Consider the following 57,671-nt stretch of genomic DNA (forward strand, 5'->3'; position numbering starts at 1 on the left):
ACGCTGCACGCGGCCGCCGAGCGGATCGCGGCCCTCGACTGGAAATTGCAGGACATTTCGCTCATCCCCGTCGGGCGGCTGCCGGATGAGGCCACACGGCTTGAATGAGGCCGGTGTCGGCGGCAGCGTCATGCGGGACCGGCGCACCGGGTGAGGGCCCGGCCTACCATGGTCAAGCGCGCCAACTCGGGAGCGCGGGCAGGAACTGGAGCGTGCGGTGGCGGCGACGAAGACCAGCGGGCGAGCCGGGTCGGCGAAGGGCGGGCGCGGGGGCGCCGCTCCCGCCATCCCGCAGCTGGCTCCACGAGAGATCCGGCCCGCGCCGGTCGTGCTGCTGTCGGGCCCGGAAGACTACTTCGCCGATCTCGCCCTCGATCTGCTGCGTCGCACGCTCCGGCTGGAAGATCCCAGCCTCGAGGTCACCGAGCTCGATGCGGCCACGTACGCTGCGGGGGCGCTCGTCACGTTCGTGAGCCCGTCGCTCTTCATGGAGCCGCGGCTCGTGATCGTCGAGGGCGTCGAGAAATGCACCGACGCGCTCGTTGCCGACAGCATCCGGTACATCGAGACGCCCGTCGAGGGGACGACCATCGTGTTCCGGCACAGCTCGGGCGCGCGGGGTAAGAAGCTGCTCGACGCGATCCGCGCCGCGAAGGACGTCGCGATCGAGGTGCCCTGTCCGAAGCCGAAGGCGAATGAGCTGCTCGACATCGTGCACGGCGAATTCCGTGCCGAGCACCGCCGCATCGAGCCCCAGGCCGCCTCCCAGCTCGTCGCGGCGTTCAACACCGACCTCGCCGAGCTCGCCTCCGCGTGCCGGCAGCTCATCGCGGTCACGACCGACGACGTCACCGAGCGCGACGTTGAGCGCTACTATGGCGGGCGCGTTGAGACGACGGGATTCAAGATCGCCGACGCCGCGATCGCCGGACGCCTCCGTGACGCCCTCGGTCTCGCGCGACACGGCATGTCGCAGGGCGTGCATCCCGTGCCCATCGTCGCGGCGGTGGCCGGCAAGTTGCGGCTCATGGCCAAGGTGTCGGACCAGCGGGGCAGCGACGCCCAGCTCGCGGGCGCGGCAGGGGCGGCGCCGTGGCAGGTCGGTCAGGCGCGCCGCGACCTTCGGGACTGGGACGACCGGATGCTCGGCCGCGCCATCGTGCTCACCGCCGAGACCGACCAGATGGTGAAGGGCGGCAGCCGCGATGCGGCGTTCGCCGTCGAGCGGCTGCTGCGCAGGATCGCCGCGCGAGATCTGTAGTCGAGCTATCGCCCGCCCGCGCGGGCGATGAGCCGAGCGACGCGGCCCGCGTGCTCGCGCTCGGTCGCGATCGGCTCGATGACTCGCGTGGTCGCGACGCGGGTGACCTCCCTCTGCAACCTCCGCCGAGCGCGCCGTCGCCTGGCGGCGCCAATGGCGGCGCCGATCGCCTGCGACGCGAGACCGAGGAGGATACCGAGCAGGATGCCGGCGGCGATGAGCAGCATCGCAACGGGCCATCCCTCGACCCGAGTGAGCTCGGGCGCAGGCAGGCCCCACAGCGGCAGCAGCCACGCCGCGAGATACCAGCCAACGCCCACGAGGGCCGCGAGCAGGGCAATCCACTGCACCACGCCGATCACGGGCCACCACCACGAGCCTCGCGCTCCGAGGTCGGTTCGGGCGATCGCACGGTCGAGCTCGCCCGGCAGCGTCTCGATCGCGGCGTTCGCGCGCCGCCTGACCGCGGCCCGCCAGGAATCGGGCAGTCCGCTCGCAAGGTCATCGCCGAAGGCGCGAACGGCCCGCGCCGCACGGGCCTCCTGGCCGGCGCTGAGCTGCGGCAGCGCCGTCCGATGCAGGTCGGGATCCCGTCCCTCCCGCACGGCGGCCGGAGCCGAGGCGAGCAGGTGCATCCGGCGCAGGGGATCGGCCCGGAGTCGCAACAACCATGCCGTGAGCGGCCAGCCGGTCGCCTGGCCCGTGCGCTTCGCGTAGGAGCGGCCGACGGCGGCGGCGACGTCGTCGACACCCGATGCCGCGGAGAGCTCCTGCACGAGTGACGCTGTGCGTCGCTTCACCACGCGCGATGACAGGCCGGCGTCGTCGCCCGGCTCGGCCTCGAATTCGGGGAGGAGGCGAGCCGCGAGGCTCACCAGGTCGGCTTCGATGCGGGCGGTCTGCGCCGCCCGCTGTCTCGCGAAGCGGCCGACGAGTGCGCGCACGTCATCGATGCCGGAGCCGGTCGTCGCGGAGGCGGTCACCACGCGCACGCGGCCGAGCCCGTCGCGGCGAAGCAACCCGGTCAGCGAGTCGACGACGCGCGGTACGTCGTGGCTCGACAGCAGGTCGATCTGGTTCAACACGACGGCGGTGACGGCGGCGTGCGCCGAGAAGCGCTGCACGAAGTCGGCGTGCAGCACGGCATCGGCGTACTTCTGCGGGTCGACGACCCACACGAGCACGTCGACCTGGCCCGCGAGTCGCTCGGCGATCGCACGGTGCTCGCGCTCGACCGAGTCGAAGTCGGGCAGGTCGAGCAGCACGAGCGACAGCGACGGGTCGCCCGCGAACGGCGCTCCCGGCCGCCGCCGGTCGGCGACGCGCAGCCAGTCGAGCAGCGGCTCGACTCCCTCCTCATTCCATACGGCCGCGAGCGGCTCGCTCGTCGTTGGTCGGCGCACGTGGGTGCGGGCGAGCGACTCGCCGACGACGGCGTTGAACAGCGAGGATTTGCCGGATCCCGTCGCGCCGAAGAACCCGACGACCGTATGGTCGCCCGAGAGCTCCCGTCGCGCCCCTGCGGCCTCGAGCATCCGGTCGATGTCGGCCAGCGTCTCGTCGTCGAGCCGGCCGTCGGCGAGTTCGCGAGCTTCGCGCAGCGCCGCGAGCCGCTCATCGAGCGTCGCGTGGCTCATGCGTCGCGCTCGCGCTCGTCGTCGATGGGGCCGTGCGAGCGTGCATCGGGCCAGGGCGACGACGCGTCGCCGGGCGGCGGCAACGGCCGATCGATCGGGCCGTGGTCGAGCTCTGGTGACACGACGATCGGCGCGATGACGGGCACCTCTCCCAGATCTTCCGGAGCGCCCACGTCGGGAAGGGTGGGGCCCCCGTGCGGCGCGACGGCCGTGCGCGGAGCTGCCGACGAGGCCGCCACGTCGACGGGAACGGCCACGCCCTCAGCGGCGGCTTCGTCGCGGGCGATGACCGTGTCGGCCGGGGCGCCATCCGGGGTATCCGTCACCGCGTCGGCGACGGATGCCATGGCGCGTTCGAGCGCGTCAGCAGCGTCGCGCAGGTCATCGCCAGCCGGTCCGGCGTCGACGAGCTGCAACAGTTGCTCGTAGCGCGCGTACTCGCCTGCCAGCAAATCACGCACGCGTCGCTCGAGGTCGTCGCGGGCCTCGCGCGCGAGCCTGCGAACGGCCTCTTCGCCGAAGATGGTCTCAAGGAGCTTCTGGCCCACGACGGCGGAGCCCCCGGCGATCGCGAGCTCGCCGCCCGTCAGCCCGCCCGTCGAGGCGAACAGCACGACCATGAGCGAGACCGTGACGGCGTTCAGCCCAAGTGACATGAGCCGCGCCTGCGTGCGCTTACCGCCGGACTGCTCGCGGATGAGGTCGATGAGCGCTGCCTGCCAGTCGCGGATCATGGCCGAGGCGTCGGTGGTGAGCGCCGGCGATTCGCGCGCCAGCGAGGCGTCGGTCGCGAGGCGCCGCCCCGCCGGCGACTGTCGCAGGTGCTCGTACGCGGCTCCCGCGGCGCGCCCGGCTCGGTCGAGGATGACGGCGTGCAGCCCGTGCTCGATCTCGGCCTCGACCTCGCGGATCGGCTGGGGGCGCCCTTGCACGAACGCGGTCGCGCGGTCGCGCAGCCGGCTGAACCACGACTCGAATGAGCGGAACACGTCGCTCGTGCCGACGAAGTCCTGCCAGCGCGCGAGCACCTCGCCGCGCAGCAGCGTGCCGTCCTTCGTCGCGTCGATGATGGCGGCGGTCGCCTCGTCGTACTCGTGGCGCGTCGTCGATCGCACCGAGGCCGCCAGCTCACGTTGCGCATCCCGTGCCCTCGCGATGTCGCGCGCGGCGGCCGAGGCCCGCGCGATCGCGCCCCGCACCGTTCGGCGAGCCACCCGCTGCCGCTCGTAGCGATCGGCCGCCAGGTCGGCGAGCCATGCACGCACGCCCCGCACCGCCTCGTCGGGCAGCATGCCGAGCTCGTCGAGCGGTGACTCATCGATCGTGAACACGGGCGCCCGGTCGAGCCCCCGTTCCGCGAGCAGCTCCCGCAGCGCCGGCTCGATCTCGGTGCCGGCGCCCGGCGGCACGCGGTCGAGCACGATGCCCACCGTGATGTCGCGCTGCGCGGCGTCGTCGAGCAGCGCCCAGGGAACGGCGTCGGCATATCGGTTCGCGGTGGTGACGAACAGCCAAAGATCGGCGGCGGCGAGCAGCTGGGCGGCGAGTGCACGATTCTCATCGGCGATCGAGTCGACGTCGGGCGCGTCGAGGATCGCGAGGTGGCGCGGCACGCGCTCGTCGCCGACGAGCACGACCGACGACATGAGCGCGGCGTCGGGGTCGTCGCCGGCGCGGTCGGCCGGGAGCGGCCCACGGCGCGCGGTTCCGGTGATGCGGCCGAGGCCGGGAAGCACCCGGCGCGAGGCGAACCACTCGGCGTCGGCGGGCGAGTGCAGCAGAATCGGCTGCCGCGTCGTCGGGCGGATCGCGCCGGTGCGGGTCACGGCATGCCCGACGAGGCTGTTCACGAGTGTCGACTTGCCGGCTCCCGTCGACCCGCCGACGACGGCGAGCAACGGTGCGTCGAGGTTGGCGAGGCGGGGAGCGAGGTAGTCGTCGATCTGCCGGATGAGCGCGCGCTGACGCTCGCGAGCCTGCTCGGTGTCGGCAAGCTGCAGCGGCAGGCGCGTCTGCTCGAGCGTGTCGCGCAGGGCAGCAAGGCGCGCGAGCGCGTCACCGCCCGCGCCCACGTCGCCGGGGGCGCCGGGGCTCGTGGGAGTCGCGCCGCGCTCGGTCATCCCACCAATCATGCCGCACGAGCCGGGGAGTTCTCCCGCGCCGGTGCGTTGCCCGCGACGACGAAGGCCCCGCCGGGGTCGGCGGGGCCTTCGTGTGCAGCTCGTCGTGAACGCGCTCCGGCGTCGGGGCAGCGCCCGTCGCGGCTTCGGGTCGTGCTAGGCGGCGATGGAGTCGACGGCCTTGGCGATCGACGACTTGCGGTTCTTCGCCTGGTTCTTGTGCAGCACGCCCTTCGAGACGGCCTTGTCGAGCTTGACCGAGGCGTGCTGCAGCGCCGCCGTGGCCTTCTCGGCGTTGCCCTCGGCAACGGCCCCGCGCACACGGCGGATCGCGGTGCGGAGCTCCGACTTGTAGGCGCGGTTGCGCTCGGTGGCCTTCTGGTTGGTCTTGATGCGCTTGATCTGCGACTTGATGTTTGCCATGTGCAGCTTTCTGGTGCGTGAACGTACGGGGTCGGTGCCGAACGGTAGAGGGGCCGCGCGGCAAGTCGCGCCGTGTGGGTCGACGCGGAAGCCAAGGAGCAATGCTACCAGCATTCGGCCCCGCGATCGAGCGTTAAGTCGCCGGGTGGTCCGCCCCCGAGTCCGCGCCCGGGTCCACCACCGGGTCCGACGCGGCGCGCTGCAGGGCCATCGCCGACTCGGCCAGCGAGAGCCCCGGCAGCGGCTGTCGGCGGAACTGGCCGATCAGTACGAGCAGGGCGGCCAGGACGATGAACGGCACCCACAGCGTCCATCCGACGAGACCGACGATCGGATCGACGACGGATACGTCGCCGACCATCACGACCCACACGGCGCCCGTCGTGGCGTTGATCGAGCCGTGCGCGATCGCCGCCGGGTAGACCGAGGCGCTGCGCAACCGTACCCATGACACGAAGAGGCCGACGGCAAGGCAGAATCCGATCATCATGAGGAGCCCGAGCGGCCCCCGGTCTTGGAAGTTGTAGCCGAGCAGGATGATCGGCGCGTGCCAGAGACCCCAGACGACGCACGAGATCACGATGGCGGGCCACGTCCCGAGCGGACGCAGCGCCGGAAGCAGCCATCCGCGCCAGCCGAGTTCTTCGCCGAACGCGGGCAGCGAGCTGAGCAACACGCCGAGCGTCAGCGTTTGCCCGAGCATGGTCGCGGCGAGCACGCCGGCAGGCAGCGCCTCCACCTGCGCCACGACCTCGTCCGGCTGCCCGAGGGCGGCCAGGTTCGCGACGTACGACTGGCGGAACGCTTCGAGCGTGAGGTCGATGGGGGCGGCACCGATGGCGCTGGCGAGCAGCACACCACCCACCACGAGCAGCGGGGGAGCGACCCAGGCGATCGCCGTGATCAGGATCGTGCGGCCGATCGGGCGCACGCGAAGCCCTAGCAGCGACACGGGCCGCTTCGGGCGCTGGATGAGGAACACCACGACGAGTGCCGCGAGCGTCGGCGTGAACATGAGCGCGATGAGCAGCAGCTGCATCATGATCGGGTCGACCGCCTCGAGCCCGCCCGCGAACCACAACGGCAGGCACACGGCCCACCCGGCGATGACGGCGATCGCGACGAAGGCGATGACGGCGCGCCACGGCACGCGCGTCGGCAGCGCCTCGGCGCCGTTGCGCAGGCGTCGCTCATGCTTCGCCGCCGCGGCGGGGTCGGGCGGCAACGCCGGACCGGAGCCGTGCGCGTCGCCTGCCGGCGGCGGGATACGCGAAGGAGGAGGCTGGGCGTCGACGTGCCGGTCCTGGCCGGCCTGGTTCGGGTTCATGTCTCAATCGTTGCGAGCGCCGTCCGCCCGCGCTTCGGTCGCGCGGGCGAATCTGGACGGAGCCCGGCTCGCCCGGGCGGCTGCGTCTCGGCCGCGCGGGGGAGCCCGCCCGTGTCGTGGCCCGGAGCTCCGAGCACATGGGAGAATCGCCGGACCATGTCGCAGCCCTCCGCCTCCCCGCTCGCGCCCGCCTCGACGCCGCCCGAGCGCATCCGGAACTTTTGCATCATCGCCCACATCGACCACGGCAAGTCGACGCTGGCCGACAGGATGCTGCAGCTCACCGACTCGGTCACCGATCGAGAGATGCGGGCGCAGTACCTCGACCGCATGGACATCGAGCGCGAGCGCGGCATCACGATCAAGAGCCAGGCCGTCCGCATGAACTGGCACACCGATGGCGGGCAGTTCGCGCTCAACATGATCGACACGCCGGGTCACGTCGACTTCTCGTACGAGGTGTCGCGGTCCCTCGCCGCCTGCGAGGGCGCGATCCTGCTCGTCGACGCGGCGCAGGGCATCGAAGCGCAGACGCTCGCGAACCTCTACCTCGCGCTCGAGAACGACCTCGAGATCATCCCCGTGCTCAACAAGATCGATCTTCCGGCCGCCGATCCCGATCGATTCGCGGCCGAGCTCGCGAACCTCATCGGCGGCGACCCCGACGACGTGCTGCGCGTGAGCGGCAAGACCGGTATCGGCGTCGACCAGCTGCTCGACCGCGTCGTCGAGCGCATTCCGGCCCCCGTCGGCGACCCCGACGGGGCGACGCGCGCCATGATCTTCGACTCGGTGTACGACGCGTACCGCGGCGTTGTCACCTACGTGCGCATGATCGACGGGGGGCTCGTGCCCCGTGAGCGCATCCAGATGCTCTCGACGGGCGCGACGCACGAACTGCTCGAGATCGGCGTCTCATCGCCCGAGCCGGCGCCATCGAGGGGGCTCGGCGTCGGCGAGGTCGGCTACCTCATCACCGGCGTGAAGGACGTGCGCCAGTCGAAGGTCGGCGACACGGTCACGACCTCGGCGCGTCCGTCCACCGAGCCGCTGCCGGGCTACACCGAGCCGAAGCCCATGGTGTTCTCCGGTCTCTACCCCATCGATGCGGGTGACTACCCCGTGCTGCGCGAAGCCCTCGACAAGCTCAAGCTGTCGGATGCCGCGCTCAACTACGAGCCTGAGACGTCGGTCGCGCTCGGGTTCGGCTTTCGCGTCGGCTTCCTCGGCCTGCTGCACCTCGAGATCGTGACGGAGCGGCTTCGTCGCGAGTTCGATCTCGACCTCATCACGACCGCACCGTCGGTCGTGTACGAGGTGACGACGGAAGACACCTCTGTGCACACCGTCACCAACCCGTCCGAGTATCCCGAAGGTCGTATCGTCGAGGTGCGCGAACCCGTCGTTCGCGCGGCGATCCTCGCGCCGAAGGAGTATGTGGGAAAGATCATGGAGTTGTGCGAATCGCGACGCGGATCGCTGCTCAACATGGACTACCTCTCGGAAGAGCGCGTCGAATTGCGCTATTCCATTCCGCTCGGCGAGATCGTGTTCGATTTCTTCGATCAGCTCAAGAGCCGCACGCAGGGATACGCCTCGCTCGATTACGAGCCGATGGGCGAACAGGGCGCCGACCTCGTGAAGGTCGATATTCTGCTGCAAGGCGAGACGGTCGACGCATTCAGCGCCATTGTGCACAAGGACAAGGCCTACTCGTACGGCACGATGATGGTCGAGCGGCTGCGCAAGCTCATCCCGCGGCAGCAGTTCGAGGTGCCGATCCAGGCGGCGATCGGCGCCCGCATCATTGCCCGAGAGAACATCCGGGCCATTCGGAAAGACGTGCTGGCGAAGTGCTACGGGGGCGATATCTCGCGCAAGCGCAAGCTGCTCGAGAAGCAGAAAGAGGGCAAGAAGCGGATGAAGATGGTCGGTCGGGTCGAGGTGCCGCAGGAAGCCTTCATCGCGGCGCTGTCTGGCGATATCGGAGGGAAAGAGAAGGGCAAGTAGCGGGGCGGGACGCGTTTCGCCTCACGGGAGGAGGCCGAGTTTTCGCGCCTGCGCCACGGCCGCGTGACGCGTCGACGCCTGGAGCTTCGACATCGCCGTTCCGAGATACGCCTTGACGGTCGCCTCGCGCAGGCCGAGCTGCTGGCCCGCCTCGGCGTTGGTCGCGCCGAGGGCGACGCAGGCGAGCACGTCGATCTCGCGCGGCGTCAGCTGCACGTCCGCCTCGCGCTGCAGCGGCTCGTGGACCGCGCCCGAGAGGGTGGCCAGACGCTGCTCGACCTCGGCCAGGCGAGCGCGAACGGCGGCATCCGGCAGGGCCGCGGCGATGCGACGCAACTCGGCGTAGGTTTCCCGGACCGTCTCCCGCTGGGTCGGCGAGAGACCGGGCTCGCGCGTGCTCGCCCGCGCGTCGGCGATGCGCCGTTCCACCTCATCGTGGATGCGCAGCTCGTCCGCCAGACTCCTCGCGACGTCGACGGCGGGCGACGTCGTGACGCCGCCGATGTTCCACCGCCCCCAGGCCCCGCCGTAGAGCACACCGAGCGCCCTGCCGTGGACGATGACGGGCACGGCGAGCAGCGTGCTGATCCCCTCGCCGAGGATGTAGCTGTCGTAGTCGTGCGTGATCTGCCGCGCCGTGCTGTAGTTGCCCGTCATGCGCGGCCGGAGCTCGGTCATGGCACGTCCGCCGAGCCCCCGTTCGCGGCGAACCGCGAGGCCGTCGAGCGCGTTAGTGTGCGTGCCGATCTTGACGGTGACGGCTGCCGTGTCGCGCGAGACGAGGCCTCCGAATGCGATCGGAAACCTCGTGCGCCGCGCGAATTCACGCACGGCCGACTCGAGCAAGTGCGCACCATTGCCCACTGCGCTTGGTTCCACGAATCCTCCCCTTCGCGGTCGCACGCATTCGCACCGGTACCGACTTCCGGGGGTAATGCCCCGCGGTGCTGGTTCGTAACCTCGACGCTACCACCGGGGCCGGGAGCGCGCCCCGGGCGGTGCCGCGAGGAACGCGGCGCCGCACACGCTGACATGTGGCAAGGAGGCCCCATGACGAATTCATCGCCAGACTCGGCGACGACCGGCGTTATCGACTATGTCGCCGAGGAAGACACCCCACGATTCCGGGGGCTGAAGCGCGTGCACCGAGGCTTCGTGTTCCCGCTGTCAATCTTCTTTCTCCTCTGGTACTTCGTGTACGTGGTGCTTGCGGGATGGGCACCGGAATTCATGGCGACCGAGGTGTTCGGCCACGTGACGATCGGTCTGCTGCTCGGGCTCGGCCAATTCGTGACGACGTTCGTGATCACCATGTGGTACGTGCGGTTCGCGAATCGGAGGCTCGACCCGATCGCGAGCGAGATCCGCGCCGACCTCGAAGCGAAGGAGGCCTCACGATGAGTGCCATCGCGGCTGTTCTCGCCCAGGTCGACCAGACCATGGAAAGCAATCCCGTCCTCAACATGTCGGTGTTCGGCGCGTTCGTGGCGGTCACGCTCTTCATCGTGATCCGCGCCAGTCGGAACAACAAGACGGCGGCCGACTACTACGCGGGCGGTCGCTCGTTCACGGGAACGCAGAACGGGTTCGCGATCTCCGGGGACTATCTCTCGGCGGCGTCCTTTCTCGGCATCTGCGGCGCGATCGCCGTGAACGGGTACGACGGGTTCCTCTACTCGATCGGCTTCCTCGTTGCGTGGCTCGTCGCGCTCCTGCTCGTCGCCGAGCTCATGCGCAACACGGGCAAGTTCACGATGGCGGATGTGCTGTCGTTCCGCCTCAAGCAGACCCCGGTTCGTATGGCGGCGGCGCTCACGACGCTCGCCGTGTGCTTCTTCTACCTGCTGGCGCAGATGGCCGGGGCCGGCGGCCTCGTTTCGCTGCTGCTCGGCATCGACGCACCCATCGGGCAATCGATCGTCATCGCCGTCGTCGGGGTGCTGATGATCATCTACGTGCTCATCGGTGGCATGAAGGGCACGACCTGGGTGCAGATCATCAAGGCGTTCCTGCTCATCGGCGGCGCGTTCGTCATGACGATCTGGGTGCTCGCGATCTACGGGTTCAACTTCGACGCGCTGCTGCAGGGCGCGGTCGACAACTCTCCGATGGGCGAAGAGATCCTGGGGCCCGGCCTGCAATACGCCAATCCCGTCGACTTCCTCTCGCTCGGCCTCGCCCTCGTCCTCGGCACCGCCGGGCTGCCGCACGTGCTCATGCGGTTCTACACGGTGCCGACGGCGAAGGAGGCCCGCAAGTCCGTGGTCTGGGCGATCTGGCTCATCGGCGGCTTCTACCTGCTCACGCTCGTGCTGGGCTACGGCGCGGGCGCGCTCGTCGGACCCGAGACGATCGAGAACGCGCCGGGCGGCGTCAACTCGGCTGCCCCGCTGCTCGCGCAGGCGATCGGCGGGCCGATCCTGATGGGCTTCATCTCGGCGGTCGCGTTCGCGACGATTCTCGCCGTGGTCGCGGGCCTGACCATCACCGCCGCCGCGTCGTTCGCGCACGACATCTACGCGAGCGTGATCCGCAAGGGTCAGGTGACGGGCGACGGTGAGGTGAAGGTCGCGCGCATCACCGTGCTTGTCATCGGCGCCCTCGCGATCATCGGCGGCATCGGCGTTCAGGGGCAGAACGTCGCGTTCCTCGTAGCGCTCGCGTTCGCCGTCGCGGCATCGGCCAACCTGCCGACCATCCTGTACTCGCTCTTCTGGCGAGGGTTCACGACCCGGGGCGCCGTGTGGAGCATGTACGGCGGGCTCGCCGCCGCGCTTCTGCTCATCCTCTTCTCGCCCGTGGTCTCGGGCGCGGAGACGAGCGTCTTCCCCGACGCGAACTTCGCGATCTGGCCGCTCAGCAACCCCGGCATCGTGTCGATCCCGATCGGATTCGCCCTCGGCTGGATCGGCTCGATCACGACGCCGAAGGGCTCGGAAGACCCACGACTCGCCGCCGAGATGGAGGTGCGATCGCTCACCGGCCACGGCGCCGAGAAAGCGGTTGAGCACTGACCCCGCGGTCGATAGAGCCGAGGCCCGGCCGAGGACGATCCCCCCTCGGTCGGGCCTCGTGTCCGCCCGCGCCCGGTCCTTCTGACCGATTCCGTGGCCGATCGCCCCGCCGGCCGCCATTGCGGGCTGGATGCGCGATGGTCATCGAGACCTGTTGGGCCGGGCGTCAGGTCGTCCCCTCGTGGGCGAGGAGGCGCGCCTTCACCGCGTTCCCGTACGCATAGCCGCCGAGCGAACCGTCGGATCGGCGAACACGGTGGCACGGCACGATGAGCGCGACGAGATTGGTGGCGCAGCCGCTCGCGGCCGCGCGCACCGCCCGCGGGCGGCCGGCGGCCGACGCCAGTTCGCGGTAGGTGAGGGCCGTGCCCGCTGGGATGCGGCGAAGGGCCGCCTGGACCTCGCTGCGGAAGGGTGAGGCCGACTGGCGCACGGGAATGCCGTCGAGCGCATCGAGGTCGCCGGCGCCGTAGGCGCGCAGCGCCACCACGACCGGATGCTCGAGGTCCGCGGGCGTTCGTGCCCCGCGGTCGGCGGGTCCGAGCCGCGCGAACAGGGCGTCGCCGGGGCAGAACCCGCCGGCGACGACCTCGCCGGTGGTCGCGTCGACGAGCGCCGTGAAGGGGTGGTCAGCGATCTCGACGGCGGCTTCGAGCAGCGCGGTGGCGCCCGGTGCCGCCGTGCCCGGGGACATCGGGTCGGATGCTGGTGTGCGATTCGTGGTCATGACCGGTGGTACTCCGTTCGCCAGAGGTGCATAAGGGCGTAGCTCCGCCAGGGTCGCCACGCGTCGGCGAGGCGGTCTGCCGCGCGGGGCGTGAGGCCGGGCGTACCGACGAGTGCGCCGAGCGCGCGCCGCGCGATGAGGTCGCCCCCGACGAACACGTCCGGGTCGCCGAGGCAGCGCATCGCGATGAGGTCGGCAGTCCAGGGCCCGACGCGGGGGAGCGCGAGCAGGCGTGCACGCGTCGCCGCGCGGTCGGCGCCCTGGCCGAGGTCGATGGCGGCGGTTCCGGCCCCCGGCGCCGCGAGCTCGGCGGCGAGGGCAACCAGGGCGGTGGCGCGGTTGCCGTCGACGCCGAGCCGTGAGCGCACCCGGGCGACGCCGTCGTCGGCGATCGCCGCGGGATCGGGTGGGCTCATCCAAGGCGTGGGCGCGGGCGAAGCGCTGCCACGAGGGGCAGCGTCCGGATGCTCCGAGGACGACGCGAGCTCGGGAAGCGCCCGCCCGTACTCCGCCGCGAGCCGAGCCTGTACGGTCAACGCCGCGCGCACCGAGACCTGTTGGCCGAGCACGATCATGAGCGCCGTCTCGTGCGGGGCGACCGACCCCGGGATGCGCATGCCCGGCGCGGCGGTGACGAGCGGGGCGAGGCGAGTGTCGGCCGCGAGCGCCTCGTCGACGAGGGCGGGGTCGGCGTCGAGGTCCAGCATCCGGCGCACCCGCGCGATCGCGGGCATGAGGTCGTCGAGGCGCGGCAGATCGAGGTGCACGACGACCGAGATGTCGCCGTGCCGTTCGCCCGCGCGCGCCCGGCCGCCGCGTTCGCCGGGGCGCTCCTGATCGCCCGCCTCGCCGCGCGGCCAGTCGACGCGGGCCAGCGCGTACCCGCCGGGCACCGGCACGACGCGCTCGTGCGTCTCCGGGGCAGTGCGCTCCAGGCCCGCCACCGCATGGTTCGCGAGGAACGTGCGCAGGGTCGCCGTCCCGAACGGGGCGCGCGTCCGGAGCCGCAGCGTGATGCGCGGGCGCCGCGACGACTCGGCGCGCTCGCCTGGATCACCGATGGCTCCGCGTCGACGGGGCAGCATCGACGGCGCCACGCCGAACTCCGCGCGCATCGTGTCGTTGAACCGCCTGATGCTGCTGAACCCCGCGGCGAACGCGACCTCGGCGAGCGGCAGGGCCGTCTGCTCCATCAGTTGACGCGCGAGCGCCGCGCGACGAGTCGCCGCGAGCTGCACCGGCGATGCCCCGGTCGCCTCGACCAGCACGCGGCGAAGCTGCCGCTCCGAGACGTGCAGGCGGGCCGCGAGGCCGGCGACGCCGCCAGCCGTGTCGAGCGCACCGTCGCGGATCAGGCGAAGCGCCCGCGCCGTCAGGTCGCCCGACGCATCCCAATCCCTGGTGCCTGGCAGGGCATCCGGCCGGCACCGCTTGCAGGCGCGATACCCGGCGGCGACGCAGGCGGCCGCGGTCGCGAAGAACCTGCAGTGCTCGCGTCTCGGGGTGCGCGCGGGACAGGAGGGACGGCAGTAGATGCCGGTCGACGTGACCGCGAGGTAGAGCCGCCCGTCGAAGCGCGCCTCGCGACCCGAACACGCCCGGTACGCGGCGTCGTCGTCAATCGGTGGGGCGGATGCTCGCATGCCTCGATTCTTGCTCGCCCTGCCCGCCGCCGCTGGCCGTTTTCGGACATCGCGGTGTCGCAGCCGCGGCCGGGAGTTCGTTCAGCGTGCGTGCTCCCCGACTGCGAGGTCGAGTAGCCTATTCGGGTGAGCGCCACTGACAACCCCTTCGGCCAGGTCCTGGTCGCCCTCGTCACGCCCATGACCATCGACGGCGAAGTCGACTGGCCGGCCGTCGAGCGACTCATGGACGATGTCATCGTGGGTGGGGCGGACGGCATCGTCGTCTCCGGCACGACGGGAGAGACCTCCACTCTGACCGACTCGGAGAAGCTCGAGCTCGTGCGCGTCGGCAAGCGTGTCGCGGGTGGTCGCGCCAAGATCATCACGGGCGGGCCGTCCAACGAGACGGCGCACGCCATTCAGCTCGCGCAGCAGTCGGCCGAAGCCGGCGCCGACGCCGTCATGGCCGTCACGCCGTACTACAACAAGCCGACGCAATCGGGCGTGCTCACGCACTTCCGCATGATCGCCGACGCGACCGACCTCCCGATGATCCTCTACGACATCCCCGGTCGCACCGGCATCCCCATCACCTACGACACGATCGTTCGCGCCGCACAGCACCCGAACATCCTCGCCATCAAAGACGCCAAGGGTGATTTGACCGAGGTGAGCCGCGTGCTGAACGACACGAACCTCATCTACTTCGCGGGCGACGACGCGAACGCGCTGCCGCTCATGTCGATCGGTGCCACGGGCCTCATCGGCGTGACGGCGAACATCGCCCCGCACGCCTACCGGACCATCGTCGACGCCGTCAACGGCGGCGACCTGACCGCCGCGACGGCCGCGCACCAGTCGCTCGAGCCGCTCGTGCGCGCCACCATGACACACGTGCCCGGCACGGTGTCGACCAAATACATCCTTCACGGCCTCGGCCGCATCCCGTCGCCCCGCGTGCGCTTGCCGCTCGTCGGGCCGGAAGATGCGGAAGCGGCGGTGATCGAGGACGATGTCGCGCGCGTGCGCGGCATCGAGGGCCTCGACCTGTCCAATTTCCGACCCGACCGCAACGCGGCCGCCGGCGGCGCCCTGCCACGGATCGCCGGCACCACCCGCTAGACCGGCACGCGGCGACGCGCCGTGGTCGAGTCACCCGGACGGGTCGCCTGCCGGGCCGTATCGCGTATGCGGCCCCTGAACCGAAAGCGACCATGATCAAACCGCACGACCTTCCCGACCTCGCCCAAGACACGCTGCGCATCATTCCGCTCGGCGGCCTCGGCGAGGTTGGCCGCAACATGGCGACGTTCGAGATCAACGGAAAGCTGCTTATCGTCGACTGCGGCGTGCTGTTCCCGGAAGACACGCAGCCGGGCGTTGACCTCATCCTCCCCGACATCGAATCCGTGCGGGACCGCCTCGACGACGTCATCGGGATCGTGCTCACGCACGGCCACGAAGACCACATCGGTGCCGTGCCGTACCTGCTGCGCCTCAAACCCGACATTCCGCTGCTCGGCTCGCAGCTGACCCTCGCGCTCGTGGAGGCGAAGCTCAAAGAGCACAAGATCCGCCCGTTCACGCTCACCGTTGCCGAGGGCCAGCGCGAGCAGCTGGGGCCGTTCACACTCGACTTCATCGCGGTCAACCACTCGATTCCGGATGCGCTCGCGGTGCACATCACGACGGTCGCCGGCACCGTGCTGCACACGGGCGACTTCAAGATGGACCAGCTGCCGCTCGATAACAGGTTGACCGACCTTCGCGCGTTCGCCCGCTTCGGCGAGGCCGGGGTGGACCTGTTCATGGCCGATTCGACGAACGCCGAGGTGCCGGGGTTCACCCCGACCGAGCGTGCCATCGGTCCAGTCATCTCCGACGTGATCCGGCAGACGCGGGGCAAGGTCGTCGTGGCGAGCTTCTCGAGCCACGTCCACCGCGTGCAGCAGGTGATCGATGCGGCCGTCGACAACGACCGCAAGGTGGCCCTCATCGGTCGCTCGATGCTGCGCAACATGACGATCGCGCAGGAGCTCGGCTACCTGAAGGTGCCGAAGGGCGTGCTGGTCGAGCAGAAGAAGGCCATGAACATGCCAGACGACCAGGTCGTGTTCATGTCGACCGGGTCACAGGGCGAGCCGATGGCCGTGCTCAGCCGCATCGCCTCGAAGGGACACGCGATCGAGGTCGGCAGCGACGACACGGTCATCCTGGCCTCGAGCCTCATCCCCGGCAACGAGAACTCGGTGTTCCGCGTCATCAACGCGCTCATCAAGCTCGGCGCCAACGTCGTGCACAAGGCCACCGCGCGGGTGCACGTCTCCGGCCACGCGTCGGCGGGCGAACTCCTCTACTGCTACAACATCCTCAAGCCCCGCAACGCGATGCCCGTGCACGGCGAGGTACGTCACCTCGTCGCCAACGGCGACATCGCCGAGTCGAGCGGCATCGACCGCGACAACGTCTTCGTCGTCGAGAATGGCGCGGTCATGGACATGACCGACGGAGCGGTGCGACAGGTGGCACAGCTCGACATCGGCTTCGTGTACGTCGACGGCTCCACGGTCGGCACGATCACGGACGCCGACCTCAAGGATCGGCGCATCCTTGCCGAAGAAGGCTTCATCTCGGTCTTCACGGTCATCGAGGCGGCAACGGGCAACATCATCGTCGGCCCCGAGATCCACGCTCGCGGGTTCGCGCCGGACGAGGCCGTGTTCGACCAGGTGATCCCGCAGATCCAGGCCGCCCTCAAGGAGGCCGTCGAATCGGGCACGCGCAACCAGCACCAGCTCTCGCAGGTCGTGCGCCGCACGGTCGGCCGCTGGGTCAACGCGAAGCACCGCCGCAAGCCGATGATCGTGCCCGTCGTCATCGAGGCGTAGCGGCGCGGCCGGCCCGCCGTGGCGCGCCGGCGGGGACGCGGTCACGCGACCGGTGGCAGCCCGAGGCGGGCGCGGCGGTGCGCGATCGTCTCGGCGAGCAGCCGAGCGGTCTCGTCCTTGGAGCATCCCCTCGCCCGCTGCACCTTGAGCGCGGAGTGCCGCGGCGAGAGGGCGGTCCGCAGCCTGAGCCCGCCGTGACGGCGCACCCATTCGATACCCTGCGGCGTCAGACCGGCGACGATCTCGCGCTGCGTGCCGGTTTCACCGCCGCGCTCGATGACGATGTGGGCACCTCGGAGCATGCCCCACGGCAGCTCCCGGCTGCCCCGGTAACTGAGCCCGGTCGGCGTGCACTGATACGTGCGGAACGCGTTGGCGAGTGCGACCAGGGTCCACACGAACGCCGCCGCGATCGACGACCCCACGAGCAGCGCGAGCAGGCGCACGATGTCGTTGTCTCCGGCGATCACCAGCGAGAGGTTGAGCACCACGAGCACGACGGCGGCGATCGCGGTGCCCAGCAGCGGCACCACGGCGCCCGGAATCGTGACGCGGTCGCGAGCGCGCACCGCCGCGAGATACCGCTCCGTGCGGTTCATTCGCCTCCCTCGCAGGCGCGTGGCCCCGCGACGCACGTGTCGTCGGCATCGGAGGGATGCCGACGGCGCGGCATCCGTTCACCCACGTCGACCTCCCTGCCCGTACAGCTGGTGGGCGAGCGCGCACAGGCGCATCATTTCCTCGGTGCCCATCGCCGCCGCGCTCGGCACATGGATCGACTCGGTGCGCTGACCTCCGGTGAGCAGCCCACCGCTCGTCGGGCCGAGCAGCTTCCTGTGCGCGGGCGCGAGCCGCGACACGTTCTGCAGCCCGGATGCCGTGAGCGGCATCACGGCCCGGCGCTCGTAGCCGCTGTCGTACTGCGACGGCACGAGCTGGTGACTCGGCGGATACACGTCGTGCCAGGGGATCGGCCCGATTCCGCGCACCGTGAGGCCCTGCGGCGCAAACGTGACCGCCATGCGCTGCGCCTCGCGGAAGCGCCGGTGCGACCTGAGCAACACGATGACGAGCGCCACGAGGCCGACGCCCCCGAGGGGCGCCGCGAAGGCGATCGGATGCACCGCCACGCCGTTCGCGATCGCCACGACCAGCCCGATCGGGAGGCCGATCGCGACCACCACGGTCATGGCGAGGAGCAACCAGATCAGCACGTGCAGCAGGGTGCTCCAGCCGGGAGGCGCGCCCGGCAGGGTCACGGCGCCACGCGACAGCAGCTCGCGCCGCGCATGTTCATAGGCGGAAGGCACCCACGTAGCCTAGGGACGAGGCCGCTGCGCAGGCGCTGAACCGCGGCGTCGCGCGTCGACCGGCAATCGGGCAAACTCGGGCCGAACGGCAAGGAGACCCGAATGCACCACGACTCGATCACCGCGAGCGACCTGCTCGGCATCGACCTCGACCTGAGCGACGCGGAACGCGAGCTGCGCGACCGCGTGAGCGACTTCGTGAACCGTCGTATCCGCCCTGGTATCGCCGACTGGTTCGACCGCGCCGTCTTCCCGCTCGAGCTCGTTCCCGAGCTGGGCGAGCTCGGCCTGCTCGGCATGCACCTGCACGGCTACGGATGCGCGGGCCGCAGCGCTGTCGAGTACGGCATCGCGATGCGCGAGCTCGAGGCCGGCGATTCGGGCATCCGCACCTTCGTCTCGGTGCAGGGGTCGCTCGCGATGTCGGCCATCTCGAAGTTCGGGTCGGAGCAGCAGAAGGAGGCCTGGCTGCCGCGCATGGCGAGGGGCGAGGTGATCGGATGCTTCGGCCTCACCGAGCCGGCCGCGGGCTCCGATCCGTCTGACATGCGCACCACGGCGCGGCGAGACGGCGACGAGTGGGTCATCGACGGCGAGAAGCGCTGGATCGGCCTCGCCTCGGTCGCCGGGGTCGCGGTCATCTGGGCGAACACCGAGGAGGGCGTGCGCGGCTTCGTCGTGCCGACCGACACGCCCGGCTTCAGCGCCACGCCGATCACACAGAAGCTGTCGATGCGGGCGTCCATCCAGTGCGACGTCGCGCTGAAGGGCGTCCGACTGCCGGCCGATGCCCTGCTGCCGGGGGCGAGTGGCCTGCGCGGGCCGTTCTCATGCCTCAACGAGGCGCGCTATGGCATCGCCTGGGGCGCCGTCGGCGCCGCGCGCGACAGCTTCGACGCCGCCCTCGCGTACGCGCGCGGGCGCACGCAGTTCGGCCGCCCGATCGCAGGCCACCAGCTGACGCAGCAGAAGCTCGTGAACATGGCGCTCGAGATCCAGAAGGCGCAGCTCATCGCACTGCGGCTCGGGCGGCTCAAGGACGAGGGGCGCCTCGAGCACACGATGATCTCGGTCGGCAAGCTCAACAACACGCGTATCGCCATCGAGACCGCCCGCGAGGCGCGCACGATCTTCGGTGGCAACGGCATCACGCTCGACTACTCGCCGATGCGGCACGCGGCCAATCTCGAGTCGGTGCGCACGTACGAGGGCACCGACGAGGTGCACACGCTCATCCTGGGGCAGAAGCTCACGGGGCTCTCCGCGTTCCACTAGCCGTGCCGCTCAGCCGTTTCAATCTGCCGCGGGCCCCTTCAACTTCACTGTCGGATGCGTTGATGCGGGAGGCACCCGGGAGACCGGGCGACCGGCACAAATCGACGATACTGCGATCAGGCGTGCATCGTGCAGTCAGCCAATGTTGCTATCCGTTTTCCGAACGGCGCTATGGCCCGCGCCACCGGCGGTCGCACCATCGGGTCACGCAGTGATTGCGTCGGGTTGAACTCAACGAGGAGGAACGATGTCGCACAACGACACCACGACGGCCCCGCGACCCCGCCCGGAGCTCTTCATCGATGGGCGGTGGGTGCCGGCCGTGAGCGGCGAGACGATGACGGTGATCGACCCGTCGACGGGCTCCGGCATCGGCAGCGTCGCCGCAGGGAGTGCGGCCGACGTCGATGCGGCGGTCGCCGCCGCGCGCGGGGCGTTCGACGACGGGCGGTGGTCGACCCTGTCGGCGCGCGAGCGCTCGCGGGTGCTGCTGCGCGTCTCGGGGCTCATGCGCGAGCGCGCGGAGGAGCTCGCGCAGGCCGAGCGGCTCGACGTCGGCAAGCCCATCATGTTCACGCGGACGATCGACGTGCCGAACGCCGCCGATCTCTTCGAGTACTACGCGACGCTCGCGCCGCACCTCGACGGCAGGGTGCCTGACACCCCGCTCCCGGCGTTCTCGTATACGACGCGTGAGCCGCGGGGCGTGGTCGCGGCGATCAGCCCGTTCAACTTCCCTCTCATCCTCTCGTCGTCGAAGATTGCGCCGGCGCTCGCGGCGGGCAACGTCGTCGTGCACAAGCCGGCGCCGCAGACGCCCCTCAGTGCGCAGCTCATGGCCGACATCCTCGCCGAGGCGGGTGTGCCGGCCGGCGTGTACAACCTCGTCACGGGCGAGGGCGCCGAGCCTGGCGATGCGCTCGTGAAGCATCCCGGCGTCGACATGGTCGCGTTCACGGGGTCGACGAAGGTCGGCCGGATCGTGGCCCGCAACGCCGGCGAGCTGCTCAAGCCGGTCGTAGCCGAGCTTGGGGGCAACGCCGCGAACATCGTCTTCGCCGATGCCGACCTCGAGCAGGCGGTGGGCGCCGTCATCAACGCCTTCGTCTTCAATACGGGCCAATTCTGCATGGCCGGGCCCCGGCTGCTCGTCGAGCGGCCCGTGCACGACGCGATCGTGGGCATCCTCGAGGGAGCGGTCGGGGACGTGCCGCTCGGCAGCCCGAGCGACGACGGCACAGTCATCGGCCCGCTTGTGAGCGCCGACCAGCTCGCCCGCGTCACCGACGCGGTGCGCGAGGCCGTCGGCTCAGGCGGCCGCGTCGTCACGGGGGGCGAGCCCATCGAGCTCGACGGCGGCTACTACTTCCAGCCGACCGTCATCGCGGGCCTGCCAGCCGACGCGCCCGCCGTGCGCGAGGAAGTTTTTGGCCCCGTGCTCACGGTGCAGCCCTTCGACACGGAGGACGAGGCGGTCGCGCTCGCCAACAGCACCCCGTACGGACTTGCGGCCGGCGTGCAGACGGGCGACATCAGCCGGGCGCACCGCGTCGCGGCGAAGCTCGACGCCGGCATCGTCTGGGTCAACGGGTGGGCCATGCTGGATGCCGCGGTGCCGTTCGGCGGCGTCAAGGCGTCGGGCTGGGGTCGCGAGAACGGCGCCGAGGCGCTCGAGTCGTACACACGCGTCAAGTCGGTCACGATCGCGGTCGCGCCGGCGCCTGCGACGGGCGACGGGAGTGGTTCGTGAGCCGCGCGGCCCGCGCCGCGGTCATGCGGCCCCCGGGATCGTTCACGATCGCCGACATCGAGGTCGACGGGCCGCGTGACGACGAGGTGCTCGTGCGCATCGAGGCCGCCGGTCTGTGCCACACGGACCTCGGCGTGCTGTTCGGCGGCATCCCGTTCCCGATGCCGGGCGTGCTCGGCCACGAGGGAACCGGCGTGATCGAACAGGTCGGTGCTGGCAACCGACCTCGCGATCGGTGACCGGGTCGTGCTCAGCTTCACGTCGCGCGGCGAGTGCGCGAACTGCCAGGCCGGGCACCCGGCGTACTGCGCCGATTGGCTGCCGCTGAACATCTTCAACGGCGCGCGATCCGACGGAACGAGCGGACTGCACGAGGGCGGGGTCGACCTCGGCTCGCACTTCTTCGGGCAGTGGTCATTCGCGCAGTACGCGATCGCCGATCGCCGCAGCGTGATCCGCGTCGACCACGACCTGGCGCCGGGACTGCTCGCCCCCCTCGGCTGCGGCGTGCGGGCGGGACCTGTAGGAGCAGTCGCCTCCCGCCGCTACAGCGGCGCGTGCCCCCGCAATCCCGCAGCAACCCCCGAGACCGCCTGCAGGATCGGTCCGCCTCGATCGAGACCCGTGATGAGGCCCTCGACCATGGGCTGCACGAACTGGTCCATGTCGTTCCACAGCAGGGGAGCCGCGTCGTCGGGTTCGCCCTTCGCCGCGCGCCGCGCTGCCTCGTAGAGCGGCACGGTCGCGGGCGACAGAATGCTCCTGGCGTCGTAGGTGCCACCCTGCTCCTTGGCCCGCAGCTCGACGGACTGCACGGCGACGAACGACGAGACGGCGAGGAAGTGCGTGAACACATCGAGGGTGTCGCGAGCGAGGTTGGCCGAGTTCATGGCCTGGCTGTTGATGTTCTGATTGAACTGCTCGGCGTGCGTCGGGAACTTGTCGACGATCGACTGCCCGTAGAACCCCATGAGCGGCATCATCTGATTCGTCGCCACCTGCAGCGACTTGAGCCCGACGCTCATGCCGTCCATGTTGCCGGTCAGCGACGGGGTGAGCCCGTGGTTGAACTCGGGAGAGACGAGCAGGGCGATCTGCACGTCAACGTGCTTGGCGAGCAGGCCGAGGTGATAGCGCACCTGATCCATCGCGACGCCCGTGTACTGGGCGAGGAAGTTGCCGGTGTGCAGGATCTCTGCGCGATCCGGGTCGACGAGCGGATTGTCGTTGGCGCTGTTCGCCTCGATTTCGATCTGCCGTTTGGCGACGAGGAGGCCATCGATGATCGGCCCGAGGTACTGCGGCAGGCAGCGCAGCGAATACCGGTCCTGGATGAGCACGCCGGCCGGGCGATCGCGCTCGCCACCGTCTTCGCGCCGGATGACGGGGGAGCCCTCAAGCAGGTCGAGCATCGCGCGGGCCGCCCAGATCTGGCCGGGATGCGCCTTCATGGCGTGCACGAACGGCGCGAAGCTCTGGTCGGTCGCGCGCAGCGCCTGCGCGTAAAGCGCATGCAGGCCGATGGTGACGGCGGCCAGGTCGAGGGCGCGGTCGACGGCGTTCGCGGCGACGCCCGTGCTGGCGCCCGTGCCGTTGTTGAGGGCGAGTCCTTCCTTCGGCTGGAGCTCGATCGGCTCGAGGCCGAGCCGGTCGAGCGCCGTCAGGGCCCCGATCGTTTCGCCGCCCAGATCGACGAGGAAGGCGTCGTCGAGCCCGAGCACGGCGCCGGCGATGTAGCTGAGCGGCACGAGGTCGCCGCTCGCCCCGATCGAGCCGCGCTGGAACACGTGCGGCACGGCGTCGGCGTTCAGGAAGGTGACGTAGCGCTCGATGATCGACAGGCGGATCGCCGACGCGCCCTTGAGGAGCGAGTTGGCGCGCAACAGCATCGCGGCGCGCACGTCGCTCGCCGGGAGCCGGGGCCCCGTCGCGGTCTTGTGCTGCCAGAGGGCGAGGCGCTGCAGCTCGACGAGCCGGTCCTCCGGCACGTGGTGATCCGCCATGGCGCCGAACAGCGTCGAGACGCCGTAGATCGCCTCGCCGCGGTCGAGCGCATCCCGGATCACGGCTCGAGAGCACTCCAGCCGGTCACGCACGGCGGAATCGTTCGTGATCTCGACGCGCTCGCCGTGCGAGACGGCCGCGATGGCGTCGGTCGTCAGGCCATCGCCGCTGATGGTGACCGTCATGTGTGCTCCTTCGCCTGGTGCTGCGGTTCGGTTCGGGCCGGTCGGCCGAATGCCGGGGTCAGTACGTGGCCACGATGCCGGCGTTGATGCGCTCCCAGTCGATCGGCTGCCCGAGTCCCGGGCCCGTGGGCGCGTGCAGTGCTCCGTTTTCGATGCGCATCGGTTCGGTAAGCCCGTACGAGAAGTTGTCGAGACCGTAGACGCCCGTCGGTTGCACCGTGAGCACCTCGAACCAGCCGGCGTTCGGCGCCGAGAAGGCGACGTGCGCGCCGGCAACGTTGCCGATGGCGTTGAATCCGTCGTGCAGCTCGAATCCGAGGCGGAACACTTCGGCGGTGCGCGCGATCTTCGTGAGGGCGGTGATGCCACCCTTGAAGAACACGTCGCCGCGCAGATAGTCGGTGGCCTGGTGCGTCACCCACTGCGCGTAGTTGTAGGGGCCGCCCGGGGTCATCTCGGTCGCGAGCAGCGGGATGCGCAGGTGCCGCCGCAGCCGCTCGTACCCCGCGATGTCGTCCGGCGGCAGCGGATCTTCGAACCACGTGTACTCGAGGTCCTCGAGCAACCGGCCGACGCGCAGCGCCTCCTCGAAGCTGTAGACGAAGGGGGAGTCGGCCATGAGAGCCATGTCCGGACCGACGGCCTCGCGCACGGCGCGATAGGCCGCGAGGTCGGCCTCGACGGGCACGTCGCGGCCATACATCGTGCGCCCCTGCACCGGCGGGTGGAGCTTGTAGCCGGTGAACCCGAGCTCTCGGTAGTGCAGCGCCTCCTCGGCGTAGTCCTCCGGTCGTTCGTGCACCCACGATGAGATGTACACGGGGAGGGACGTCTTCGCCGTTCCGAGCATCCGGTGCACCGGCAGCCCGGCGACCTTCCCGACGATGTCCCACAGCGCCACGTCGACGGCGCCGATCACGACCGAGCCCAGCGTGCGCTCCTGGCGCCACAGACGCTGCCAGACGATGCCGGTGTCGAGGGCGTCGAGCCCGATGAGCTGGCCGCGCACGTTCTCGGCGAGCACGCGTGCCGCGTGGTCGGGGACCGAGCCGGCTCCGCTGAAGAAGGTGTGCCCCTCGACGCCGCCGTCGGTCGCGATCGTGAGCACGCCGAAGGTGCCGGAACCCGGCTTGTCCGGCAGGAACGGCTGCTCGCTCCGGTGGACGGCGATGCGCACATCGGTGATGGTCGTGTTCATGAATTGCCTCCCCGGGCACGCTTCCTTGCGCGCCGCGCAGGCCGGGCCGCTCGGCCCCGCCACGTCACGCTCCATCGTGGCCCCACTCCAAGGCAAAGCAAATGAGGAAAAGCTTGCACCCAACCACTAGTTTCTTGTCAGGAAGGAGTGCGGCGCTACAGCGAGATGCCCAGCCCGCCCTCATGTACAAGGCCCCGGGCGACGTCGAGCAGGGCGCGCACGCCGGGATGTTGCCACTGCCCGGCCGGGCGGATCATGACGAGCGACGACCCGGCGATGGGCGGGTCGAGGGCGACGCGGGCGAGGGGCAGGCCCTCGTAGCTCGCTCCGGCCGGCATGGGGTTCATGATGAGCGAGTACCCCATGCCCCGGGCCACGAGGGCCCGCATGAGCTCGAAGTCCGAGGTGCGGTAGCGCACCTTCGCCGCCGGGTGCAGCTTGCCGAGGGCCGGCTCGGAGAAGGCGCGCTGGGGGTTCGACTCGTAGAGCACCATGGGTTCCTCGATGAGCTCGGCGATCGACACGTGCTTGCGCCCCGCGAGTGGGTGGTCGGCCGCGAGCACCACGTGGAGCTGCGTGCGGTACAGGTCTTCGGCAACGAGGCCCTCCGGCATGTTGCCAGTACGGCTGAACACGTTGTAACTGAAGAAGCAGTGCAGGTCGCCCGCGAGCATTCGCTCGACGAGATCGAGCACCTTGCCGGTGGTGAACTCGACCTTGGTTTCGGGGTGCGAGCGCTGGAACGCCGTCAGCAGACCCGGCAGGATTGCCGGTGACACCGGGCCGAAGACACCGATGCTGAGTGGCCCCGCGTGCGCGTCCGGGGCGTGCCTGTGGGTGCGAACGAGGTCGTCGGCCGCGCGCACGAGGCGTTTGGCCTCGCGGTAGAACTGGTGCCCCGCCGGGGTGAGCGAAACGCCTCGTGGGCGGGCGCGAACGCAGAGGCGCGTGCCGAGCACCGACTCAAGCGCCGTGATGGCCGAGCTGACGGCGGTCGCCGCGACGTGGCGCGACCTCGCCGCCTCGGCGATCGAGCCGAGTTCGGCGACGGCGCAGAAGTGTCTGAGCTGCACGAGCGAGAACTCGGTCATGGCAATCTCCATTTACTAGATCTTGAGGCACGAATTTCTCTATTTTACATCTTCCATTCCTGTTGACACGATGGAGCCACGTCAAGGTCGACGTAACAGCTGGGCGACGAGGCCCACGAATCGAGAGACGGTGACGCCGTGCTGAAAGTGCTCTTCTGGTCGCCAACAGTGTTCGCCCGCGAGGCGACGCTCGACGCGCTCGACGCCGTCGAGGGCATCGAGACGGAGATCGTGCAAGAGATCGACGACTGCGTCGCGGGAATCGCGAGCGCCGACGTGCTCGTGCTCGGGGATGCCCCGCCGCACGACGCCCGCAGGGTCGTCGAGGCGATCGCCGTGAGTGACGGCCGGTTGCGGGCGATGCACTTCGTCTCGGCGGGACGCGAGGGCTTCGAATCGGTCGGCTTCCCGGCTGGCGTCGAGGTGACCGGGCCGACGGGCGCGAACGCACCGACGGTCGCCGAGCACGCGGTCGCCCTCACGCTCGCCGTCATGCGGCAGATCGGCCGCATCGCCGTGAACACGAGCCAGGGCGCGTGGGACCGCTCACTCGTCCGCAAGCTCCGCTCGCTCGAGGGGCAGACGGCGCTCATCGTCGGCCTCGGCCACATCGGCCGGGAGGTGGCCATTCGCCTGCGGGCTTTCGGCGTACACACGATCGGCCTGCAGCGGCGAGCCCGCCCCGACGCGAGCGTCAACGAGCTCGGCAACATCGCCGACCTCGACGACTACCTGCCCCGCGCCGATGTCGTCATCATCTCGGCCGCGCTCACGGCCGAGACGGCCGGACTCTTCGGCGCCGAGCGTTTCGCGGCGCTCCCCGATACGGCGGTCGTCATCAACGTCGCGCGCGGCGGCCTCGTCGACACCGACGCCCTCGCGGCCGCGCTCGGCGCCGGCCAGCTCGCAGGCGCCGGCGTCGACGTGACCGACCCGGAGCCGCTGCCAGAGGGACATCCGCTGTGGACCGCGCCCGGCGTCGTCATCTCACCGCACATCGCGGGCGGCGGCAGCCCGGCGTCCATGGCCAGGATCGGCGAGAGCGTGGCCGCGTGCGTGCGCGGCCTGCAGGATCGGAAGGAGGCGGGCGCACATGTCGGATGACCTGCGACGTCGGCACCTCGTGCTGACGATGTTCATGCACCCGGCCGGCTACCACAACTACAGCTGGCGCGGCCAGGACAGCCGGGCCGAGGAGTGGGGCGAGCTCGACCTCATCGTCGACCTTGCGACACAGGCCGAGGCGGCGAAGCTCGACGCCGTGTTCTTCGCCGACACGGTGTCGCCCGGTCCGCTGCTCCGCGGCGACACGAAGGTCGGTGGCTACTACGAACCCATCACGTCGCTGTCGGCCCTCGCGTCGGTCACGAAGCACATCGGCCTGATCGGCACGGGCTCGACGACGTTCTCGCACCCGACCACGCTCGCGCGCCAGTTCGCCGGACTCGACACGCTGAGTGGCGGGCGCGCGGGTTGGAACATCGTCACGTCGTTCCTCGGCAACGAGCAGTACGGCCTCACCGACATGCCGGATGCCGCGGAGCGGTACCGCAGGGCCCATGAGTTCGTCGACATCGCGCGGCGACTCTGGACCAGCTGGGACGACGACGCGGTCATCGCCGACCGCGAGTCGGCCTGGTGGATCGACCCGACGAAGATCCGCGCGATCGATCACGAGGGCGAGAACTTCACCGTGAAGGGCCCGTTGAACATGCGCCGTTCGCCGCAGGGCGGTCCCGTGCTCGTGCAGGCGGGCTCGTCGGGCCCCGGCGTCGACCTCGGCGCCACCTACGCCGACCTCATCTACACGGCGCAGCCGATGCGCGATTCGGCCGTCGAGTTCTACGCGAACTACAAGGACACCGTCGAGTCGAAGGGCCGTGCGCGCGACGAGGTCGCCATCCTGCCCGGCATCCTGCCGATCATCGGTCGAACCGAGGCGGAGGCGCAGGAGTTCCTCGACGAGCTCACGTCGCTCGTCGACATCGAGCACGGTCGCCGACAGCTCGCCGAGTCGCTCGGCTTCCCGCTCGACGACCTCGACGCCGACGAGCCGATCCCCGCGGAACGCTTCGAGCGGGGCACGGCGACCACGAGCCGCTACGAGATCTTCCGGCGCCGCTCGGTCGAGCAGGGCTACACGCTCCGCGAGCTCATCGTCGAGTCGTCGCGCGCGAGCGGTCATCTGTGGGCCGTCGGCTCGGCGTCGCGCATCGCCGATCAGATGACCGACTGGTTCGAGTCGCGCGCCTGCGACGGCTTCAGCCTCAACGCCCCCTCGATCCCCGAGGGCTACCGCCGAATCTGCGAACTGCTCGTGCCCGAGCTGCAGGAGCGCGGCCTCTTCCGCGAAGACTACGAGGGCGGCACCCTTCGCCAGGCCATCGACGCGGGCCGCAGGCAGCCGATCGGCATCTGACCGCCGTCGCCGTGCGACCGCCGGCACCGAAAACACGCTCAACGACGAGTGAGGAGACAAGTTTCATGACTGACTGGGATTACATCGTTGTCGGTGGCGGCACGGCTGGCGCGATCCTCGCCGCCCGCCTCACCGAGGACCCGGCTTCGAACGTGCTCGTGCTCGAGGCGGGACCGGACTACCGTTCGGCCGACACCCCGACGCAGTTCCACGACCGAAACCTTGGCCGCGGCCTGGCGTTGCAGCCACCCCGGGAGGAGCAGAACCCGGAGTTCTTCTTCTCGGGCATCACGGCGCGGCGCACCCCCGAGCAGGCGGTGTTCCCGTACCGGCGCGGCCGTGGGCTCGGCGGCAGCTCGACGATCAACGGGCTCTGCGCGATCCGCGGCGTGCCCGACGACTTCGCGCTCTGGCAGCAGATGGGTGCTGACGGCTGGGGGTACGACGACCTGCTCCCGTCGTTCCGGGCGAGCGAGACCGATGCGCAGTTCCCCGGCAGCCCCTGGCACGGCCACAACGGGCCCATCCCGGTGTACCGCGAGCCCGAGTCGGGTTGGGGCGGCACCGACATCGCGCTGCGCGACGCGGCACTCGCCGCGGGCTATGGCTGGCACGATGACCACAACGCCCCGACGGGCACGGGAGCGACGACGTTCGCCATGAACATCCGCGACGGCAAGCGCGTCTCGACCAACGACGCCTACCTCGACCCGGCCCGTGACCGCGCGAACCTCACCGTCGTCGGCGGCGCGCACGTCGACCGCGTGCTGTTCGACGGGATGCGGGCGGTCGGTCTCCGGCTCGCCGACGGCGCCGAGCACCGGGTCGCGGCGGGCGGCGAGGTGCTGCTGTGCGCCGGTGCTATCCACTCGCCCGCCATCCTGCTGCGCTCCGGCATCGGTCCGGAGGCCGAGCTCCAGCGGTTGGGCGCCGAGCGCACCGCGATCCTGCCCGTCGGCGAGGGTCACCAGGACCACGCCGTCGTCTTCATCGAGGTTCCCGTCGACCCCTCCTCGCAGCAGTGCGTGGGCAACCGGCCGACGAACGTGGTCGTCCGGTACTCATCGGGCCTCGCGGGTGCCCACGAGAACGACATGATGCTCATGGCCAGCAACCACAACTACTGGTTCGGCCTGCCGACGGCTGGCGTCGCGGTGCAGCTCAATCAGGCGTTCTCGCGCGGCGAATTCCGCCTGCCGAGCCTCGACCCCTTCGCCGACCCGCACCTTGAGATGCACCTCCTCGGTGACGAACGCGACCTCGTGCGCATGCGCGACGGCGTCGATCGCATTCGGGCGCTCCTCGAGCATCCGGCGATGAAACGTCTCGCGACCGGCCCCGCCGTCCTCCCCGAAGACGCGTCGTTGCGGCACGCCGTGAAAGACGTCATGCACGCCTGCTCGACGGCCCGCATGGGCGCCCCGGGAGACCCAGAGGCGGTCGTGGATTCCGAGTGCCGCGTCCTTGGCATCGATGGCCTGCGCGTCGTCGACGCCTCGATCATGCCGACCACCGTGAGCGCGAACCTCTTCCTCACGGTCGTCGCCATCGCCGAGCGCATGGCCGAGCGGCTCACGGGCCGATCACACGCGCCGGCGTCCACCGGCGAGGCCCGCGCTGACCAGCCGGCCGAGCACCGTACGCACGAGAGGAGCGTCGCATGACGACGACTCAGAACACCGATCAGGCCCACCTCACCGACGAACAACGCCTGCAGCAGGTGCGCGAGGTCGTCGCCGACCTCGGCCACCTCGTCGGCGGCCGCCTGGTGCCGGGCGACGGCACCTTCACCGTGACGGCGCCGTGGCTCGGGGCGCCGCTGGCCGAATGCCCCTCGGCAGGGATGGGCGACCTGGATGCCGCCGTCGCGGCGGCGAAGGCGGCCCAGCCCGCGTGGGCGGCCGACGAGCCGGCCCGCGTGCGCGCTCTGCACGCGATCGCGGACGCGATCGAGGCGAACGCCGAGCTGCTCGGCACCGTGCTCGCCGCCGAAACCGGCAAGCCGATCCGCATCGCGACGGGCGAGCCCATGGGCGCCGCCGCCCACGTCCGCTACCACGCCGACGAGGTGGTGCCCACCGAGACGCTCATCGACGATGACGAGCAGACGGTGCTCGTGGTGCACGAGCCGATCGGCGTCGTCGCGGCGATCACGCCGTGGAACGGCCCGCTGCTCATGCTGGCCAACAAGATCGCGGCGGCGCTCCGCGTCGGCAACACCGTCGTCGCGAAGCCCTCGCCCTACACGCCGCTCGCCTCGCTGCTGTTCGGTCGCATCGTGCAGGACCTCGTGCCGCCGGGAGTCATCAACGTGCTCGCGGGCGGTGACGAGCTCGGCGTCGCGATGACGCAGCACGTCGACGTGTCGATGGTGTCGTTCACCGGCAGCATCCGCGCCGGCAAGGCGATCATGCAGCAGTCGGCCGACGGGCTCAGGCGCCTGCAGCTCGAACTGGGCGGCAACGACGCCGCAGTCGTGCTTCCCGATGTCGACGTGCAGGCGATCGCCCCGCGCATCTATCGAGGCGCCTTCGCGCTGTCTGGACAGATCTGCGCCGCCGTCAAGCGGCTCTACGTGCACGAGAGCATCGCCGAAGAACTGGTGGAAGCGCTCACGGCGATCGCGCGCACCCACACGCCGGGGACGCCGTGGGATCCGGAGACGACGATGGGACCCTCGACGACCCGGCCGCAGTTCGAGTACGTGCAGGAGCTCGTCGATGACGCGGTGGCCGCCGGCGCGACGGTCGTGACGGGCGGCAGCGCCCCCGATCGGGATGGGTTCTTCCTCGAGCCGACGATCCTCACGGGCGTCGACAACGGCATCCGCGTCGTCGACGAGGAGCAGTTCGGGCCCGTGCTGCCGGTCATGACGTTTACCGACATCGACGAGGTGCTTGAGCGCGTCAACGCGACCGACTACGGGCTCGGCGGCTCGGTGTGGACCCGCGACACCGCCCTCGCCCTCGACCTCGCCCGCCGCTTCGAGTCGGGGTCGACGTGGATCAACCGTCACCCGCACGTGGGCGCCGAGGTGCCGTTCGGCGGCGTGAAGCTCAGCGGCCTCGGCCGCGAGGGCGGGCCACGATCGTATGAGGGCTTCTCTGAACCGAGGACCATCTCGATCCTGAAGGAAAACTGACCGGTCCGCATCCCCCGCGGTCTGGCGTCAACGGGCAATGGAGCCCAGAACAGGACACATCATGACCACCAACGTCACCGGCAAACTCGGCCGGGCCATCATGACCTGCCTTGCCGCGGCCTCGCTCGTGGCACTCGCCGCGTGCGCCGGCGAATCGGCGCAGGGCGACAACACCGAGCCGGCCGCTGAGGGCGAGCCGGCGACCATCCGCCTCATCATCGGACCCGTGTTCTACGAGCCCGTGCGCATCGCCGAGCAGGAGGGCATCTTCGAGGACTACAACCTCGACGTGCAGGTCATGGACGGCAACACGGCCTCCGAGAACGCGGCGCAGCTCATCGCCGGTCAGGCGGACATCGCCATGTCCGGCGGCGTCTCGGTGATCCAGGGCGCCGTCGAGGGGCTCGGCATCCGCGCGATCCTCGGCGCCACGAGCTCAGACCCGGAGGTGCCGACCTCCGGCATGGTCACGACCCCGGAAAGCGGCATCGAGTCGTGCGCCGACCTCGAGGGAAAGACCGTCGGCCTGCAGGGACTCAATGAGACGACGCACCTCGGAACGCTCCTCTGCGCGCAGGAGGCAGGCATCGACCCGTCGACCATTACGTTCGTGCAGCTGCCGCTGCCGAACCTGAATGACGCCGTCATGACGGGTGAGATCGACGCCGCGTACACGATCGGCGCGTTCTACGGCGCCGGCCTCGAGGCGGGCCTCATCGAGTTCGCCACGCCGAGCAACGACGTGCTGGCCTACGGGCCCAGCGTCGTCTACGCGGCCTCCGACGACTACGTCGAGCAGAACGGCGACGCCGTCGAGCGCTTCCAGCAGGCCATGGTCGAGGCCCACGAGCTCGGCATCGCCGACAACTTCGCCAAGATCCGCGACGTGCAGCGCGAATACTCGCAGCTCGACCCCGACTTCATCGCGAACTCCATCATTGCTGGCTACCAGACCGACCTCTACGAGTCCGGCTTGCAGCGGACCCTCGACGGGATGTTCGAGTTCGGGTTCATCTCCCGCGCCGTCGAGATCGACGAGGTCGTCTCGCCGGTCGCGCCCCTCGTGCCCTGACCGGACCGGTGACGCGAAACACAGAGACGAGGAAGGACGACATGGCTGCAACCGCAACGGCGACCGCACCGGCATCGCCCGCCAAACCGAGAACGGCGACCGCCGGCCTCGCCGCCCGACCACCGTGGTGGCGGCGCCGGTGGGGACTGCTCGGCGCGAGAGTCGGCGTCGGCGCCCTCATCCTCGCCGTCTGGGCGCTCGCCGCGCACTTCCGCTGGCTGCCGCCCGAACTGCTGCCTTCGCCCTTCGCGGTGGCGAGATCGTTCGTGGAGCTCGCCTTCACGCTGTCGTTCTGGACCGCGTTCGGGCAGACCGTGCTCGCGGCGCTCACGGGGCTCGGCCTGTCGGTGCTCGTCGGCGTTCCGCTCGGGCTCGCGCTCGGCATGCTGCCGCCGGTCGAGCGGGCGACCCGGGTGCTCACCGACGTCGGGCGCTCGTTTCCCGTCATCGCGCTGCTGCCGGTCATGATCCTGCTGCTCGGCGTCACGACCCGCATGGAGATCACCGTCATCTTCCTCGGCGTCGTGTGGCCGATCCTGCTGCAGACGACCTACGGCGCGCGGCGCATGGACCCGGTCGTGCGCGACACGGTCCGCGCGTACCGCACGACCGTGTGGCTGCGCTTCCTCAAGGTCGTGCTCCCCGGGGCAGCGCCGTTCATCATGACGGGCGTGCGCGTCGCAGCCTCGGTGTCGATCCTCATCGCGATCGGTGTCGAAGTGCTCGGTCGCACGCCCGGCATGGGCCTCGCGCTCGGCACCGCGCAGGTCGACGGCGCGCCCAGCATCGCCCTCGCCTACGTCATCTACGCCGGACTGCTCGGGCTCACGCTCAACAGCCTGCTGCAGTGGTTCGAAGACCGCGTGATCGTCTGGAATGCCCGCGGCGACAACGAAGGGAGGGCATCATGACCCTCGCGGCTCAGCGCACCCGCGCGCTGCTCGAGCAGGCCTGGCTGCCGATTCTGCTCATCGTCATCTGGTACTTCGCCTCCGCGGCGAGCACCAACCCCTTCCTGCCGCCGCTCTCGCGCATCTGGGAGTCGTTCCTCGTCGAGCTGACGACGGGCGACCTCATCGCCCACACCGTGGCGAGCATGCGCAACATCGTCGCCGGCCTCTTCCTCGGCGTCGTGGTGGGCATCGTCGTCGGCATCGCGATCGGCAAGTCGCGCGCGCTGCGGTCGATCCTCAACCCGTACCTGCAGTTCGCACGCTCCGTGCCGCAGGTGGCGCTCGTGCCGATCATCATCGGCGCGCTCGGAATCACGGCCCTTCCCAAGATCTGGGCCATCGCCTTCGCCTGCATCTGGCCGGTCCTGCTCAACACGGTCGACGGCGTGCGCGCCATCGACCCGGGCGTTCGCGACCTCGTGAAGTCGTACCGCATCGGCACGCGGCTCGAGCTGTTCAAGGTCGTGCTGCCGGCGGCACTGCCGCAGATGATGGCGGGGATGCGCATCTCGCTCTCCGTCGCCGTCGTGGTCATGGTCGTGAGCGAGATCTATGGGGCCACCGAGGGCATCGGCTACTTCATCAACTACAGCAAGGGCCTCTTCCAACCCGAGTCGACGTGGATGGGCACCCTGCTCGTCGGACTCTTGGGGTACCTGCTCAGCGTGCTCTTCCTCGTCATCGAGAAGCGCGCCCTGCACTGGTACCACGCCTCGGCCGAATGACGAACCATCGCGCGGCGACCGTCAGTGACGACGCACCGCGCCGCGCACGCGAAACGGAGAAGACGACATGAGCACAGCATCTACCACCGACCCCGCACCGGGCGCGATCGCCCAAACACGGCTATCCGTCAGCGGACTCGGCAAGACCTACATGACCGGCGGAGAGCCGCACGAGATCTTCCGCGGAATCGAGCTGGCGGTCGAGCCGGGCGAGATCGTCTCAGTCGTCGGCCCCTCCGGCGTCGGCAAGACGACGCTGCTTCGCTGCCTCGCGGGCCTCCTCGCACCCACGACAGGCGAGGTACGAATCGGCGATGCGCCTCTCACGGAGCCCGTGCCGCAGATGGGTGTCGTATTCCAGGACTACAGCCGCTCGCTGCTGCCCTGGATGCGTACGCGCGAGAATGTGGCCTTTCCGCTCGAGAGCAAGGGCGTCAAGAAATCCGAGCGGCGCGAGATGGCCGAGCGGTCGCTCGAATCGGTCGGACTCGGCGGCGCCGGCCGCAAGTACCCCTGGCAGCTCTCGGGCGGCATGCAGCAGCGTGCCTCCATCGCACGAGCGCTCGCGTATCAGGCCGAGATCTTCCTCATGGACGAGCCCTTCGCGTCGGTCGACGCACAGACCAGGTTCGACCTCGAAGACCTCGTGCTCGATCTCCGCGCCCGGCTCGGCATCAGCTTCGTGCTCGTGACGCACGACATCGACGAGGCCGTCTACCTCGCCGACCGCGTCGTCGTGCTCTCCGGCAAACCCGCCGAGGTCGTCGACGTCGTCCAGGTCGACCTCGGCGCCGAGCGCGACCAGCTCACGACCAAGACCCTGCCCGAGTTCGGCGAGGCCCGCACCCGCGTGCTGCGCCGAATCCGGCGACCCGACTGACGCAGCGCCGCGTCGGCACCTCGCCCGAAAGGACACGACACCGCATGACCGACACTGTCAGCATCCGCCCAACCGGAGCCGCTCCGGCGGACGAACCCCGCGCGATCGATCAGATCACGCGGCACCTCACGACCACGCGTTTCGAGGACCTGCCGGCGGCCGACGTCGAGCTCGCGAAGTGGCGCGTGCTCGATGTGATCGGCTGCGCCTTCGGCGGCGCGTCGATCGACGGCAACGCCGAGCTCCTCGACCTGCTGCAGACCTGGGGAGGAGCCCCGCAGTCCACGGTCATCGGCCACGGGGGCAAGCTGCCCGTGCACCACGCCGCCCTCATCAACACGATGATGGTGCGCGCCAATGACTTCGAGGTCATGACGTTCTGGCACGACGGCGTGCGTCAGCCCGCCCACAACTCGGCGAGCACCGTGCCGACGGCGCTCGCGGTCGCCGAGTCGCGGGGCCTCGGCGGGCGCGACGTGCTGACCGCAACGATGCTCGGCGACGACCTCGCGGGCCGCGTCGCCCTGTCGTCCGACTGGACGTTCTATCTCGGACCCGACGGCCTCGGAACGCTCGTGCCCTGGGGGACGACGGCCGTCGCCGGTCGTCTGCTCGGCCTTGACGCCGAGCAGCTGCGCCATGCCTTCGGCCTCATGGTGAACATGATGGCGGGAACGGTGCAGGACTACTGGGACGGCAGCCACGCGATCAAGCTCGTGCAGGGCACCGCGTCGCACACGGGCGTCATGGCCACTGAGCTCGCCTCGCGGGGCTGGACCGGCCTCAGCGATCCGCTCTTCGCCGAGTACGGCTACTACAAGGTCTTCGCGCAGGGGTGCAAGAACCCGGGCATCCTCACGGAAGGACTCGGCGAGCACTACTTCGGCGAGGTCGTGTTCAAGCCCTATCCGAGCGGCCTGCCGACGCACCTGCCGATCGACTGCGCGCTCGCGCTGCACCACGAGCACGGGGTGCGTGCTGAGGACGTCGACGAGGTCGTGATCGGGCTCACGCCGCCGAACCTCAAGAACTACTACGCGAAGCCGTACGAGATCCGCGACTGGCCGCACGGTGACGCCGCCTTCAGTTTCCAGTACACGGCATGCACGGCACTGCTGCACGGCGCGATGAGCATCGAGCACTTCACGGAGGACATGATCCGCTCGCCGCAGATCAACGAGCTCATCGCGAGGTCGCGCATCGAGCCGATATCGGCCGGTCGAGACGGTGGAGCCGAGGTGACGGTGCGTCTGCGCGACGGCCGCGAGCTCACGGTGTGGAAGCCGTACGCGAAGGGAGACGAGGCGAACCCGATGACCGAGGATGACATCCTCGCCAAGTACCGGCACCAGGTCGAGGTGACCGGCATCGTGAGCGCCGCGACGGCCGAGCGGGTCATCGAGACGGTGCTGCGGCTCGACCAGCTCGATGACCTGAGCGAGCTCACGGCCCTGCTGAGTGACGCGTCGGCGGGGGCGACTCGATGAGCACGCCCATCATCGACACGCTCGCGTCGTTCGCCACCTCGACCTCGTACGAGTCATTGCCGGATGCGACGGTGCGGTCGACGAAGCGGGTGCTGCTCGACTCGATTGGTTGCGCGCTCGGCGCCACGACGACCGACCCTGGCAAGGTGACCATCGGCATCGCGCGGCAGCTCGGCGGGCCGGGGGAGTGCTCGATCCTCGGGACGGGCGACCGGGTAGCCATCACGAACGCGGTGTTCGCGAACGGCCAGCTCGTCAACCTGCTCGACTTCGACACCGTCATGCCGGGCGGCCACACACCGCCGTACATCGTGCCGACCGTGCTCGGCATGGCCGAGCGCGAGGGCGCGTCCGGCCGGGAGCTCGTCGTCGCGACCGCCGTCGCGCTGGAACTGTCGGCGCGCATGGCAAGGGCGGTTCCACGCGGCATGGGGTTCGTCGAAGAGGACGGGGAGCGCGTGTTCCGCTACGCCGAGCGCGAGGGGTACGCGCGCCTCAACTTCGGCGCCGCCGCGGGGGCCGGGCGGTTGCGCGGCCTGACGGACGCGCAGATGGTCAACGCGCTCGCGCACGCCGGTCACCTGAGCCAGCTCAACACGTGGAGCCGCGGCAACTTCTCGATGCCGAGGAACCTGTCGAAGTATGGCTTCGCCGGCTGGCAGAACACGGGCGCGATCCTCGCGATCATGCTCGCCGAGGGCGGCATCATGGGTGACGTGGGCCTGCTAGACGACGGCGAGCACGGGTATGGCGAGATGAGCGGCTACGGTGGCTGGTTCCCCGAGCACCTCTTGCCGGGTCTCGGTGAGGAGTGGGGTTTCGACGAGGTGCGCTTCAAGGCCTACGCCTGTTGCACGATGCTGCACCGCGCCATCGAGTGCTTCGAGGAGATCGTCGGCGCCAATCGGCTGCACCCGGACGAGATCGAGCGCGTGACGGTGTACGCGTCGCCGACAGTCGAGGCCGTGCTCTTCCAGGATCGCTCGCTCAACAACATCGTCGACCTGCAGTTCGGAACGCCCTACATGATGGCGATGGTCGCCCACGGCGAGCGGTCGGGCGCCGACTGGCAGGACTGGAACAAGCTGACCGACCCCCGTATGACCGCGTTCGCCGACCGCGTGTCGGTCGTGCCGCACCCCGACTACGCCGACAACGAGGCGAGCAAGGTGGAGGTGCTCGCCCGCGGCGAGACCTTCACGGCCGAGCGGTACGGCATGACGGCGCCGCTCGACGATGCGCAGCTCGTCGACAAGTTCCGGCACAACGCGGCGCGCCCGCTCACGCAGCAGCAGATCGACCGGGCCGTCGATGCGCTCGAGCACCTTGAAGAGCTTGACGACATCAGACACCTCATGACCGACCTGACGCAGTAGTCGGTCGGCCTCGTCGGAGGCCCCCGAGTCTGTCGAAGGGTCCCTGAGCCTATCGAAGGGCGCTGGCCCCCTTGGAACATTACGGAGGCACGAATGAATACCGAAGACGTCATGACCTACGTCGCCGCGTTCAACCGGCTCGACTACGACACCCAGCATTCGTACTACCACCCGGACGTCGAACTCGAGCTGCCGAAGCGGCGACTGGTTGGATCCGATGGCATCCGCGCACACTATGACGGCCTGCACTCGGCCGTCCGCGAGCTCCTCGCGCTCGACTTCGTGATGGTCGACGAGCGCCATATCGCGCTCGAGATTTACACCGAGTTTCGGGCGTTCGCCGACCGAGACGGCTTCACGTTCGGGCCGCTGAAGGCAGGCGACGTGTTTCGGTGCACCAACATGGGGCACTTCGATCTGAAGGACGGGCTGCTGTGGCGCATCCGCGTCGGCTCGTACCGCGTGTGGGGCGACGACGAGCGAACCGAGGCGAAGCAGTTCCCCGGCATCGCCCGGCCGCTGCGGCCTGGCGAGCCTGAAGGGTAGGCGCATCCGACCACGCGACCGCGTCAATGACCTCGGTGCACCGCCTCGGTGGGGCCGACATGGTTGTCATGCACGAGGTTGAGCGCGTTCTGCGGCTGCTGCTGCGCCTGTGACGACGCGCACATTGCTCACGCGCGCCTTGCTCCCGTTCCGCGCGTGATGCAGTGCCCGCCGCTACGTCCCATCGTCGGTCGATGACGGCAGCTGCGCCGCCGCGAGGTTCGAGCGGCTGCGGCGCAGCAGGTTGCAGAACTGAGCGCGTTCCTCGGGCGAGAAGCCGTCGGTGATCATGCGTTCGAGGTCGTTGATCGGGCCAGACAGGCGGGCGATTGTTTCGACGCCGTCATCGGTGATGTATAGCAGCTTGCGCCTCGCGTTCGTCGGGTCGGGCTCGCGACGAATGAGCCCGCCATCGAGCAGCGGCTCGAGCGTTGTCGCCATCGTCTGCGCCCGCACGAACGAGCGACGCGCGAGCTCTGAGCTCGTGATGCCGGGCCTCCGGCGCAGCACGGTCAGTGCCGTGTACTGTGGCGCGGTCATGTCGGCCGTCGCGCAGATCTCGATGAAGCGCGGTCGGATGACGAGCTCGAGCTGCTTGATGACGTAGACGTTGTATGGAGCCTCGACCATGCCGCCTCCTTGCGTATGTGTCGGCGTGAGCGAGCGTATTGCCACTCAGTGACAACGTCCTTGCCGACGCGCCGATTTCAGGTAACCTGAAGCCCGGTTGACGCGCAATGGTCCGCGCGCACATCGTTATCGGAACATCCATCGAGCAAGGGAGCTCTCATGTCGCAGGCGAAGGCCCGGGTCAGCACGTTCACGACAGGATGCGCCCGATGAGCGGTGAGATCCGCCTCGATGGCCGCGTGGCCATCGTCACGGGCGCGGGCCAGAGCCTCGGGAAGTCGTACGCGCTCGCCCTCGCCGCGGCAGGAGCCTCCGTCGTCGTCAACGACGTCAACGGTGAGACCGCCGCGCAGACGGTCGCCGAGATCGAGCAGGCCGGGGGCACGGCCGTCGCGGTCGTCGCGCCGGTCGGCCCGACCGAGACGGCCGACGAGCTCGTCGCCGCGGCGAAGGAGCATTTCGGCCGTCTCGACGTGCTCGTCGCCAACGCGGGCGTGCTGCGCGACCGCGTGCTGTGGAAGATGAGCGACGACGACTTCGACCTCGTCGTCGAGACGCACCTGCGCGGCACGTTCACGTGCGGTCGCGCTGCGGCGGTCGCGATGCGCGAGCAGGGCGAGGGTGGTCGCATCATCCTCATCGGCTCGCCCGCCGGCCAGTTCGGCAGTTTCGGCCAGACGAACTACGCGTCGGTCAAGGCCGGCCTCGTCGCGATGGCCCGAACGATGTCGCTCGAGCTGGCCCGTGCCAACATCACGGCAAACGCCGTGATCCCGACCGCGCTCTCGCCCATGACGGCGACGATCCCCGCCTACACGCAGGTCTACGAGGACTTCGTCGCAGGCAAGCCGATCCCCGCCGAGTACCGCCGAGATCACGCGCTCGGCAGCCCGGACGACGTCGCGCCCCTCATCGTGTGGCTGGCGAGCGATGCCTCGCGGGGCGTCACGGGGCAGGCCCTCGGCATCGGGGGCGACCGCATCACCCTCTACTCGCACCCGACGGCGCTCCGCACTGTCGACCATGAGGGCGGCTGGAGCGCGGCGGGCATCGACGAGGCCTGGAACGAGCAGCTCGCCGAACTCGCGCAGCCCTCCGGTCCGCCCTCGACGCACTAGCCGGGAGGCAGCCTTGCACGGGCACTACACCTCGATCTGGCAGGCCATCGCCGAGCGCGACCCCGACCGCGTCGCCGTCGTCACGCGATCGCGCGAATTGAGTTACCTCACGCTGGCCCGCGAGGCGGGTGCGCTCGCGACGAGACTGCGTGAGGCAGGTCTCGGGCCGGGTGACTCCCTCATGATCGCCATGCACAACCGGCCCGAGTACCTCGTCGGCCTCTACGCGTGCCTCGCGAGCGGCGTCGCGCCCGTGCTGGTGAACTTCCGCTTCCGCGCCCCCGAGCTCGCCGAGCTCATCGACGACTCGCGCCCGGCGGCAATGCTGTTCCCGTCCTCGCTCGCCGACGTCATGGTGGATGCCGCGGGTCTCGCGGGTGCCAACGCGCCGACACTGCTCGTGTGCGTCGATGACGGGGACGGCGAGACGCCATCGCAGGCGGTGCCGTACGCCGAGGTCGTCGCGGGCGGAGGATCATTGCCGCCCGAGCCGCCGGCTGGCGGCGAGCTGCGCATCTACACGGGCGGAACGACCGGCCGGCCGAAGGCCGTCGTGTGGCCTGCCGAGCTGATCCTGGACATCCAGGACTACTCGATCTACGTGTCGCTCGGCCTGCGCTCGCCGACGACGATCGACGAGGCAGTCGACATCGCGCTCGGCGACGACACCCCGCGCGTCGCCGTGCTGCCGCTCGCCCCGTTCATGCATGGCACGGCGCTGTTCAACGGGCTCAACGCCCTCGCGATCGGCGGCTCGATCATCATCCCGGAGGGCCGTCGGCTCGACGTCGTCGACGGCGTGCGTCTCGCGAACGACTACCGCGCCACCCGCCTCATCGTGGCCGGCGACGTTGTCGCCCTGCCGATCGTCGAGGCGGCCGAGGAGCTCGGCCTGAAGCTCGAGACCGTGACGTCGATCATGAGCTCCGGCATGCGCTTCAGCGAGGAGGTCAAGCGCGGCCTGCACCAGCTCGGGTCGTTCGAGATCCTCGACCTGCTCGCGGCGACCGAGGGCGGGCCATTCGCCGTCAACCTGACGCGTTCGGTCGACGACCTTCCGGGCCGGTTCCGCCTTTTGCCGGGAGCGGCAGTGCTCGACGAGGACCTGCGAGAGGTGCAGGACACTCCCGGCGCCACGGGAACGCTCGCGTTCCGCGGCACGCTCCCGAGCGGCTATCACGGTGACGAGGAGAAGACCCGAAAAGCGTTCCCGGTCATCGGCGGCCTGCGCTACGTCGTGCCGGGCGACATGGCAAAGGTGCTCGACGACGGCTCCATCGAGCTACTCGGTCGCGGCAGCTCTGTCGTCAACACGGGCGGCGAGAAAGTCTTCCCCGCCGAGGTCGAAGCGGCGATCCTCGAACACGACGCCGTGCGCGACGCCGTCGTGTTCGGCATGCCCGACCGCCGCTACGGCGAGCGCGTCGTCGCCGTCGTCGCGCTCGAAGCGGGCGCGGCACTCACGCGCGACGAGCTCGCCTCTTTCCTCGACGCAGGCATCGCCGGCTACAAGAAACCGAAGCTGGTCGCGTTCGTCGACTCCCTCGGCCGTACCCCGCACGGCAAGATCGACATGCGGCGAATGCGCGATCTCGTCGCGGCGTTCGACGCCGACGCCACCGAAGCATCCACGAAGGAGCGCCAATGACCCGCTACGTGCCAGCCGTCGATCCGTCCGCCGTCAGCGCCATCGACGTGCACGTGCACGTGCAGGTCGACTCGGCCGGCCGCCGTGCCGTGCCGACGCGCATCATCGAGGCGATGGGCCGCTACTTCGGCGACTCCGCTCCGCCCATCGACGTCGATGAAACGGCGGCGCGCTACCGTGACGCCGGCATGGCCGCCGTCGTCTTCACGGTCGACGCGACCACCAATCTCGATCACGCGCCGAACAGCATCGACGACATCGTCGAGGGCGCCGCGCGCAACAACGACGTGCTCGTGCCATTCGGCAGCGTCGACCCGCTGCAGGGCGAGGCGGCGATCGAGGAGGCCGTCCGCCAGGCCGACGAGCTCGGGGTCCGGGGGTTCAAGTTCCACCCGACCGTGCAAGCGTTCGACCCGTCCGACCCGGCCTACGCTCCGCTCTTCTCCGTGATCGAGGAGCGAGGGCTGCCGATTCTCTCGCACACGGGGCAGACCGGGGTGGGCGCGGGCATGCCCGGCGGGGGCGGCTTCCGGCTCGGGCTGTCGAATCCGATCCTGCTCGACGAGGTCGCGGCCAGGCACCCAGACCTCACGATCATCATGGCGCACCCGAGCGTGCCGTGGCAGGACGAGGCCCTCTCGGTCGCGACCCACAAGCCTGGCGCCTACATCGACCTCTCCGGATGGTCGCCCAAGTACTTCGGTGACGGTCTCAAGCGCGCCCTGCGCAGCTACCTCAACCACAAGATGCTGTTCGGCTCCGACTTCCCGGCGCTCACGCCCGAGCGCTGGCTGCGCGACTTCGAGCTGCTCGAGGTCGAGGGGGCCAAGCTCGAGGCCATCCTGAAGGACAACACCGCGAAGCTGCTCGGGCTCGGGGCGGCGTGAGCGGCACGCCTGGGTCGGCCCGCGCGGCGCTGACCGACGACGAGGCCGCCGACTTCTTCGGATTCGCCGGGACGCTCACCGATGCCGAGCGGTCGAAGCTCGCCGAGCTGCGGGCCCTCCTCGACGAGCGCGTTCGCCCGCATCTCGCCGACTGGTGGGAGCGCGCGCACACGCCCGTCGAACTGCGCCGCGACCTCGCGGCCCTCCGCCTCGAGGACGACCCGGCGTTGCTCGCCGATGGGGACGGCGACGATCCCCGGCCGCTCTTCACCGGCTTCAAGAACTTCGAGCTCGCCCGCTGCGATCTCAGCACGGCCATGCTCTACGGCGGTCAGGTCAGCATGTTCCGAACCCTGGTGCGGCAGGGCGGGTCGCTGACGCAGGTGCGCGAAATGGATGCGCGCATCCGGTCGTTCGATCTCACCGGATGCTTCGCGCTGACGGAGCCCGCGCACGGGTCCGATGTCGCGCGCGGTCTCGAGACGACGGCGACACGCCACGGCGACGGGCCGGACGCGACGTGGACCATAACGGGGGAGAAGCGCTGGATCGGCAATGCCGATGCCTCGGAGCTGCTCGGTGTCGTCGCGAAGGACGCCGCCGACGGGCGCGCGAAAGTGTTCCTGGTGCCGCGCACGGCGCCAGGCGTGGAGCTCGAGCCGATCACCGGCAAGATGAGCCTGCGTATCGTTCGCAACAGCAACATCCGGCTGAACGACGTGACGGTGCGCGAGGCCGATCGGCTCCAGGGCATCGACTCCTTCGCTGATCTCGCGCGCATACTCGGCTCGCTGCGCGCCGACGTCGTCTGGTTCGCCGCGGGGATGCAGGCGGGCGCGCTCGAGGCCGCGCGCCGCTACGCGATGGGCCGCGCGCAGTTCGGGCGGCCCATCGCGTCGTACCAGCTGATCCAGGAGAAGCTCGCCCGCATGCTCGGCAACACGACCGCGACGCTCGCGCTCGCAGTCTCGCTGACCGGGCTCGACGAGCGCGGCATCCGCACGGAGGCGCAGGCGGCCATGTCGAAGCTGTGGAGCGCCGACCGGTTGCGTGAGACGGTCGCGCTCGCCCGCGAGACGTGCGGGGGAGAGGGCATCACGCTCGCGCGCGATGTCGGCCGCTTCTTCGCCGACGCAGAGGCGCTGTACACGTACGAGGGCACCCGCGAGATCAACGCGCTCATCGTCGGTCGCGAGCTGACCGGCATCGGCGCGTTCGTGTAGCCGGGGCCCGTCACACGACCCCCCTGGCATTCTGAGTGCACCGAACGCGAGACACGCCGTGAGATCTTCCCGGCACGGCAAGGAGCCGCACTCGGTTTGACGCCCTGTCTCCGCGGGACGGAGGAAACGGGACCGCCCGGGGTATCCGGCTCGCCGGACCGGCGTGTCGATCCGAGTGCATCCCGTGCACGACACGCCGCGGCAGCTCCGCGCCGGGGCACCAGCCGCACCTGTTTCGCCGCCTGCCCTTTCATCCGGCACGGCGACCGATCCGGGCGACACCCGCGCCAGGTGCGTGACTGGCGTTGCCCATGTGACTAACGTGACGGTATGCCAACGACCACGCCTAAGCGACAGAGCGCCGCCGCGGGAGCCTCCGCCAAACGCCGTGCGTCGAGCTCGACGCGGGGCGGGGCGACTTCGTCATCGCCACGCACGAAGAAGCTCCCCGAGGCCCAGCGTGCGTCCGCGCCGGGAGTCGCGCAGCGCGTGTGGTTGGGTATCGCGCACGCGGTCGGCGGAGCGGCTCGTGCCGTGGGCCCCGAGCGCGTCGCCGACGAGGACCGTCGCGACGGGTTCCCGCTCGTGCTGCTGTTGTTCGCCGTCTGCGGCGCGGTTATGGTGTGGTTCCTGCCGCATGAGCCCGCGGCGCAGGCCGTCAACGCCTACACGTTCGGCGGGCTGTTCGGCCAGGTCGCTTACGCCCTGCCGGTCATCCTCGCGGGCTTCGCGCTCTGGCTCTTCCGGCACCCCGCGTCGATGGACGACAACGGCCGCATCGCGACCGGGCTCTTCATCGGCATCAGTGCGGCCGCGACCCTGGCCCACGTCTCCAACGAGCAGCCGGCACCCGCCGAGGGCATGCCCGCCCTCGCGACGGCCGGCGGGGTCTTCGGGTGGATGTTCGGGGCACCGCTTGTGTTCCTGACGACCGCGATCGGCGCCACGATCATCGCGGTGCTCTTCGTTGTGCTGTCGCTCTTCGTCATCACGAAGACGCCGCCGCTCCGGGTCGGCGAGCGCCTGCGCGAGCTGTGGGCCTGGCTGTTCGGCATCGAGCCGGACGCCGCGGCCCACGCCCGCGGCGCCCGTACGGGCGCCGGCGAGGGCGGCTTGCTCGACGGCGAGGCCCGCACGGCCGCTGCCGAGGGAACCGACGATGGCGGTCTGCCCTGGTGGCGGCGTAACGCGACTGGTCGCGAAGTCGACCCCGCCTTCGACAGCCCCGTCGTCGACGAGGGCGCTGCGCGCGGCACCGATGACGGCCTCTCGAAGCTGTTCGGCGCGGATGCGGTGGGCGACGGATCCGCATCCGGCGCTTCCGATCGTGGTCGCGCCGGCAAGGGCCGGGGCAGCGCGACCGAAGCCAACGCGACCACGGTGCTGCCGAACGCCGCCAACCGGGCGGCGGAGGAGGACAGCTCCACCGACCAGCTCGACCTCTTCGGCGTCGAGTCGCCCGACGAGGTCGGTGGCGTGACGGGCATGCGCGCCGATGCCGACCACGACGGCGAGGCCGCACCGGGTCTCGCGGGCGGGAGTGGAACACCCGCCACCGCGCCCGTCGTGACGGGCCACGGCGCCCACGATGAGCCGGCACCTTCGCCCGAGGCGGTCGAGACCGATACCGAGTCGGAGGCGACGCAGCCCGCCGAGGCCGCATGGGACTCGCGTGACGCCGACGGCGAGAACCCGTACCGCCTGCCGACCGCGACGATGCTCTCGAAGGGCACCCCGGCGAAGTCGCGCACCGAGGCGAACGACACGATCATGGAGGCGCTCGACACGACGTTCGCCCAGTTCAAGGTGGACGCCAAGGTCACCGGATTCTCGCGCGGCCCGACCGTCACGCGCTATGAGGTCGAAGTCGGGCCCGGCGTGAAGGTCGAGCGGGTCACGCAGCTGTCGAAGAACATCGCCTACGCCGTCAAGAGCAACCAGGTGCGCATCCTCTCGCCGATCCCCGGCAAGAGCGCCATCGGCGTCGAGATTCCGAATGCCGACCGCGAGATCGTCTCGCTCGGTGACGTGCTGGAGTCGAAGAAGGCGCTCGCGTCAACGCACCCCATGACGATCGGCGTCGGCAAGGACGTCGAGGGCGGCTATGTCGTCGCCAATCTCGCCAAGATGCCGCACCTCCTGGTCGCCGGTTCGACCGGCTCGGGAAAGTCGAGCTTCGTGAACTCCATGATCGTGTCGCTGCTCATGCGCTCGAAGCCGAGCGAGGTGCGCATGGTGCTCGTCGACCCGAAGCGGGTCGAGCTCACCCCGTACGCGGGCGTGCCGCACCTCATCACGCCGATCATCACGAACCCCAAGAAGGCCGCAGAGGCGCTGCAGTGGGTCGTGAAAGAGATGGAGATGCGCTACGACGACCTCGAGAGCTTCGGCTTCAGGCACGTGGACGACTTCAACGCCGCCGTGCGCTCGGGCGGGATCATCCTGCCTGAGGGATCGAAGCGACGCCTCAAGCCGTACCCGTACCTCCTCGTCGTGGTCGACGAGCTGGCAGAGCTCATGATGGTCGCCCCGCGCGATGTCGAGGACTCGATCGTGCGCATCACGCAGCTGGCGCGCGCCGCCGGCATCCACCTCGTTCTCGCCACCCAGCGCCCGTCGGTCGACGTCGTGACGGGCCTCATCAAGGCGAACGTTCCCTCGCGGCTCGCCTTCGCGGTCACGAGCTCGACCGACTCCCGGGTCATCCTCGACCAGGTCGGCGCCGAATCGCTCATCGGCCAGGGTGATGGACTGTTCAACCCGGCAGGTGCCTCGAAGGCGATGCGCGTGCAGGGCGCCTGGGTCAACGACAACGAGATCACCGCGGTGGTGCGGCACGTCAAGGGGCAGGCGGAGCCGGAGTACCGGGCCGACGTGGCAGCGGTCATCGAGAAGAAGGAGATCGACTCCGACATCGGCGACGACCTCGAACTGCTGCTCGCGGCGACGGAGCTCGTGGTCACGACGCAGTTCGGCTCGACCTCGATGCTGCAGCGCAAGCTGCGCGTGGGTTTTGCCAAGGCCGGCCGGCTCATGGATCTCATGGAGTCGCGCGGCGTCGTCGGTCCGTCGGAGGGCTCGAAGGCCCGCGACGTGCTGATCACGGCAGAAGAGCTGCCGGGCATGCTGGCGCGGATGCGGGGACAGGATTCCCCCGAGGCCTCGGGCGCGCAGGGCGGGCCGGCCGGTGCCGAGCGTGACCCGCTCGATGCCGTCGCGGCGCAATACGATGGCGTCGGAGAGGTCGAGGCGTCCGACAGCGAAGACGCCTGGGCCCTCACCGGCCGCGACTGACGTGCCGTGACGGGCGGCATCGCGCGACGTGCCGATCGCGCGGTAGTGTCAGGCGGTCTCGACGCATCGCGGCATCCCGCGGGCGCCGAGGAGGGCGAACGGGGATGAGACGAGAGCGGTAGAGCGGATGAGCGGCAGAGTGTTCAATGCCGGGCAGGGCCCCGCGAGCCCGTTTGCCGTGCCGAATCTGATCACGCTCGCCCGATTGCTGCTCGTACCGGTGTTCGTGTGGATGCTGGTGGCCGACGGCGGGCAGGACGGCGCGCTGCGCTGGGTGGCTGCCGTCATCTTCATCACCGGGATCGCGACCGACAGCCTCGACGGCTATCTGGCGCGTTCGCGCGACCTCGTCACCGACCTCGGCAAGCTCTTGGATCCGATTGCGGACAAGGCGTTGACGGGCGCGGCCTTCGTGACCCTGTCGGTCCTGGGTGAGCTGCCGTGGTGGGTGACGATCGTGATCCTCGTGCGCGAGATCGGCATCACCGTGTGGCGGCTCGTCGAGGCGCGGCGGGTCGTGCTGCCCGCTGGCCGCGGCGGCAAGGCCAAAACGCTGATGCAGGCGATCGCGTTGTCGGCAGCGCTGCTGCCGCTGTGGTCGCTCGTGGGCGAACCGATGCACTGGATCAATACCGCGCTCATGGCGATCGCCTTCGTGCTCACGGTCGTGTCGGGTGCGGACTATCTGTGGCAGGCGTATCGTCCGAGGCGGGCGACGAAGGGAAACTCATGAGCGCACCTCTGCCGCAGACCATCGAGCTCGCGACCGTACTCCTTGACGCCGAGCTGACGATCGCCGTCGCCGAGTCGCTGACCGGCGGTCTGCTCACGGGCGAGCTGGCGAAGGTTCCTGGCATCTCGGCGTCGCTGCAGGGCGGGATCGTCGCTTATCAGACCGAGCTCAAGCATCGGCTCCTCGGCGTTCCGGAATCGGTGCTCGAACGGTTCGGCGCGGTCTCGCCCGAGACGGCGCTCGCGATGGCGAAGGGCGTGCGCGAGGCGACGAGTCGCGACGGGGGCAGCCCGGACATCGGGGTGGCGACGACGGGTGTCGCGGGGCCGGACGCCCAGGATGGCAAGGCCGCAGGTCTCGTGTTCATCGGTATCGACTCGATTTTCGGCGAGCAGGTGATCCGGCTCGACTTCTCCCGGCTCGTCGACGTGGCCGACGCTCTTGCAAGCCGCGACCGGGTGCGCACGGCGACCGTCGAGGCCGCCGTCTACAACGTCGCCGAGCACCTCGTGGCTCGAACTCGATAGCGCGGCACGTATGGCGGGTGCCGAGGTGCCCTCGGGGTGATTGCCAGCCCTGGGGCGGTCCGACGGGGCAGAATAGTGTCACTGAGGTTGGCGCGGTTTGCACCCCGGCGGCAGCGATGTCGCCCGGGCGGTGCCGACGTTCGCCCGGGCGGCGAGCCGCAATCGGCGTGGGAATAGAACAGCAACTTGCGTCGTTATGACTCATGTTCCGTCCGTTCCGCAATGAACGGGTGGGGTACAGTACTCAGCACACTGCAGAAAGGAGGTCTCGAAATGGTCCTTGCACGACGCGAAATCGGTGAGGTACTTCGGGATGTCCGTGTCCGGAAAGGGCGCACGCTCCGTCAGGTCGCCGGCCGCGCCTCTGTTGCGCTCGGCTACCTCAGCGAGGTCGAGCGCGGCCAGAAGGAGGCCTCGAGCGAGATCCTGGCATCGGTGGCCGAAGCCCTTGATACGCCGCTGTCGACCATCTACCGCCAGGTGAGCGATCGCCTGCTGGTGCATGAGGGTCTGCCGATCGCCACCCAATCGACGGCCATCCCCGACACCGTGCCCGACGAGATGGTTCGGCAGGTCGAAGGCCGCCTGGCCAGCTGGGCTTCGTAGCCCGCGGGTTGGGCTCCGGCCCATGCATCGACTTCCCAGCGAGGTCCGCACCGATCCGGTGCGGACCTCGCTGCTGTCGGGGGCACCGGACCCCTCGCCCCATCCGCCGACCGACGTCGGCCTGCCTGTGCGGGCGTGGTGTTTCCGGGCCCGTGTGAGCGCGTACGCTTTCCGGATGCGTCGGAGTGAGTTCGATCGAGCGGTCACCGAGGAGTTCGGGGACGTCTACGGGACGTCGCTGCTTCGCGACCTCGCGCTCGGCGGCGTTGGGCATCGGACGGGTGCGGCCGCGCTGCGCGACGGTGTCCCGCCGCGTGAGGTGTGGTTCGCCCTCTGTCGCGAAATGGACGTCCCTCCCGAGCGGCATTACGGTGCCGGCCGGCTCGACCCGAAGCGTTCGTAGCAGGCGAGAATCCAGCGGCCAGTAACGCTCATTCGTGCTGATGAACCTCGACACGCCGAACGAATGGTCGAAAAGTTCTTCGAAGCGCGTAGCTTGTGCAGTGCGGTTCGAAACGCATCCATCCACAGGCGGCGCTTCGACTCCGACGCAATGTCGGAGGGTCTGTCTAGCGTGAGCGAAGACAGATCACCCGACGCCCTGTCGAATGTCAGCACCGGCCATGCACGGTGCGGAAGAGCGACAGCCTTTGGGCGACCAACACAGTGTGAAAGGACACCGCTCATGCCAGCACCTGCAGACCGCGAAAAGGCACTCGATGCCGCGCTCGCACAGATCGACCGTCAGTTCGGAAAAGGCTCGGTCATGCGGCTGGGCAGCGACACCCGCGCGCCAGTCGACACCATCCCGACAGGCTCGATCGCGCTCGACGTGGCGCTCGGCATCGGCGGTCTTCCGCGCGGCCGCATCGTCGAGATCTACGGCCCGGAGTCGTCGGGAAAGACCACGCTCACGCTGCACGCGATCGCCAACGCGCAGCGGAACGGCGGCATCGCCGCGTTCATCGACGCCGAGCACGCGCTCGACCCCGACTACGCGCACAAGCTCGGCGTCGACATCGACTCGCTGCTCGTCGCGCAGCCCGACACCGGTGAGCAGGCACTCGAGATCACCGACATGCTCATCCGCTCCGGGTCGGTCGACCTCGTCGTGATCGACTCGGTCGCAGCGCTCGTGCCCCGAGCCGAGATCGAGGGCGAGATGGGCGACGCGCACGTCGGCCTGCAGGCACGGCTCATGTCGCAGGCGCTCCGCAAGCTCACGGGTGGCGTCAACCAGACCAAGACCACGGCGATCTTCATCAACCAGCTTCGCGAGAAGGTCGGAGTGTTCTTCGGCAGCCCCGAGACCACGTCGGGCGGCAAGGCGCTGAAGTTCTACGCCTCAGTGCGACTCGACATCCGTCGCATCGAGACCTTGAAAGACGGTACCGAGGCGGTCGGTAACCGCACGCGAGTCAAGGTCGTCAAGAACAAGATGGCCCCTCCCTTCAAGCAGGCCGAGTTCGACATCCTGTACGGCATCGGCATCTCGCGCGAAGGCTCGCTCATCGACTTCGGCGTCGAACACGCCATCGTCAAGAAGTCGGGCGCCTGGTACACGTACGACGGTGAGCAGCTCGGACAGGGGAAGGAAAACGCCCGCAACTTCCTGCTCAACAACCCGGACATCGCCGATGAGATCGAGCGCAAGATTCTCGGGAAGCTCGGCATCGGCGGTGCCACCGACGCCGACGCCACGGGCGAGGCCGAGCCGCCGGGGGTCGACGCGCCGGTCGGAGCACCGGGTCGCGGCGCGAAGGCCGCGGGCAAGGCACAGGCGGCTCCTGGGCTAGCGAACCTCGAGTCCCTCGAGCAGCGTCGCGGGGCGTAACCCAGCGTGGTGTCCACCGCGGCGCCAATATGACCGCGGGGCGGTCGCGAATCCCACGCTCGCGGCCGCCCCGCCTCGCCCACCCTGCGCAGGTCTCGTTCGACCGACGTGACCGCGACGGCGAAAGGAGCACGGGGATGACCACGAGCAACGACGAACCGCACGACGAACACCTCGCTCGAGTCACCGATCTCTCGGCATGGCGCCTGACCCCCGCATCGGCCCCGGCGAACTCGGCGGCAGGGGAGCGCGGCAGCAGGGAGGCGCGCGAGCGCGGTGACGGCGAGACCGAGCCCGCAGGGGCCGAGGCCACGACGTGTTCCACGCTGAGCGAGGAGCCCGGTCCCTCGGCCGGTTCAGGCGAGCCTCGTGCGCAGGCAGCGCCGAGCGTCACGGCTGTCTTCGGCGCCGGTGACTCGCGTCGAGGCCCTGGTGCGGGGCCGAGCGCCGATACCGCGGAGCGATTCATCGCGCGACAGGTTGACCGCCGCCGCGAGGAGGTGGCCGCCCCCGCTGCCGCTGCCGAGTCGGAGCCACACCCGGGGCTGCTGCGAGTGCCATCCCCGACGCGCGGCGAACGTGCGACGACGCCTGGCGACGATCCCGCAGCACGCCAGCCGAACGCGATTCGAGATGCCCGCGCCCGGGCCGCTCGGGCATCGACAGACCGTCGTGACGTCGAAGCAGCGGATGGCGAGGCGCCACTGACCCTAACGACAGAAGAGGCCGTCGAGGCGGCCGAGCACCGCATTCTCCGCCGACTTCGTCGCGCTGATCGCTCCCGCGAGGAGCTCAGACGTGAGTTGGCGAGCGACGATCTGCTTGACGACGAGTCGGTCGAGGGGCTGCTCGACAGGCTCGCGGACCTCGGCTACGTCGACGACGTGCGCATGGCCGAGACCCTCGCCGACAAGCTCCTCGACCGCAAAGGGAAGGGCATCGAGGGCGTTCGGCGTGAGCTGCGCCACCGACTTCTCGACGATGACGTCATTGCCGAGGCGCTCGAGGGCCGCGAACGCGACGATGAGTTCAATCGCGCCGCGAGTCTCGCCGCATCGCGTGCCGAGCGCCTGCGAGGCCACGACCGCGACACGGCGATGCGTCGCCTCATGGGATTCCTGCAGCGGCGCGGATTCGGTTCCGGTGTCGCCCTCATCGCAGCCAACGACGCGCTCGACGCGCTCGATCGCCCGGGGACCCCGGGGCCGACCCGTGGGACCGCCCGGCCAGGCGTGAGCGGCGTCTATTTCGGCAACGCGGACGAGTAATCGACGTGGGCTGCCTCGGTCCGCCGAGCGGCGCGGGCCGGCCGCGCGAAGCTTCTGCCGGACGGAGCATGCGGGCGTCGCGGGCGAACTCCGCTGGTGCCCGTCGGCATCCGCCTCGTCAGGCGCCGGCTGTCGCTCCCGCACGCCCTGCGAGCGAGGCGGCAGATCTGCGGAGCTCGCCGGCTTCGTCGTGGCGGCCCAGGTAGTCGTAGCAGACGGCCTCGTTCTCGGCCGCGACTGCGGCACTGCGGAGTTCGCCGGCCTCCTCAAGGGCCGCCCGCGCCTGCTCGAACTTGATGATGGCGGGCAGGTAGTCGCCGCGCAGTGCGTCGGCTTCGCCCAAGTACCCGAGCGCGGTGCCAAGGCCGTCGAGCTCCCGGCCCTCGCGGAAGATGCGCTCCGCCTCGGCGAATGCCTGTTGCCTCGATGCTTGGTGCCCGAGCTGGTCGTAGGCGCTCGCGGCAAGGAACGCGCCGCGTCCAGCCATGCGCGCGACGCGCAAGGCCTCGAAGGTGCGCATCGCGTCGAGGGCGAGCTCAGCGGCCGGGCCGGCGTTGCCGGCCCGCAGCTGCGTCGTCGCGAGATCGTAGGTGATGTGCGCGAGGTAGTTCCGGCCGGCATCCGCGGTATCGCGTGCGCCGGGGTCGGACGTCGAGGCGAGGGCATCGGCCTCCGAACGCGCACGCTCGAGCGTCGCGGTAGCGTCTTCCAGCGCGCCTGCCCGCAGTTGTAGCTCGCCGAGGCGATGGCGAAGGTGCACGGTTTCCTCGCCCTCGCCCCGCAGGGAACTGCTGTCGAGGGCGTACGCGAGCCGGTTGATCGCCTCCGAGCCCCGCCGTGCGGTGAGCAGGGCGTCGACGAGCGAGTCGACCAGCTGCGCGCCGTTGAGCGACGCGGCTTCGAGCGCGGGGAGGACACCGGGGCGCGATGCCTCGCCGGCCGCGAGCGCGTCCGTCACCTTGATGAGAAGAGGAATCGCCCTCTCGGTATCGTGGCGTTCGGCGGCCTCGACGCCCGATGTTGCGTCGCTGACGATGAGCCTGACGACGGGATCCGACTCGGGCCCCCGCGCCGGCTGCGAGGTTGGCGCGGGCGGCATCGCCTGACTGCGCAACCCGAACACGGGCGGGCTGTCCTCCGACGATTGCTCGACACGGGGGGAGTGGGCGGCGGTCACGGGCTTGCCTGCCGGGGGCGTGTCGGTTGACACCGGATGCTGCTCCCCGGTGAGCGACCCGAGTGGTGTGGCCGAGATGGGCGCGTCCTCGTGGCCGCCGTCAGGAACTCCGGCCAAGGCGTCGGGGTCGACGTCGGGACGGAACGACTGGTCGCCGTGATCAGCCGGTACGCCCGGGAATGCGACCGGCGGCACCCCGAAGGGCGACGGCGGCGGCGTTCCGAAGGGTGACGGCGACTGCCCGTGTGACGACTGCGCCAGCGGGTCCTCGCCGTGTGGAACGTTCCCCTTCGGCGCGGCACCGAACGGCGCGTCGGATGCACCGACGGAGGCGGAGGCGGGCTGTTCCGCGTTGGGATCGACGGGGGCGAACGAAGGGGCCTGCGTCACCCACGGCGGGGGAGCATCGTGAGCCACTTCGACGGCGGGGAGCGCCTCGAGGTGGAGTGCCGTTGGCCGGCGCGCCTCGTCGAACCCGGCGAAGAGCGCGGTGTCGCCGGCGATGGGGCCGGCCATGATGAGCGCGTCATCGCGGCCCGGATACGCGACGGCGATGCCGGCGCGCCCATTGCCGCGGGCGGCGGCGAGTTCGGGATCCACGACTTCACGCAACCAGCCGTCCCAGGGCCACGACGGGTCGCGGTACTGGTCCCGCACCGCAGCATCCGACACGGCAATCTCGGTGCCGGCGATGAGCGGCAGCTCGCCGGGCGCCTCGTGCCAGAACGCCGCGGCCGGCAACGTTCCGCGCAGGGCTTCTGCCGTGCCGCTGAGCAGCACGCTCACGGCCACGAGCTGGCCGCGGCCGATGGTCCCATCGGCGACGGTCGCAATGACCCGATAGGCGCCCGACGGTACACGGACGACGACGCCGTCGACCCCGTTCTCGCCGGAGCGGGCACCGAAATAGAGCGCGTCGCTCGAGACGACGACGCTTCCGAGGTCTTCGTGCCGGAGCGCGGCTCCGGAGGCGTCGCGCTCGCGAAGCGCTCGCGACGTCGGCAGGATCGTGTCGGCCGGCGAGTCGTAGGTGCGCATGATGCCTCCCCTTCGGCAATGCTGACCGCGTGGGCCAGACGTCGCTGCCCTCGTCGACGACCTCGGCCCCCGTGTCGTGCCTGCGCCGAATGTGGCGAGGACGCGCATCATCGTAGACTACGGGATATGTCCGAGACCGCCACCGTCATCGCTCCCTCGCCTGCTGCGCGCCGTCCGGATGGCACTCCTCGCACCTTCGAGGTCCGCACGCTCGGGTGCCAGATGAACGTGCACGACTCGGAGCGGATGACCGGATCGCTGCTCGCCGCCGGATACCGACCGGCGGTTGAGAGCGAGCCCGACATCGTGGTGATCAACACGTGCGCCGTGCGTGAAAACGCCGACAACCGTCTGTACGGCAACCTCGGCCAGCTCGCCGAGACGAAGCGTAACCACGATGGCATGCAGATCGCCGTCGGCGGTTGCCTTGCGCAGAAGGACCGCGGCACAGTGCTCGAGAAGGCGCCGTGGGTCGACGTCGTCTTCGGCACGCACAATGTCGGGTCCCTGCCGAGCCTGCTTGAGCGCGCGCGCCACAACGAGGCGGCCGAGCTCGAGATCCTCGAGTCGCTCGAGGTGTTCCCGTCGACGTTGCCGACCAAGCGCGACTCGACCTACGCCGGCTGGGTGTCGATCTCCGTCGGCTGCAACAACACGTGCACGTTTTGCATCGTGCCGTCGCTCCGTGGCAAGGAGAAGGACCGTCGACCGGGCGACATTCTGGGCGAGGTGCGCGCCCTCGTCGACGACGGCGCAATCGAGGTCACGCTCCTCGGTCAGAATGTCAACTCCTACGGCGTCGAGTTCGGCGACCGATTCGCCTTCGGGAAGCTCCTGCGGGCGACGGGCGAGGTCGAGGGTCTCGAGCGCGTGCGCTTCACCTCGCCGCACCCCGCGTCGTTCACCGACGACGTGATTCTCGCGATGGCCGAGACCCCCAATGTGATGCCGCAGCTGCACATGCCGTTGCAGTCGGGATCCGATCAGATTCTGCGGACGATGCGCCGCTCGTACCGTTCGAAGAAGTTCCTGGGCATTCTCGATCGCGTGCGCGAGCACATGCCGCACGCGGCCATCTCGACTGACATCATCGTCGGCTTCCCGGGCGAGACCGATGAAGACTTCGAAGACACGTTGCGGGTCGTCGAGCAGGCGCGGTTCGCCAATGCGTTCACGTTCCAGTACTCGATCCGTCCCGGCACGCCGGCCGCGACGATGGATGACCAGGTGCCGAAGGCCGTGGTGCAGGAGCGGTACGAGCGGCTCGTCGAGCTGCAGAACCGGATCAGCTTCGAAGAGAACCAGCGAATGGTGGGGACGACCCAGCGCGTTATGGTCTCGACGAACGAGGGGAAGAAGGACGCCGCCACTGAGCGCCTTACGGGCCGCGCCGAAGACAACCGGCTCGTGCACTTTCGCCTGCCGGAGGGCGAGGTCGCGCCGCGCCCCGGCGACGTCGTGACGGTCGAGATCACGCGGGCGGCGCCGTTCCACCTGCTCGCGGACCAGCCCGACGGCACGCGCCTCGATGTGCGGCGCACGCGCGCGGGCGACGCCTGGGACCGCGCGCAAGCCGAGTCGTGCGGGGTCCCGGCCCCCGCCGACGCGGGTGCCGTGAACCTCGGGAGCATTTCTCTCGGCCTGCCGACGCTTCGGGTCGGTGTGTAGCGAGCCCGTGCCGGCTGCTACGCGCCGCGAGGCTGAAGTGGGGGACTCGCCCGCTCCGGATGCGCACCCGCCCCTCATCGTGGTCGCCGGGGCGACCGGCACCGGCAAGACGGAGCTGTCGCTCGACATCGCCGAGCGACTGCGCGAGCGCGGACGGCTCGCCGAGATCGTCAACGGCGACGCCATGCAGGTGTACCGCGGCATGGACATCGGCACCGCAAAGGTCTCGGAGGATGAGCGCCGCGGTGTCCCACACCACCTGTTCGACGTGCTCGACGTGACCGACGACGCGACGGTCGCCTGGTACCAGGCGGAGGCGCGCGCATGCATCGATGGGCTGCTCGCGCGTGGCGTCGTACCGATCCTGGTGGGTGGTTCGGGGCTGTACCTCGCGAGCGTGCTGTTCGAGCTGGAGTTTCCGGGAACCGACCCCGAGGTACGAGGGGCACTCGAGGCTGAGCTCGCCGACCACGGGCCCGGCATGCTGTATCGGCGGCTGGTCGATGCCGATCCCGCTGCAGCGCAGCGAATCGGACCGCGCAACGGGCGACGCATCGTGCGCGCGCTCGAGGTGATGGCAATCACGGGCGAGCCGTTCAGTGCGTCGTTGCCTGGTCAGGATGCGTGGTGGCGCCCAACGCAGCTGACGATCCTCGAATCGCCGCGCGACGAGCTCGTGGCTCGGCTCGACGCGCGCGTGGTGCGGATGTGGGAGGCCGGACTGGTCGACGAGACGCGCGCCCTGCTCGACGCCGGTCTCGAGCTGGGCACGACCGCACGGCGCGCCATCGGCTACGCGCAGGCGATCGCACAGCTGCGCGGTCAGCTCTCGCCCGAAGCGGCCATCGCTGAGGCGCAGGCGCTCACGCGCAAGTTCGCGCGCCGCCAAGTGAGCTGGTTCCGTCGCTATGAGACCGCGTTGCGACTGGACGCTGGGGATCCCGCAGCGGCCTTGCAGACGTTGCGTGCCGTCGGACTCGAGAGCTGATCGCCGGGCTGCGGCGTTATCCACAGGATCGCCAAAGGTTCGCCCAGAGTTTCCGATTCGCTGCCATGATGTCGGCCGCAGGGGATGCTCGCGGTGAGGGGCCGTGAAACGCACGATGTCGCGCGTTGGGGTCTCCGGTGCCGCACACGAGGGGGAACCGTGCGACGAAACCTGTTGAGTGGAAAGGCGGCCACGTCGGCTGCCGCCAGATTGGGCGCGAGCAACGCGCTGAGCGACACGAGTGGCTCGGGCGCATGCGAAAGCTGAGTCGAACGACCGCCGCGGTCATCGCCATCGTCGTAACGAGCGGCCTTGCACTCGCCGGTTGCACGGCGACTGAGCCGGCGCCCGAGCCGTCGACGACGACAGCGGAAGGCGCGGACGATGCGGCTCCGACGCCAGAAGCAACCCTCGAAATTCCGGTGAAGTCGGAGCCACCGACGAGCGAGGCGGAAGCGATCGAACTCGCCAAGTTAGCCTTGGGTGCGTTCTTCGTTGTCGAGGAAGAGATTTTTAACGAACATCCACAAGACGCGTCGGATCTTGCATTGGTTGCCGGAGACGCGGTCGTTCCCGTATATGTCGAC

General features: G+C 69.9%; 49 protein-coding genes and 1 pseudogene (2 of these 50 running past the window's edge). 36 read left to right on the top strand and 14 right to left on the bottom strand.

Annotated features, from left to right (window positions below; translation table 11 throughout):
- Together F8O04_RS14245 and holA are read left to right on the top strand one after the other, a co-directional pair.
- Positions 1 to 108 carry the final stretch of a cation diffusion facilitator family transporter gene (locus F8O04_RS14245; RefSeq protein ID WP_158030046.1) on the top strand. 861 nt of this gene lie to the left of the window's left edge, so 108 of the gene's 969 nt are visible here — the last part of the coding sequence; its start codon lies off the left edge, out of view; it ends in the stop codon at positions 106 to 108.
- A 109-nt stretch (positions 109 to 217) separates the two neighbouring features.
- Positions 218 to 1,261, top strand: a complete 1,044-nt coding sequence (gene holA, locus F8O04_RS14250) for a DNA polymerase III subunit delta (protein ID WP_158030047.1) — start codon at positions 218 to 220, stop codon at positions 1,259 to 1,261.
- A gap of 5 nt (positions 1,262 to 1,266) precedes the next feature.
- On the opposite strand, the gene F8O04_RS14255 is transcribed toward holA, so the two are convergent.
- The 4 genes from F8O04_RS14255 to F8O04_RS14270 form a co-directional block, all read right to left on the bottom strand.
- Positions 1,267 to 2,898 (bottom strand): GTPase, encoded by a 1,632-nt coding sequence (locus F8O04_RS14255; RefSeq protein WP_158030048.1) that lies wholly within the window; start codon positions 2,896 to 2,898, stop codon positions 1,267 to 1,269.
- Positions 2,895 to 5,018, bottom strand: coding sequence for a GTPase (locus F8O04_RS14260; RefSeq protein ID WP_158030049.1), 2,124 nt, complete (start codon positions 5,016 to 5,018; stop codon positions 2,895 to 2,897). Before F8O04_RS14260 ends, F8O04_RS14255 begins: the two co-directional genes overlap by 4 nt.
- Before the next feature lie 156 nt (positions 5,019 to 5,174).
- The gene (gene rpsT, locus F8O04_RS14265) at positions 5,175 to 5,441 is read right to left on the bottom strand and encodes a 30S ribosomal protein S20 (protein ID WP_158030050.1); all 267 of its coding nucleotides are present in this window, start codon (positions 5,439 to 5,441) and stop codon (positions 5,175 to 5,177) included.
- 133 nt (positions 5,442 to 5,574) lie between these two features.
- Positions 5,575 to 6,768: a CPBP family intramembrane glutamic endopeptidase gene (locus tag F8O04_RS14270; protein ID WP_158030051.1), complete on the bottom strand. Its 1,194-nt coding sequence runs from the start codon at positions 6,766 to 6,768 to the stop codon at positions 5,575 to 5,577.
- A 156-nt stretch (positions 6,769 to 6,924) separates the two neighbouring features.
- On the opposite strand from F8O04_RS14270, the gene lepA reads away from it, so the two are divergent.
- Entirely contained in the window at positions 6,925 to 8,778 is a 1,854-nt protein-coding gene (lepA, locus tag F8O04_RS14275) for a translation elongation factor 4 (protein WP_158030052.1), read from the top strand.
- Positions 8,779 to 8,799: 21 nt separating this feature from the next.
- Here the strand turns inward: lepA and F8O04_RS14280 are convergent, their stop codons facing one another.
- Complete coding sequence (locus F8O04_RS14280; RefSeq protein WP_158030053.1) at positions 8,800 to 9,657, bottom strand: helix-turn-helix transcriptional regulator; 858 nt, start codon at positions 9,655 to 9,657, stop codon at positions 8,800 to 8,802.
- 171 nt (positions 9,658 to 9,828) lie between these two features.
- Here F8O04_RS14280 and F8O04_RS14285 point away from each other — a divergent pair, with 171 nt between their 5' ends.
- Together F8O04_RS14285 and F8O04_RS14290 are read left to right on the top strand one after the other, a co-directional pair.
- On the top strand, positions 9,829 to 10,179 hold the full coding sequence (locus F8O04_RS14285) for a DUF485 domain-containing protein (protein WP_158030054.1): 351 nt from the start codon (positions 9,829 to 9,831) through the stop codon (positions 10,177 to 10,179).
- Positions 10,176 to 11,792, top strand: a complete 1,617-nt coding sequence (locus F8O04_RS14290; protein ID WP_158030055.1) for a solute symporter family protein — start codon at positions 10,176 to 10,178, stop codon at positions 11,790 to 11,792. The genes F8O04_RS14285 and F8O04_RS14290 overlap by 4 nt, the downstream gene beginning before the upstream one ends.
- Before the next feature lie 166 nt (positions 11,793 to 11,958).
- Here F8O04_RS14290 and F8O04_RS14295 read toward each other — a convergent pair whose 3' ends face one another.
- Together F8O04_RS14295 and F8O04_RS14300 are read right to left on the bottom strand one after the other, a co-directional pair.
- Positions 11,959 to 12,519, bottom strand: a complete 561-nt coding sequence (locus F8O04_RS14295; protein WP_158030056.1) for a methylated-DNA--[protein]-cysteine S-methyltransferase — start codon at positions 12,517 to 12,519, stop codon at positions 11,959 to 11,961.
- Positions 12,516 to 14,162, bottom strand: a complete 1,647-nt coding sequence (locus F8O04_RS14300) for a DNA-3-methyladenine glycosylase 2 (protein ID WP_158030057.1) — start codon at positions 14,160 to 14,162, stop codon at positions 12,516 to 12,518. The genes F8O04_RS14295 and F8O04_RS14300 overlap by 4 nt, the downstream gene beginning before the upstream one ends.
- Positions 14,163 to 14,288: 126 nt before the next feature.
- Between F8O04_RS14300 and dapA the strand changes: the two genes are divergently transcribed.
- A complete protein-coding gene (dapA, locus tag F8O04_RS14305) occupies positions 14,289 to 15,266 on the top strand; it encodes a 4-hydroxy-tetrahydrodipicolinate synthase (protein ID WP_158030058.1) in 978 nt (325 codons plus the stop codon).
- Positions 15,267 to 15,358: 92 nt separating this feature from the next.
- Positions 15,359 to 17,032 (top strand): ribonuclease J, encoded by a 1,674-nt coding sequence (locus tag F8O04_RS14310; protein WP_158030059.1) that lies wholly within the window; start codon positions 15,359 to 15,361, stop codon positions 17,030 to 17,032.
- 41 nt (positions 17,033 to 17,073) lie between these two features.
- Here F8O04_RS14310 and F8O04_RS14315 read toward each other — a convergent pair whose 3' ends face one another.
- Together F8O04_RS14315 and F8O04_RS14320 are read right to left on the bottom strand one after the other, a co-directional pair.
- Entirely contained in the window at positions 17,074 to 17,631 is a 558-nt protein-coding gene (locus F8O04_RS14315; protein ID WP_158030060.1) for a hypothetical protein, read from the bottom strand.
- Positions 17,632 to 17,709: 78 nt separating this feature from the next.
- Positions 17,710 to 18,342 (bottom strand): hypothetical protein, encoded by a 633-nt coding sequence (locus F8O04_RS14320; protein ID WP_158030061.1) that lies wholly within the window; start codon positions 18,340 to 18,342, stop codon positions 17,710 to 17,712.
- Between the two features lie 102 nt (positions 18,343 to 18,444).
- Here F8O04_RS14320 and F8O04_RS14325 point away from each other — a divergent pair, with 102 nt between their 5' ends.
- The 4 genes and pseudogenes from F8O04_RS14325 to F8O04_RS15315 form a co-directional block, all read left to right on the top strand.
- Positions 18,445 to 19,617 carry an acyl-CoA dehydrogenase family protein gene (locus F8O04_RS14325; protein ID WP_158030062.1) on the top strand — a complete coding sequence of 391 codons (1,173 nt, stop codon included), beginning with the start codon at positions 18,445 to 18,447 and terminating at the stop codon, positions 19,615 to 19,617.
- A gap of 247 nt (positions 19,618 to 19,864) precedes the next feature.
- On the top strand, positions 19,865 to 21,367 hold the full coding sequence (locus F8O04_RS14330; protein WP_158030063.1) for an aldehyde dehydrogenase family protein: 1,503 nt from the start codon (positions 19,865 to 19,867) through the stop codon (positions 21,365 to 21,367).
- Positions 21,364 to 21,606, top strand: coding sequence for an alcohol dehydrogenase catalytic domain-containing protein (locus F8O04_RS15200; RefSeq protein WP_229741782.1), 243 nt, complete (start codon positions 21,364 to 21,366; stop codon positions 21,604 to 21,606). Before F8O04_RS14330 ends, F8O04_RS15200 begins: the two co-directional genes overlap by 4 nt.
- A 7-nt stretch (positions 21,607 to 21,613) precedes the next feature.
- A pseudogene (locus F8O04_RS15315) lies at positions 21,614 to 21,769 on the top strand (NAD(P)-dependent alcohol dehydrogenase); the annotation flags it as partial.
- A gap of 143 nt (positions 21,770 to 21,912) precedes the next feature.
- Here F8O04_RS15315 and F8O04_RS14340 read toward each other — a convergent pair.
- From F8O04_RS14340 to F8O04_RS14350, 3 genes are all read right to left on the bottom strand, one after another.
- Positions 21,913 to 23,556: an HAL/PAL/TAL family ammonia-lyase gene (locus F8O04_RS14340; protein WP_158030064.1), complete on the bottom strand. Its 1,644-nt coding sequence runs from the start codon at positions 23,554 to 23,556 to the stop codon at positions 21,913 to 21,915.
- Between the two features lie 58 nt (positions 23,557 to 23,614).
- Positions 23,615 to 24,754: an enolase C-terminal domain-like protein gene (locus F8O04_RS14345; protein WP_188726492.1), complete on the bottom strand. Its 1,140-nt coding sequence runs from the start codon at positions 24,752 to 24,754 to the stop codon at positions 23,615 to 23,617.
- A 155-nt stretch (positions 24,755 to 24,909) separates the two neighbouring features.
- Positions 24,910 to 25,845 (bottom strand): LysR family transcriptional regulator, encoded by a 936-nt coding sequence (locus F8O04_RS14350; protein ID WP_188726491.1) that lies wholly within the window; start codon positions 25,843 to 25,845, stop codon positions 24,910 to 24,912.
- A 138-nt stretch (positions 25,846 to 25,983) separates the two neighbouring features.
- Between F8O04_RS14350 and F8O04_RS14355 the strand changes: the two genes are divergently transcribed.
- From F8O04_RS14355 to F8O04_RS14405, 11 genes are all read left to right on the top strand, one after another.
- Complete coding sequence (locus F8O04_RS14355; RefSeq protein WP_158030067.1) at positions 25,984 to 26,949, top strand: NAD(P)-dependent oxidoreductase; 966 nt, start codon at positions 25,984 to 25,986, stop codon at positions 26,947 to 26,949.
- Positions 26,939 to 28,264 carry an NtaA/DmoA family FMN-dependent monooxygenase gene (locus F8O04_RS14360; RefSeq protein ID WP_158030068.1) on the top strand — a complete coding sequence of 442 codons (1,326 nt, stop codon included), beginning with the start codon at positions 26,939 to 26,941 and terminating at the stop codon, positions 28,262 to 28,264. The genes F8O04_RS14355 and F8O04_RS14360 overlap by 11 nt, the downstream gene beginning before the upstream one ends.
- Positions 28,265 to 28,329: 65 nt before the next feature.
- On the top strand, positions 28,330 to 29,928 hold the full coding sequence (locus tag F8O04_RS14365; protein WP_158030069.1) for a GMC family oxidoreductase: 1,599 nt from the start codon (positions 28,330 to 28,332) through the stop codon (positions 29,926 to 29,928).
- Complete coding sequence (locus tag F8O04_RS14370) at positions 29,925 to 31,406, top strand: aldehyde dehydrogenase family protein (RefSeq protein ID WP_158030070.1); 1,482 nt, start codon at positions 29,925 to 29,927, stop codon at positions 31,404 to 31,406. The genes F8O04_RS14365 and F8O04_RS14370 overlap by 4 nt, the downstream gene beginning before the upstream one ends.
- A 61-nt stretch (positions 31,407 to 31,467) precedes the next feature.
- Positions 31,468 to 32,478, top strand: coding sequence for an ABC transporter substrate-binding protein (locus F8O04_RS14375; protein WP_188726490.1), 1,011 nt, complete (start codon positions 31,468 to 31,470; stop codon positions 32,476 to 32,478).
- Between the two features lie 41 nt (positions 32,479 to 32,519).
- Complete coding sequence (locus F8O04_RS14380) at positions 32,520 to 33,389, top strand: ABC transporter permease (RefSeq protein ID WP_158030072.1); 870 nt, start codon at positions 32,520 to 32,522, stop codon at positions 33,387 to 33,389.
- The gene (locus F8O04_RS14385) at positions 33,386 to 34,156 is read left to right on the top strand and encodes an ABC transporter permease (protein ID WP_158030073.1); all 771 of its coding nucleotides are present in this window, start codon (positions 33,386 to 33,388) and stop codon (positions 34,154 to 34,156) included. Before F8O04_RS14380 ends, F8O04_RS14385 begins: the two co-directional genes overlap by 4 nt.
- A 67-nt stretch (positions 34,157 to 34,223) precedes the next feature.
- A complete protein-coding gene (locus F8O04_RS14390; protein WP_158030074.1) occupies positions 34,224 to 35,036 on the top strand; it encodes an ABC transporter ATP-binding protein in 813 nt (270 codons plus the stop codon).
- Between the two features lie 44 nt (positions 35,037 to 35,080).
- Positions 35,081 to 36,523, top strand: a complete 1,443-nt coding sequence (locus F8O04_RS14395) for an MmgE/PrpD family protein (RefSeq protein ID WP_158030075.1) — start codon at positions 35,081 to 35,083, stop codon at positions 36,521 to 36,523.
- Entirely contained in the window at positions 36,520 to 37,899 is a 1,380-nt protein-coding gene (locus tag F8O04_RS14400) for an MmgE/PrpD family protein (RefSeq protein WP_158030076.1), read from the top strand. The genes F8O04_RS14395 and F8O04_RS14400 overlap by 4 nt, the downstream gene beginning before the upstream one ends.
- A 93-nt stretch (positions 37,900 to 37,992) precedes the next feature.
- The gene (locus F8O04_RS14405; protein ID WP_158030077.1) at positions 37,993 to 38,445 is read left to right on the top strand and encodes a nuclear transport factor 2 family protein; all 453 of its coding nucleotides are present in this window, start codon (positions 37,993 to 37,995) and stop codon (positions 38,443 to 38,445) included.
- Between the two features lie 174 nt (positions 38,446 to 38,619).
- On the opposite strand, the gene F8O04_RS14410 is transcribed toward F8O04_RS14405, so the two are convergent.
- On the bottom strand, positions 38,620 to 39,075 hold the full coding sequence (locus tag F8O04_RS14410; protein WP_158030078.1) for a MarR family winged helix-turn-helix transcriptional regulator: 456 nt from the start codon (positions 39,073 to 39,075) through the stop codon (positions 38,620 to 38,622).
- 209 nt (positions 39,076 to 39,284) lie between these two features.
- Here F8O04_RS14410 and F8O04_RS14415 point away from each other — a divergent pair, with 209 nt between their 5' ends.
- The 11 genes from F8O04_RS14415 to F8O04_RS14465 all read left to right on the top strand — a co-directional run bounded on the left by F8O04_RS14415 (position 39,285) and on the right by F8O04_RS14465 (position 52,213).
- Entirely contained in the window at positions 39,285 to 40,193 is a 909-nt protein-coding gene (locus F8O04_RS14415) for an SDR family oxidoreductase (RefSeq protein WP_158030079.1), read from the top strand.
- Between the two features lie 13 nt (positions 40,194 to 40,206).
- On the top strand, positions 40,207 to 41,841 hold the full coding sequence (locus F8O04_RS14420; protein ID WP_188726489.1) for an AMP-binding protein: 1,635 nt from the start codon (positions 40,207 to 40,209) through the stop codon (positions 41,839 to 41,841).
- The gene (locus tag F8O04_RS14425; protein ID WP_158030081.1) at positions 41,838 to 42,728 is read left to right on the top strand and encodes an amidohydrolase family protein; all 891 of its coding nucleotides are present in this window, start codon (positions 41,838 to 41,840) and stop codon (positions 42,726 to 42,728) included. Before F8O04_RS14420 ends, F8O04_RS14425 begins: the two co-directional genes overlap by 4 nt.
- A complete protein-coding gene (locus F8O04_RS14430) occupies positions 42,725 to 43,951 on the top strand; it encodes an acyl-CoA dehydrogenase family protein (RefSeq protein ID WP_225735107.1) in 1,227 nt (408 codons plus the stop codon). The genes F8O04_RS14425 and F8O04_RS14430 overlap by 4 nt, the downstream gene beginning before the upstream one ends.
- A gap of 330 nt (positions 43,952 to 44,281) precedes the next feature.
- Positions 44,282 to 47,245 (top strand): DNA translocase FtsK, encoded by a 2,964-nt coding sequence (locus tag F8O04_RS14435; RefSeq protein ID WP_158030082.1) that lies wholly within the window; start codon positions 44,282 to 44,284, stop codon positions 47,243 to 47,245.
- A 127-nt stretch (positions 47,246 to 47,372) separates the two neighbouring features.
- Entirely contained in the window at positions 47,373 to 47,978 is a 606-nt protein-coding gene (gene pgsA / locus F8O04_RS14440) for a CDP-diacylglycerol--glycerol-3-phosphate 3-phosphatidyltransferase (protein WP_158030083.1), read from the top strand.
- Positions 47,975 to 48,505: a CinA family protein gene (locus F8O04_RS14445; protein ID WP_158030084.1), complete on the top strand. Its 531-nt coding sequence runs from the start codon at positions 47,975 to 47,977 to the stop codon at positions 48,503 to 48,505. Before pgsA ends, F8O04_RS14445 begins: the two co-directional genes overlap by 4 nt.
- Before the next feature lie 273 nt (positions 48,506 to 48,778).
- Positions 48,779 to 49,111 (top strand): helix-turn-helix domain-containing protein, encoded by a 333-nt coding sequence (locus F8O04_RS14450; RefSeq protein WP_158030085.1) that lies wholly within the window; start codon positions 48,779 to 48,781, stop codon positions 49,109 to 49,111.
- A 175-nt stretch (positions 49,112 to 49,286) separates the two neighbouring features.
- Positions 49,287 to 49,514, top strand: coding sequence for a DUF3046 domain-containing protein (locus tag F8O04_RS14455; RefSeq protein ID WP_158030086.1), 228 nt, complete (start codon positions 49,287 to 49,289; stop codon positions 49,512 to 49,514).
- Between the two features lie 282 nt (positions 49,515 to 49,796).
- On the top strand, positions 49,797 to 50,945 hold the full coding sequence (recA, locus tag F8O04_RS14460; RefSeq protein WP_158030087.1) for a recombinase RecA: 1,149 nt from the start codon (positions 49,797 to 49,799) through the stop codon (positions 50,943 to 50,945).
- 137 nt (positions 50,946 to 51,082) lie between these two features.
- Positions 51,083 to 52,213, top strand: a complete 1,131-nt coding sequence (locus tag F8O04_RS14465; RefSeq protein ID WP_188726488.1) for a regulatory protein RecX — start codon at positions 51,083 to 51,085, stop codon at positions 52,211 to 52,213.
- A 118-nt stretch (positions 52,214 to 52,331) separates the two neighbouring features.
- Here F8O04_RS14465 and F8O04_RS14470 read toward each other — a convergent pair whose 3' ends face one another.
- The gene (locus F8O04_RS14470) at positions 52,332 to 54,428 is read right to left on the bottom strand and encodes a tetratricopeptide repeat protein (RefSeq protein WP_158030089.1); all 2,097 of its coding nucleotides are present in this window, start codon (positions 54,426 to 54,428) and stop codon (positions 52,332 to 52,334) included.
- A gap of 126 nt (positions 54,429 to 54,554) precedes the next feature.
- On the opposite strand from F8O04_RS14470, the gene miaB reads away from it, so the two are divergent.
- From miaB to F8O04_RS14485, 3 genes are all read left to right on the top strand, one after another.
- A complete protein-coding gene (miaB, locus tag F8O04_RS14475; protein ID WP_158030090.1) occupies positions 54,555 to 56,096 on the top strand; it encodes a tRNA (N6-isopentenyl adenosine(37)-C2)-methylthiotransferase MiaB in 1,542 nt (513 codons plus the stop codon).
- 37 nt (positions 56,097 to 56,133) lie between these two features.
- Positions 56,134 to 57,084, top strand: coding sequence for a tRNA (adenosine(37)-N6)-dimethylallyltransferase MiaA (gene miaA, locus F8O04_RS14480; protein WP_158030143.1), 951 nt, complete (start codon positions 56,134 to 56,136; stop codon positions 57,082 to 57,084).
- A gap of 254 nt (positions 57,085 to 57,338) precedes the next feature.
- Positions 57,339 to 57,671: the 5' portion of a hypothetical protein gene (locus tag F8O04_RS14485; protein WP_158030091.1), read on the top strand. 303 nt of this gene lie beyond the right edge of the window; only the first 333 of its 636 coding nucleotides appear in the window; the start codon lies at positions 57,339 to 57,341; the stop codon falls past the right edge of the window.

The organism is Pseudoclavibacter endophyticus, assembly GCF_008831085.1.
GTDB classification, from domain to species: Bacteria; Actinomycetota; Actinomycetes; order Actinomycetales; family Microbacteriaceae; genus Pseudoclavibacter; species Pseudoclavibacter endophyticus.

Bases quoted from the DNA above. Each gene is read 5' to 3' on its own strand.
- recA (WP_158030087.1), top strand. From the start codon at position 49,797: ATGCCAGCACCTGCAGACCGCGAAAAGGCACTCGATGCCGCGCTCGCA.
- F8O04_RS14255 (WP_158030048.1), bottom strand. From the start codon at position 2,898: ATGAGCCACGCGACGCTCGATGAGCGGCTCGCGGCGCTGCGCGAAGCT.
- F8O04_RS14260 (WP_158030049.1), bottom strand. From the start codon at position 5,018: ATGACCGAGCGCGGCGCGACTCCCACGAGCCCCGGCGCCCCCGGCGAC.
- F8O04_RS14380 (WP_158030072.1), top strand. From the start codon at position 32,520: ATGGCTGCAACCGCAACGGCGACCGCACCGGCATCGCCCGCCAAACCG.
- F8O04_RS14300 (WP_158030057.1), bottom strand. From the start codon at position 14,162: ATGCGAGCATCCGCCCCACCGATTGACGACGACGCCGCGTACCGGGCG.
- F8O04_RS14455 (WP_158030086.1), top strand. From the start codon at position 49,287: ATGCGTCGGAGTGAGTTCGATCGAGCGGTCACCGAGGAGTTCGGGGAC.
- F8O04_RS14415 (WP_158030079.1), top strand. From the start codon at position 39,285: ATGAGCGGTGAGATCCGCCTCGATGGCCGCGTGGCCATCGTCACGGGC.
- F8O04_RS14370 (WP_158030070.1), top strand. From the start codon at position 29,925: ATGACGACGACTCAGAACACCGATCAGGCCCACCTCACCGACGAACAA.
- F8O04_RS14465 (WP_188726488.1), top strand. From the start codon at position 51,083: ATGACCACGAGCAACGACGAACCGCACGACGAACACCTCGCTCGAGTC.
- F8O04_RS14435 (WP_158030082.1), top strand. From the start codon at position 44,282: ATGCCAACGACCACGCCTAAGCGACAGAGCGCCGCCGCGGGAGCCTCC.
- F8O04_RS14310 (WP_158030059.1), top strand. From the start codon at position 15,359: ATGATCAAACCGCACGACCTTCCCGACCTCGCCCAAGACACGCTGCGC.
- F8O04_RS14295 (WP_158030056.1), bottom strand. From the start codon at position 12,519: ATGACCACGAATCGCACACCAGCATCCGACCCGATGTCCCCGGGCACG.
- miaB (WP_158030090.1), top strand. From the start codon at position 54,555: ATGTCCGAGACCGCCACCGTCATCGCTCCCTCGCCTGCTGCGCGCCGT.
- F8O04_RS14330 (WP_158030063.1), top strand. From the start codon at position 19,865: ATGTCGCACAACGACACCACGACGGCCCCGCGACCCCGCCCGGAGCTC.
- F8O04_RS14350 (WP_188726491.1), bottom strand. From the start codon at position 25,845: ATGACCGAGTTCTCGCTCGTGCAGCTCAGACACTTCTGCGCCGTCGCC.
- F8O04_RS14345 (WP_188726492.1), bottom strand. From the start codon at position 24,754: ATGAACACGACCATCACCGATGTGCGCATCGCCGTCCACCGGAGCGAG.
- F8O04_RS14285 (WP_158030054.1), top strand. From the start codon at position 9,829: ATGACGAATTCATCGCCAGACTCGGCGACGACCGGCGTTATCGACTAT.
- F8O04_RS14315 (WP_158030060.1), bottom strand. From the start codon at position 17,631: ATGAACCGCACGGAGCGGTATCTCGCGGCGGTGCGCGCTCGCGACCGC.
- F8O04_RS14290 (WP_158030055.1), top strand. From the start codon at position 10,176: ATGAGTGCCATCGCGGCTGTTCTCGCCCAGGTCGACCAGACCATGGAA.
- F8O04_RS14365 (WP_158030069.1), top strand. From the start codon at position 28,330: ATGACTGACTGGGATTACATCGTTGTCGGTGGCGGCACGGCTGGCGCG.
- F8O04_RS14375 (WP_188726490.1), top strand. From the start codon at position 31,468: ATGACCACCAACGTCACCGGCAAACTCGGCCGGGCCATCATGACCTGC.
- F8O04_RS14470 (WP_158030089.1), bottom strand. From the start codon at position 54,428: ATGCGCACCTACGACTCGCCGGCCGACACGATCCTGCCGACGTCGCGA.
- F8O04_RS14400 (WP_158030076.1), top strand. From the start codon at position 36,520: ATGAGCACGCCCATCATCGACACGCTCGCGTCGTTCGCCACCTCGACC.
- F8O04_RS14405 (WP_158030077.1), top strand. From the start codon at position 37,993: ATGAATACCGAAGACGTCATGACCTACGTCGCCGCGTTCAACCGGCTC.
- F8O04_RS14395 (WP_158030075.1), top strand. From the start codon at position 35,081: ATGACCGACACTGTCAGCATCCGCCCAACCGGAGCCGCTCCGGCGGAC.
- F8O04_RS14425 (WP_158030081.1), top strand. From the start codon at position 41,838: ATGACCCGCTACGTGCCAGCCGTCGATCCGTCCGCCGTCAGCGCCATC.
- F8O04_RS14450 (WP_158030085.1), top strand. From the start codon at position 48,779: ATGGTCCTTGCACGACGCGAAATCGGTGAGGTACTTCGGGATGTCCGT.
- rpsT (WP_158030050.1), bottom strand. From the start codon at position 5,441: ATGGCAAACATCAAGTCGCAGATCAAGCGCATCAAGACCAACCAGAAG.
- F8O04_RS14270 (WP_158030051.1), bottom strand. From the start codon at position 6,768: ATGAACCCGAACCAGGCCGGCCAGGACCGGCACGTCGACGCCCAGCCT.
- F8O04_RS14385 (WP_158030073.1), top strand. From the start codon at position 33,386: ATGACCCTCGCGGCTCAGCGCACCCGCGCGCTGCTCGAGCAGGCCTGG.
- F8O04_RS14445 (WP_158030084.1), top strand. From the start codon at position 47,975: ATGAGCGCACCTCTGCCGCAGACCATCGAGCTCGCGACCGTACTCCTT.
- F8O04_RS14325 (WP_158030062.1), top strand. From the start codon at position 18,445: ATGCACCACGACTCGATCACCGCGAGCGACCTGCTCGGCATCGACCTC.
- F8O04_RS14390 (WP_158030074.1), top strand. From the start codon at position 34,224: ATGAGCACAGCATCTACCACCGACCCCGCACCGGGCGCGATCGCCCAA.
- lepA (WP_158030052.1), top strand. From the start codon at position 6,925: ATGTCGCAGCCCTCCGCCTCCCCGCTCGCGCCCGCCTCGACGCCGCCC.
- F8O04_RS14410 (WP_158030078.1), bottom strand. From the start codon at position 39,075: ATGGTCGAGGCTCCATACAACGTCTACGTCATCAAGCAGCTCGAGCTC.
- F8O04_RS14360 (WP_158030068.1), top strand. From the start codon at position 26,939: ATGTCGGATGACCTGCGACGTCGGCACCTCGTGCTGACGATGTTCATG.
- pgsA (WP_158030083.1), top strand. From the start codon at position 47,373: ATGAGCGGCAGAGTGTTCAATGCCGGGCAGGGCCCCGCGAGCCCGTTT.
- F8O04_RS14340 (WP_158030064.1), bottom strand. From the start codon at position 23,556: ATGACGGTCACCATCAGCGGCGATGGCCTGACGACCGACGCCATCGCG.